General features: G+C 38.0%; 65 protein-coding genes (2 of these 65 cut by a window edge). 64 read left to right on the top strand and 1 reads right to left on the bottom strand.

Annotated features, from left to right (window positions below; genetic code table 11):
• The 27 genes from HHT355_RS06960 to HHT355_RS13805 form a co-directional block, all read left to right on the top strand.
• Positions 1 to 69, top strand: the final stretch of a protein-coding gene (locus HHT355_RS06960) for an STAS-like domain-containing protein (RefSeq protein WP_158245912.1). It extends 285 nt beyond the left edge of the window; the window shows 69 of its 354 coding nt (coding positions 286-354); its start codon lies off the left edge, out of view; its stop codon occupies positions 67 to 69.
• Complete coding sequence (locus HHT355_RS06955) at positions 50 to 616, top strand: PIN domain-containing protein (protein ID WP_103202696.1); 567 nt, start codon at positions 50 to 52, stop codon at positions 614 to 616. The genes HHT355_RS06960 and HHT355_RS06955 overlap by 20 nt, the downstream gene beginning before the upstream one ends.
• Before the next feature lie 237 nt (positions 617 to 853).
• Complete coding sequence (locus HHT355_RS06950; protein WP_103202695.1) at positions 854 to 1,201, top strand: HNH endonuclease; 348 nt, start codon at positions 854 to 856, stop codon at positions 1,199 to 1,201.
• A gap of 2 nt (positions 1,202 to 1,203) precedes the next feature.
• Positions 1,204 to 1,425, top strand: a complete 222-nt coding sequence (locus tag HHT355_RS06945) for a hypothetical protein (RefSeq protein WP_103202694.1) — start codon at positions 1,204 to 1,206, stop codon at positions 1,423 to 1,425.
• Positions 1,426 to 1,541: 116 nt separating this feature from the next.
• Complete coding sequence (locus HHT355_RS06940) at positions 1,542 to 1,865, top strand: P27 family phage terminase small subunit (protein WP_103202693.1); 324 nt, start codon at positions 1,542 to 1,544, stop codon at positions 1,863 to 1,865.
• Complete coding sequence (locus tag HHT355_RS06935) at positions 1,855 to 3,516, top strand: terminase large subunit domain-containing protein (protein ID WP_103202692.1); 1,662 nt, start codon at positions 1,855 to 1,857, stop codon at positions 3,514 to 3,516. The genes HHT355_RS06940 and HHT355_RS06935 overlap by 11 nt, the downstream gene beginning before the upstream one ends.
• A gap of 14 nt (positions 3,517 to 3,530) precedes the next feature.
• Positions 3,531 to 4,703 carry a phage portal protein gene (locus HHT355_RS06930; protein WP_103202691.1) on the top strand — a complete coding sequence of 391 codons (1,173 nt, stop codon included), beginning with the start codon at positions 3,531 to 3,533 and terminating at the stop codon, positions 4,701 to 4,703.
• Positions 4,684 to 5,490, top strand: a complete 807-nt coding sequence (locus HHT355_RS06925) for a head maturation protease, ClpP-related (protein ID WP_146039175.1) — start codon at positions 4,684 to 4,686, stop codon at positions 5,488 to 5,490. The genes HHT355_RS06930 and HHT355_RS06925 overlap by 20 nt, the downstream gene beginning before the upstream one ends.
• A gap of 15 nt (positions 5,491 to 5,505) precedes the next feature.
• Positions 5,506 to 6,702 carry a phage major capsid protein gene (locus HHT355_RS06920; protein WP_103202689.1) on the top strand — a complete coding sequence of 399 codons (1,197 nt, stop codon included), beginning with the start codon at positions 5,506 to 5,508 and terminating at the stop codon, positions 6,700 to 6,702.
• Positions 6,703 to 6,713: 11 nt separating this feature from the next.
• A complete protein-coding gene (locus tag HHT355_RS13730; protein WP_170124928.1) occupies positions 6,714 to 6,884 on the top strand; it encodes a hypothetical protein in 171 nt (56 codons plus the stop codon).
• 8 nt (positions 6,885 to 6,892) lie between these two features.
• Positions 6,893 to 7,204, top strand: coding sequence for a hypothetical protein (locus tag HHT355_RS06915; RefSeq protein WP_103202688.1), 312 nt, complete (start codon positions 6,893 to 6,895; stop codon positions 7,202 to 7,204).
• Positions 7,176 to 7,532, top strand: coding sequence for a hypothetical protein (locus tag HHT355_RS06910; RefSeq protein WP_103202687.1), 357 nt, complete (start codon positions 7,176 to 7,178; stop codon positions 7,530 to 7,532). Before HHT355_RS06915 ends, HHT355_RS06910 begins: the two co-directional genes overlap by 29 nt.
• On the top strand, positions 7,519 to 7,839 hold the full coding sequence (locus tag HHT355_RS06905) for a hypothetical protein (protein ID WP_103202686.1): 321 nt from the start codon (positions 7,519 to 7,521) through the stop codon (positions 7,837 to 7,839). Before HHT355_RS06910 ends, HHT355_RS06905 begins: the two co-directional genes overlap by 14 nt.
• Positions 7,839 to 8,324: a hypothetical protein gene (locus tag HHT355_RS06900; protein ID WP_103202685.1), complete on the top strand. Its 486-nt coding sequence runs from the start codon at positions 7,839 to 7,841 to the stop codon at positions 8,322 to 8,324. Before HHT355_RS06905 ends, HHT355_RS06900 begins: the two co-directional genes overlap by 1 nt.
• Positions 8,325 to 8,329: 5 nt before the next feature.
• Positions 8,330 to 8,545, top strand: a complete 216-nt coding sequence (locus tag HHT355_RS06895) for a hypothetical protein (protein WP_146039174.1) — start codon at positions 8,330 to 8,332, stop codon at positions 8,543 to 8,545.
• A 3-nt stretch (positions 8,546 to 8,548) separates the two neighbouring features.
• On the top strand, positions 8,549 to 9,112 hold the full coding sequence (locus HHT355_RS06890) for a major tail protein (protein ID WP_103202683.1): 564 nt from the start codon (positions 8,549 to 8,551) through the stop codon (positions 9,110 to 9,112).
• 59 nt (positions 9,113 to 9,171) lie between these two features.
• A complete protein-coding gene (locus HHT355_RS06885; RefSeq protein WP_103202682.1) occupies positions 9,172 to 9,654 on the top strand; it encodes a hypothetical protein in 483 nt (160 codons plus the stop codon).
• Between the two features lie 12 nt (positions 9,655 to 9,666).
• Complete coding sequence (locus HHT355_RS06880; protein WP_103202681.1) at positions 9,667 to 13,002, top strand: hypothetical protein; 3,336 nt, start codon at positions 9,667 to 9,669, stop codon at positions 13,000 to 13,002.
• Positions 13,003 to 13,005: 3 nt separating this feature from the next.
• Positions 13,006 to 13,677: a distal tail protein Dit gene (locus tag HHT355_RS06875; protein ID WP_103202680.1), complete on the top strand. Its 672-nt coding sequence runs from the start codon at positions 13,006 to 13,008 to the stop codon at positions 13,675 to 13,677.
• Positions 13,674 to 15,953: a phage tail protein gene (locus HHT355_RS06870; protein WP_103202679.1), complete on the top strand. Its 2,280-nt coding sequence runs from the start codon at positions 13,674 to 13,676 to the stop codon at positions 15,951 to 15,953. Before HHT355_RS06875 ends, HHT355_RS06870 begins: the two co-directional genes overlap by 4 nt.
• 10 nt (positions 15,954 to 15,963) lie before the next feature.
• Positions 15,964 to 16,173, top strand: a complete 210-nt coding sequence (locus tag HHT355_RS06865) for a hypothetical protein (RefSeq protein ID WP_103202678.1) — start codon at positions 15,964 to 15,966, stop codon at positions 16,171 to 16,173.
• Positions 16,121 to 18,364, top strand: coding sequence for a BppU family phage baseplate upper protein (locus tag HHT355_RS13725; RefSeq protein WP_199179169.1), 2,244 nt, complete (start codon positions 16,121 to 16,123; stop codon positions 18,362 to 18,364). Before HHT355_RS06865 ends, HHT355_RS13725 begins: the two co-directional genes overlap by 53 nt.
• A 198-nt stretch (positions 18,365 to 18,562) precedes the next feature.
• The gene (gene xerA, locus HHT355_RS06855; protein WP_158245911.1) at positions 18,563 to 19,555 is read left to right on the top strand and encodes a site-specific tyrosine recombinase/integron integrase; all 993 of its coding nucleotides are present in this window, start codon (positions 18,563 to 18,565) and stop codon (positions 19,553 to 19,555) included.
• A 55-nt stretch (positions 19,556 to 19,610) separates the two neighbouring features.
• Entirely contained in the window at positions 19,611 to 19,952 is a 342-nt protein-coding gene (locus tag HHT355_RS06850) for a hypothetical protein (protein ID WP_103202676.1), read from the top strand.
• A 3-nt stretch (positions 19,953 to 19,955) separates the two neighbouring features.
• Positions 19,956 to 20,216, top strand: coding sequence for a hypothetical protein (locus tag HHT355_RS06845; RefSeq protein ID WP_103202675.1), 261 nt, complete (start codon positions 19,956 to 19,958; stop codon positions 20,214 to 20,216).
• A complete protein-coding gene (locus HHT355_RS06840) occupies positions 20,213 to 20,407 on the top strand; it encodes a holin (RefSeq protein ID WP_103202674.1) in 195 nt (64 codons plus the stop codon). Before HHT355_RS06845 ends, HHT355_RS06840 begins: the two co-directional genes overlap by 4 nt.
• Positions 20,408 to 20,410: 3 nt before the next feature.
• Complete coding sequence (locus tag HHT355_RS13805) at positions 20,411 to 21,178, top strand: endolysin-like domain-containing protein (RefSeq protein ID WP_242967583.1); 768 nt, start codon at positions 20,411 to 20,413, stop codon at positions 21,176 to 21,178.
• Between the two features lie 53 nt (positions 21,179 to 21,231).
• Here the strand turns inward: HHT355_RS13805 and HHT355_RS06830 are convergent, their stop codons facing one another.
• On the bottom strand, positions 21,232 to 22,017 hold the full coding sequence (locus HHT355_RS06830; protein ID WP_103202673.1) for an Ig-like domain-containing protein: 786 nt from the start codon (positions 22,015 to 22,017) through the stop codon (positions 21,232 to 21,234).
• Between the two features lie 229 nt (positions 22,018 to 22,246).
• Here HHT355_RS06830 and HHT355_RS06825 point away from each other — a divergent pair, with 229 nt between their 5' ends.
• From HHT355_RS06825 to HHT355_RS06645, 37 genes are all read left to right on the top strand, one after another.
• A complete protein-coding gene (locus HHT355_RS06825) occupies positions 22,247 to 22,729 on the top strand; it encodes a magnesium chelatase subunit ChlI family protein (RefSeq protein WP_103202672.1) in 483 nt (160 codons plus the stop codon).
• A 186-nt stretch (positions 22,730 to 22,915) separates the two neighbouring features.
• A complete protein-coding gene (gene dprA, locus HHT355_RS06820; protein WP_158245910.1) occupies positions 22,916 to 24,037 on the top strand; it encodes a DNA-processing protein DprA in 1,122 nt (373 codons plus the stop codon).
• 222 nt (positions 24,038 to 24,259) lie between these two features.
• Positions 24,260 to 26,341: a type I DNA topoisomerase gene (gene topA / locus HHT355_RS06815; protein WP_103202670.1), complete on the top strand. Its 2,082-nt coding sequence runs from the start codon at positions 24,260 to 24,262 to the stop codon at positions 26,339 to 26,341.
• Positions 26,342 to 26,559: 218 nt separating this feature from the next.
• Positions 26,560 to 27,330, top strand: a complete 771-nt coding sequence (gene codY, locus HHT355_RS06810; protein WP_103202669.1) for a GTP-sensing pleiotropic transcriptional regulator CodY — start codon at positions 26,560 to 26,562, stop codon at positions 27,328 to 27,330.
• Positions 27,331 to 27,688: 358 nt separating this feature from the next.
• Complete coding sequence (gene flgB, locus HHT355_RS06805; RefSeq protein ID WP_103202668.1) at positions 27,689 to 28,081, top strand: flagellar basal body rod protein FlgB; 393 nt, start codon at positions 27,689 to 27,691, stop codon at positions 28,079 to 28,081.
• 21 nt (positions 28,082 to 28,102) lie between these two features.
• Positions 28,103 to 28,540, top strand: coding sequence for a flagellar basal body rod protein FlgC (flgC, locus tag HHT355_RS06800; protein WP_103202667.1), 438 nt, complete (start codon positions 28,103 to 28,105; stop codon positions 28,538 to 28,540).
• Between the two features lie 17 nt (positions 28,541 to 28,557).
• Positions 28,558 to 28,869, top strand: coding sequence for a flagellar hook-basal body complex protein FliE (gene fliE, locus HHT355_RS06795; protein WP_103202666.1), 312 nt, complete (start codon positions 28,558 to 28,560; stop codon positions 28,867 to 28,869).
• 41 nt (positions 28,870 to 28,910) lie between these two features.
• Positions 28,911 to 30,506: a flagellar M-ring protein FliF C-terminal domain-containing protein gene (locus HHT355_RS06790; RefSeq protein ID WP_103202665.1), complete on the top strand. Its 1,596-nt coding sequence runs from the start codon at positions 28,911 to 28,913 to the stop codon at positions 30,504 to 30,506.
• A 15-nt stretch (positions 30,507 to 30,521) separates the two neighbouring features.
• Positions 30,522 to 31,538, top strand: coding sequence for a flagellar motor switch protein FliG (gene fliG / locus HHT355_RS06785; RefSeq protein WP_103202664.1), 1,017 nt, complete (start codon positions 30,522 to 30,524; stop codon positions 31,536 to 31,538).
• Positions 31,531 to 32,301, top strand: a complete 771-nt coding sequence (locus HHT355_RS06780; RefSeq protein WP_103202663.1) for a FliH/SctL family protein — start codon at positions 31,531 to 31,533, stop codon at positions 32,299 to 32,301. The genes fliG and HHT355_RS06780 overlap by 8 nt, the downstream gene beginning before the upstream one ends.
• 185 nt (positions 32,302 to 32,486) lie before the next feature.
• Positions 32,487 to 33,788 (top strand): flagellar protein export ATPase FliI, encoded by a 1,302-nt coding sequence (gene fliI / locus HHT355_RS06775; RefSeq protein ID WP_103202754.1) that lies wholly within the window; start codon positions 32,487 to 32,489, stop codon positions 33,786 to 33,788.
• On the top strand, positions 33,788 to 34,249 hold the full coding sequence (fliJ, locus tag HHT355_RS06770; RefSeq protein WP_103202662.1) for a flagellar export protein FliJ: 462 nt from the start codon (positions 33,788 to 33,790) through the stop codon (positions 34,247 to 34,249). Before fliI ends, fliJ begins: the two co-directional genes overlap by 1 nt.
• On the top strand, positions 34,249 to 35,010 hold the full coding sequence (locus HHT355_RS06765; protein WP_103202661.1) for a MotE family protein: 762 nt from the start codon (positions 34,249 to 34,251) through the stop codon (positions 35,008 to 35,010). The genes fliJ and HHT355_RS06765 overlap by 1 nt, the downstream gene beginning before the upstream one ends.
• Before the next feature lie 77 nt (positions 35,011 to 35,087).
• On the top strand, positions 35,088 to 36,482 hold the full coding sequence (locus HHT355_RS06760) for a flagellar hook-length control protein FliK (protein ID WP_103202660.1): 1,395 nt from the start codon (positions 35,088 to 35,090) through the stop codon (positions 36,480 to 36,482).
• A gap of 28 nt (positions 36,483 to 36,510) precedes the next feature.
• Positions 36,511 to 37,365, top strand: a complete 855-nt coding sequence (locus HHT355_RS06755) for a flagellar hook capping FlgD N-terminal domain-containing protein (protein ID WP_103202659.1) — start codon at positions 36,511 to 36,513, stop codon at positions 37,363 to 37,365.
• Between the two features lie 17 nt (positions 37,366 to 37,382).
• Positions 37,383 to 37,802 (top strand): TIGR02530 family flagellar biosynthesis protein, encoded by a 420-nt coding sequence (locus HHT355_RS06750; protein WP_242967580.1) that lies wholly within the window; start codon positions 37,383 to 37,385, stop codon positions 37,800 to 37,802.
• 85 nt (positions 37,803 to 37,887) lie between these two features.
• Positions 37,888 to 39,366, top strand: coding sequence for a flagellar hook protein FlgE (locus HHT355_RS06745; RefSeq protein WP_103202658.1), 1,479 nt, complete (start codon positions 37,888 to 37,890; stop codon positions 39,364 to 39,366).
• Positions 39,367 to 39,447: 81 nt separating this feature from the next.
• Complete coding sequence (locus HHT355_RS06740) at positions 39,448 to 39,639, top strand: flagellar FlbD family protein (protein ID WP_103202657.1); 192 nt, start codon at positions 39,448 to 39,450, stop codon at positions 39,637 to 39,639.
• Positions 39,640 to 39,772: 133 nt separating this feature from the next.
• Positions 39,773 to 40,582: a motility protein A gene (locus HHT355_RS06735; protein ID WP_330403380.1), complete on the top strand. Its 810-nt coding sequence runs from the start codon at positions 39,773 to 39,775 to the stop codon at positions 40,580 to 40,582.
• On the top strand, positions 40,575 to 41,444 hold the full coding sequence (locus tag HHT355_RS06730) for an OmpA/MotB family protein (protein WP_146039173.1): 870 nt from the start codon (positions 40,575 to 40,577) through the stop codon (positions 41,442 to 41,444). Before HHT355_RS06735 ends, HHT355_RS06730 begins: the two co-directional genes overlap by 8 nt.
• A gap of 27 nt (positions 41,445 to 41,471) precedes the next feature.
• The gene (locus tag HHT355_RS06725) at positions 41,472 to 41,978 is read left to right on the top strand and encodes a flagellar basal body-associated FliL family protein (RefSeq protein ID WP_103202655.1); all 507 of its coding nucleotides are present in this window, start codon (positions 41,472 to 41,474) and stop codon (positions 41,976 to 41,978) included.
• Positions 41,979 to 42,084: 106 nt separating this feature from the next.
• Complete coding sequence (gene fliM, locus HHT355_RS06720; RefSeq protein ID WP_103202654.1) at positions 42,085 to 43,065, top strand: flagellar motor switch protein FliM; 981 nt, start codon at positions 42,085 to 42,087, stop codon at positions 43,063 to 43,065.
• Positions 43,066 to 43,071: 6 nt separating this feature from the next.
• Positions 43,072 to 44,211, top strand: coding sequence for a flagellar motor switch phosphatase FliY (gene fliY / locus HHT355_RS06715; RefSeq protein WP_103202653.1), 1,140 nt, complete (start codon positions 43,072 to 43,074; stop codon positions 44,209 to 44,211).
• A gap of 14 nt (positions 44,212 to 44,225) precedes the next feature.
• The gene (locus HHT355_RS06710; protein ID WP_103202652.1) at positions 44,226 to 44,588 is read left to right on the top strand and encodes a response regulator; all 363 of its coding nucleotides are present in this window, start codon (positions 44,226 to 44,228) and stop codon (positions 44,586 to 44,588) included.
• Positions 44,589 to 45,032 carry a flagellar biosynthetic protein FliO gene (locus HHT355_RS06705; RefSeq protein WP_103202651.1) on the top strand — a complete coding sequence of 148 codons (444 nt, stop codon included), beginning with the start codon at positions 44,589 to 44,591 and terminating at the stop codon, positions 45,030 to 45,032.
• A 12-nt stretch (positions 45,033 to 45,044) separates the two neighbouring features.
• Positions 45,045 to 45,899 (top strand): flagellar type III secretion system pore protein FliP, encoded by an 855-nt coding sequence (gene fliP, locus HHT355_RS06700; protein WP_103202650.1) that lies wholly within the window; start codon positions 45,045 to 45,047, stop codon positions 45,897 to 45,899.
• A 29-nt stretch (positions 45,900 to 45,928) separates the two neighbouring features.
• Positions 45,929 to 46,204, top strand: a complete 276-nt coding sequence (gene fliQ, locus HHT355_RS06695) for a flagellar biosynthesis protein FliQ (protein WP_103202649.1) — start codon at positions 45,929 to 45,931, stop codon at positions 46,202 to 46,204.
• Entirely contained in the window at positions 46,201 to 46,968 is a 768-nt protein-coding gene (fliR, locus tag HHT355_RS06690) for a flagellar biosynthetic protein FliR (protein ID WP_103202648.1), read from the top strand. The genes fliQ and fliR overlap by 4 nt, the downstream gene beginning before the upstream one ends.
• Positions 46,969 to 47,021: 53 nt before the next feature.
• Positions 47,022 to 48,152 carry a flagellar biosynthesis protein FlhB gene (flhB, locus tag HHT355_RS06685; protein ID WP_242967577.1) on the top strand — a complete coding sequence of 377 codons (1,131 nt, stop codon included), beginning with the start codon at positions 47,022 to 47,024 and terminating at the stop codon, positions 48,150 to 48,152.
• Positions 48,153 to 48,551: 399 nt separating this feature from the next.
• Positions 48,552 to 50,585 carry a flagellar biosynthesis protein FlhA gene (gene flhA, locus HHT355_RS06680; RefSeq protein ID WP_103202647.1) on the top strand — a complete coding sequence of 678 codons (2,034 nt, stop codon included), beginning with the start codon at positions 48,552 to 48,554 and terminating at the stop codon, positions 50,583 to 50,585.
• Positions 50,585 to 51,763 (top strand): flagellar biosynthesis protein FlhF, encoded by a 1,179-nt coding sequence (gene flhF, locus HHT355_RS06675; protein WP_103202646.1) that lies wholly within the window; start codon positions 50,585 to 50,587, stop codon positions 51,761 to 51,763. The genes flhA and flhF overlap by 1 nt, the downstream gene beginning before the upstream one ends.
• 1 nt (position 51,764) lies before the next feature.
• Complete coding sequence (locus HHT355_RS06670) at positions 51,765 to 52,658, top strand: MinD/ParA family protein (RefSeq protein WP_103202645.1); 894 nt, start codon at positions 51,765 to 51,767, stop codon at positions 52,656 to 52,658.
• Positions 52,659 to 52,662: 4 nt separating this feature from the next.
• Positions 52,663 to 53,424: a flagellar brake protein gene (locus HHT355_RS06665; protein WP_103202644.1), complete on the top strand. Its 762-nt coding sequence runs from the start codon at positions 52,663 to 52,665 to the stop codon at positions 53,422 to 53,424.
• A 35-nt stretch (positions 53,425 to 53,459) separates the two neighbouring features.
• A complete protein-coding gene (gene cheB, locus HHT355_RS06660) occupies positions 53,460 to 54,548 on the top strand; it encodes a chemotaxis-specific protein-glutamate methyltransferase CheB (protein WP_103202643.1) in 1,089 nt (362 codons plus the stop codon).
• Positions 54,539 to 56,614, top strand: coding sequence for a chemotaxis protein CheA (locus HHT355_RS06655; protein ID WP_103202642.1), 2,076 nt, complete (start codon positions 54,539 to 54,541; stop codon positions 56,612 to 56,614). Before cheB ends, HHT355_RS06655 begins: the two co-directional genes overlap by 10 nt.
• 32 nt (positions 56,615 to 56,646) lie before the next feature.
• Positions 56,647 to 57,075, top strand: coding sequence for a chemotaxis protein CheW (locus HHT355_RS06650; protein WP_242967571.1), 429 nt, complete (start codon positions 56,647 to 56,649; stop codon positions 57,073 to 57,075).
• Positions 57,076 to 57,107: 32 nt separating this feature from the next.
• Positions 57,108 to 57,671, top strand: the 5' portion of a protein-coding gene (locus tag HHT355_RS06645) for a chemotaxis protein CheC (RefSeq protein ID WP_242967569.1). The gene runs 66 nt beyond the window's last position; 564 of the gene's 630 nt are visible here — the first part of the coding sequence; the start codon lies at positions 57,108 to 57,110; its stop codon lies beyond the right edge, outside the window.

The following is a 57,671-nucleotide window of genomic DNA, read 5'->3' as shown; positions in this document are numbered from 1 at the left end:
TATTCACAGCAAAGCGATATGTCTGAATTTTTAAGGGAGGACGTGTTTAATGAGCAAAAGAATAATTAATGCAGCTAACTATACTCCTACAAGCAATGATAGATTATTCTTTGATTGCAATGTTATGATGTATATTTTTTATACAGCAGGTTCATATTCAAATAATGATATAAGAATATATACTAATATTTTTAATAATGCTATAAGGAACAAAGCTTCTATATTTATACCATCAATATTTATATCTGAGTTTGTTAATTCATACATACAAGCAGAATATAAAAGATATATAAGAATTAATCAGCTGGATAAGGAGACATTTAAATTTAAATATGATTATCGACAAACAGATGATTATAAAGATACAATACAAGATGTATCAAACATAATTAATAATCAACTATTAATTATTGGACATAAACTTGACGATATTTTTTCAGAAATTGATATATCTAATATTTTTAATAATGAGCAAACATTTGATTTTAATGATCGGTATTATATCGAATTAGCAAAGAAGAATAATTTAAAAATAATTACAAATGATTCAGATTTTTACATAGACGAAAATGTCGATATAATAACATATAACAGAAAGTTATTATACAAAAAGTAAAGTTAATATGCTTAAAAGAAAAGTAAAGTATCATTAGAGATGTTTTATCACAATAAAAAGGTAACCCAAGTTGTCTAATCTCTATATAATTTATCAAGTATTATACCGAAAGAACACGATTTCTTTATAAAGTGTTGAAGATTTACTTTATAAAATCATTGTATAGCAATGCGTCATATATTTAGGGATATAGGCACCCAAAAGGGTGCTTTTATTATATTTTAAAACGGTGATGCTATGACACAGGAGAAATGTGGTAAATGGATCCGGCGGCTTATAGATGAAGGCAGATTACATGAATTTTATGTATCTAAGGAATGGCGCAAACTAAGGAAAAAGATATTAAAGAAGTATAAGAAAGATGGATGTTTAGACTGTAAGATAAAAGGATATTATACCAAAGCAACTCATGTACACCATGTACAGTATGTAAAAAATCATCCGGAATTAGCATTGAGCGAGACTTACATATATCAGGGAAAGGAGTATCAAAACCTTATTCCTTTGTGTCACAATTGTCATGAGGCTAGGCATGACCACAGACAGAAAGAAAAGAAGGAGCCGTTGACACCAGAGAGGTGGTAATCATGTATGCAATTATAAATAAAAAGACAAATATGTATGTAAGCGGAACAGATTACAGTCAATGCAATCCAAAAGATAATACATATAAACAAATAACATCAACTGAAAGAGCATTAACATACTACACAAAAGCACAAGCAGAATTAGATATGCTTCGCAGGCGCATGTCTGATGAGTATGAAGTAGTAAGAGTTAAGTTGATTACTGTTGGGAAGGAAAGGTAACCTTTGGTAATACCCCCGGTCGAAAAAATTAAAGTTTTAAACCAAAGCCCGTTACTCGGCCATGGGGTAGACAAAACAGAAATTTTGAAATTCTCACATGAGGGGAGGGGTGGTAAATGGCAAAAAGAATTAAAAAATCGGAAATAAAGCAAGATTTACTTGATCAGTTGGAGCGCAACGGTACAGTTGGCCAGTATTATATTGATTTGGTTAATGACTATATGGAACTTTGGGATACCAAAAAGAAATTGATAGCCGACATTAAGGACCGGGGCGTTACCGTTAAATGGCAGAACGGCGCAAATCAATGGGGTCATAAAAAGAATGACAGCGTTGATATGCTGGTAAAAGTAAATCAGCAAATGATAAAGCTTTTGGCCGCCCTAGGTCTGAAGCCATCTCAGGATGGTGATCCGGATGACGGCGACGATGAAATGTAGACAAAAAGATTACCACCCTTATATTGACCAATATATAGATTATTGCCGGTCCGGTAAAAACATAGTCGGTAAAGATATATTGTTGGCCTGTGACTATATCGAATACAAGCTCAATAACCCGGATGTGTTTATAGATGCCGAGAAAATTGATAAAGCTGTGGAATTAATAGAGAGATACTTTGAGGTATCTCTTTTTGATTGGGAATTATTTGTTTTGGCTTTAATCCATTGTTATTACAAGTCAGATGATACAGTTGTTTTCTCTACATTCTTTATTATGATGGGCAGGGGAAACGGTAAAAATGGCTTTATTTCCCCTATAGCATGGTATTTAACAACACATTATCACGGCGTAACAGGGTATAACATAGATATAGTTGCAAATGCAGAGGATCAGGCAAAGACAAGCTTTGAAGATATATATGATGTGCTTGAAAGAACATGGGCAAAATCAAAAAAGTTTTTCTATAAAAGCAAGGAACTCATAAAAAACCTAAAAACAAAGTCCTATATCAAATTCAACACATCCAATGCAAAGACAAAGGATAGTAAGCGTACAGGTTGCCTGATATTTGATGAAGTACATCAGTATGAAAGTTATGACCAAATTAAAGTATTTACATCAAGCTTTGGAAAACGCAAACATTCCAGAGCTTTTTATATAACAACAAACGGAAATGTCCGAGAGGGCGTTTTAGATGATATGATTGCTATTGCCGAAGATATTCTAAACGGCACGATAAAAGAATTGCGATGGTTGCCTCTTTTATACCGAGTAGACGATGAAAAAGAAGTATTAAATCCAGAAATGTGGCATAAGGCAAATCCGTCTTTAAAGTATTTACCGACCCTTAAAGCAGAGATGGAGCAGGAATTTATCGAAATGAAATACAAGCCTGCAATAGAGGAAGAATTTTATACCAAACGTATGAACTGGCCTAAAGGTAATCGTGAACTGCAAGTGACAGAATGGGATAACATAGCTGCCACAAATAAACCCTTACCGGATTTAACAGGTTGGAGTTGTACAGTCGGTATTGACTATGCCTCCTTGAGAGACTGGGCTGCAGTTAACCTCCATTTTCGCAAAGGCGACCTGAGATATGATTTTGGCCGGTATTGGGTATGCACACAGAACCCTGAATTATTCCGGGTAAAAGCACCATGGCAAACATGGGAACAATGTGTACCGGTTGATGATGTAGAAATAAGTCCAGAGTTGTTGACAGAATATATCACTGAGATGGCTCAAAAATATAACATAAAGAAAATAGCTATAGATAATTACCGGTATGCACTCATGAAAGATGCACTTGAAAAGATCGGTTTTGATCCAAAAGAAAGAAAAAATCTATATTTGGTTAAACCAACTGACATAATGAGAATACAGCCGGTAATAGAGAGTTGCTTTAATAAACAGCTTTTTATATGGGGAGATAATCCCGCATTAAGATGGGCGATTAATAATACTAAAAGGGTACGTGCAGGCAAAAAAACAGGTACAGATACTGGCAATTTTTATTATGCAAAAATCGAGGCAAAGAGCCGGAAAACCGACCCTTTTATGGCACTTGTGGCAAGCATGGTTATAGAAGATGAACTCGACACCGGACAAAGTACATTCTATGATTTGCCGGTGATTTTGGCATAGAAAGAAGGTGAAGTATGAATGTTTTAGAAAGGCTTAAATGGATACTCAGCGGCAAGTCGGTACCCGCAAATATAAATATAGACAATGATGATATTGCAGCAACTGTTTTTGATATTTATATTCGCGAGCTGGCATTTTGGAGTACAGTAAACATAATTGCCAATACTGTAAGCAAATGCGAGTTTAAGACGTTTTTGAACGGCAAAGAAGTGAGGCAAAGAGAATACTACCTTTGGAATATTGAGCCCAACAAAAACCAAAACTCCAGCGCATTTTTACATAAACTGATTGCTAAGCTTTACCGTAATAACGAATGCCTTGTGATAGAACAGAACGGGCAGCTTGTGGTAGCGGACAGTTTTGACCGTAAACCATATGCTTTATATGAAGATGTTTTCACACAAGTGCAGGTCGGGGATTTTACCTTTGATAAAACTTTTACACAGTCTGACGTCCTCTATTATCAGTTGAATGATAAGAATATAAGAGAACTGATAAACGGACTATATAATCAGTATGCGAAATTAATTTCTTACACCATGACAGCATATAGAAGGAGCCGAGGAATAAAAGGAATATTCAAGTATGATACTATGCCACAACCCGAAACAAGGGAAAGGCAAGTATTTGATGATCTTATCAATAAAAAAATCAAGGCTTGGCTTGAAGGTGATAATGCAGCCTTACCTTTAGGACAGGGGCAAGATTGGAAAGAACTGCAGCAAAAGACGTACCAAAGCGAAACCACAAGAGATATCCGTGCACAGATAGATGATATATTTGATTTTACATCCCGTGTGTTTGGGGTACCACCGGCATTACTCCGTGGAGATGTGCAAGATACATCAAAGGCCGTGGACCAGCTATTAACTTTCTGCATTGATCCGTTATGTGACATGTTGCAGGAGGAAATAAACCGTAAACGCAACGGATATGAGGGATTTATAAGAGGTACTTACTTAAAGATAGACACAACTTCTATTAAGCATATTGATTTGTTTGATAATGCAACTGCCATAGATAAGCTTATAGGCAGTGGTGCTTATTGTATTAATGATATTCGCAGAGCTGCAGGCCATGAAATAATTGATGAACCATGGGCATGGCAGCACTGGATAACAAAGAACTATGAAACAATACAAAATGCATTAACAGTATTAGAAGGGGGTGAAGGATACAATGAATAAATATTATGCATTACTGACCAATGGCAATGAAGCCGATGTTTATATCTTCGGTGATATAACTTCCTGGGAATGGTATGACAACGATGTATCATCCTATACCTTGTCAAAAGAACTTCAGGAACTTAGCCCAGATATTGAAACAATCAATGTTCATATCAATTCTTATGGTGGCGAGGTTGCAGAAGGCCTTGCGATTTACAACCTGCTGAAAAACCACAAAGCCAAAGTAAGGACCATTGTAGACGGATTTGCTTGTAGTATAGCATCCGTTATTTTTATGGCCGGCGATGAACGCATCATGAATAATGCGTCTATGCTGTTCATTCATAATGCTTGGACAACGGTTTCGGGTAATGCCAATGAATTGCGGAAAGAAGCCGATGACCTTGAAAAGATTACGCAGGCAGCTGTTAACGCATATATGGCACATGTCAATATCACAGAGGATAGGCTCAAAGAACTTTTGGATAATGAGAGTTGGCTATTGCCGGATGAAGCATTAGAGATGGGTTTTGCAACGTCGATTATTAGTGAAAACATAACTAATAAAGCGGCTGCCAGCGCCAGAAAGGCGCTTTTTGATTTGTTCAAAAATAAGAACAAACCGGCAAAAATTATTTCATTTAATTCCGATCTTACAGTTACAAATTTAGAAGAAATAAAAGATATAGTTAAACAGGCTCTTGAAGAAATTAATGCAAGTGCTAAGGAGCCCGATAAAGCACCAAAGCCGGAACAAAAACCGGTAGAAAATAAAACCAAAAAATTATTTGAATCATTATTTTAGAAAGGAAGGATATTTATGATTAATCTTGATACTTTACAGGCAAAAAAGGCTGATTTAGCCAACAGGATCCAGGAAGCAATTAAGAAAGATGACAAAGAGGCCTTTGCTAAATCTTTTGAGGAATATACCGATATGCTCCAGGAAGCTGTTATGGCAGAGGCAAAAGGACTTGTCAGTGCAGTTGATAATGTTATTCTTGCCGGCCGTGGCGTAAGAGTACTGACATCCGAAGAAAAACAGTACTATGCAAAAGTTATTGATGCAATGAGGTCCAGCAATCCCAAGCAGGCATTAACTGAACTTGATGATACGTTGCCCAAGACCGTTATTAATGCTGTATTCGAGGATATTACCGAAAATCATCCTCTGCTTAATGCAATTAATTTTGAAAATGCCGAGGCTTTGACAGAGTACCTGTATTCCAGCATGGATGGCAGATTTAAGGCTGTATGGGGTAAAATAACCGGCGAAATTGTACAGCAGTTATCAGCATCATTCCATAAGGTAACCTTCGGGCAAAATAAACTTTCTGCATATATTCCGGTTGCAAAAGCTATGCTTGACTTAGGCCCTGAATGGCTTGACCGTTATGTAAGGGCGATCCTTTATGAAGCAGTTGCAAACGGCCTTGAAGATGGAATTATAAATGGTCGTGGCGTTGTTGAAGGAGCATCTATCTATGAGCCGATTGGAATGAAAAAAGACCTTACAAATTACAGCACGGAAACTGGTTATGCAGATAAAACAGCAATTGCCGTATCGGATTTCGGACCTGAAAGCTACGGTAACTTACTGGCACAGTTGGCAATTGGTCCTAATGGGCTTAATAGAGCAATTTCAAATGTGCTGTTAGTAGTTAATCCAGTTGACTATCTGAAAAAAGTAATGCCGGCGACTACATATAAGACACCGCAGGGTGGATATGTAAACGACATTTTCCCGTTCCCGACAACAGTTGCACAGTCGGCATATGTTGAACAGGGCAAGGCAATCTTGGGTATTGGTGAGAGATATTTTGCTGTACTGGGTACTGGCAGAGATGGCCGAATTGAGTACGATGACAGCTATCGTTTCCTTGAAGACGAAAGAGTATATCTGATTAAACTGTACGGCTACGGCAAGCCAAAGGACAACAACAGCTTCCTGTATCTTGACATTTCAAATCTTAAAAAATATGTCCCTACCATCAAAACTGAAGTTCCGGAAGCTTAAGGTGATGCAGCATGAAGGTTAATGTAATAAAGCCTTTCCGGGATAAACATACAAAAGTCGTATACCAGAAAGGACAGGAAATCGAAGTAACCAATGAGCGGTATGAGGAAATTAACTCTACCGCTCATGGTGTTTTGGTAAAGCCTGTTGAAGTCAAGGCAAAACCAAAGGGTAAGAAATAGGTGATATCATGACAAACCTACCAGAAGGACTGCTTAAGTCCGTTAAGAACTATTTGAATATAACATGGGATGATGAGGCCGGAGATGAAAAACTCTCCGGCATTATTGCCCGTGGAATGAAATATATTGACCGCATTGCAGGGAAAGAACTGGATTATACAGTTGAGGACAAGCCAAGGGAGTTGCTATTTGAGTACTGCAGATATGTTCGTTCAAATGCACTTGAGCAATTTCAGACAAATTTTCAGCACGAATTATTGTCACTCCAAATGAGCGAGGAGGTAAAGAGGTATGAAAAAGCCAAAAACACAGACATATAACGATGGCGTCTTAGCAGTTTATAAAGTTGGCAATATAGCCGCACCTGGAAATAGACCAAAGGATGGTTTGCTACTGAAATTTGAATCTATACCGTACGAGGAAAGAACAGTTGGAGTGACAAGGTTTGTTGCTAATATGCAAGTACAAAATACCATCGAAAAGCTGTTAAGAATCCCATATGTTAACGGTGTATCTCGTGATGATGTTGTAGTCCCAATTGATGGCGAGCAATATCGGATAAAACAGGCGCAAGTTATAAAAGACGTTGAACCTAAATGCCTGGATTTATCCTTAGAAAGGGTGGCGAGCAAATATGAGTTTGGATGAGATTAAAAACCTCTTATTAACCGTTACCATTAATGTTTACCATCAATGGGCAGAAACTGATGCAGACGAATATATCGTATGGGCCGAGGACGGCGAGAGCGGTGCGGTACATGCGGACAATCGAAAGGAGATCCAAATTCTTGATGTGACAGTTGATGTATTTACCAAACATGAGTATCCGGATATTATTACAAGACTACAGAACGCTTTTAATGAAGCAAAATTGCCTTTTGAACTCTTATCAATTCAATATGAAACGGACACCGGATATACACATTATGAATACTTAGTACAAGCGGTGGTTTAATGGCTAAATTGCAATTAAGCGGGTTCGAAGAACTGGAAATGAAGTTGTCTAAACTTGCAGATCCGGAAATTTCAAAAGAAGTAGTAATGGCTGGAGCTCAACCGGTTGCTGATGAAATAAGAAAAAGCCTTGAAAGTCTTCCTGAGGATAAGTTCCGGAGGTTAAAAAAAGGTGAAGTATTTGTCGGAGTGCCTAAACAACAAAAGCAAGATTTATTAGATAGTTTAGGCATTGCACCACCTGATATTGACTACCAGGGAAACACCAATACTAAAGTAGGATTTGATGGATATGGAAGCATACCGACAAAGAAATATCCTAAAGGAATTCCTAATCCTCTTTTGGCAAGAGCCATTGAGAGCGGTTCATCGGTTAGAAAAAAGACGCCATTTATGCGCAAGGCTGCAAACAAGGCAAGAAAAACAGCCGAAGAGGAAATGCAAAAGAAATATGATGAAAAAGTAGAGAACATAATGAAAGGATGATGAAATTGGAAGCGGTAATCTTTAAGTGCAGAAGTAAGACGGAATATGATGACGGAATGGCTGATATAAATATGGAAGTTGTTCAGGGAGAAGAAAACAGCAAAGTTTTCAAACATACCCCGAACGGCTTTTTTAATTTGTCCGGGATTAAACCCGAATGTACTTCCCAGTTTAAACCGGGGAAGAATTATAAAATCACTATTTCAGAAATGGAGGGATAAAGGATGGCATATATTGGACTGGCATACCCGACGATAGCAAAATTGGATCCGGCAACAAACACCTATTCGAATGGCTTTAGAATGGGTAAAGCTGTAAGCGTTAATATAACAACAAACTATAATGAGGCCAATTTGACAGGCGACAATGTGATTGCTGAAACAGTTAAGGAGTTCAGAAACGGTACTATTGATCTTGGAATTACAACTATTCCAATTGAAGCATACAATACGGTATTTGGCCATACAGTAACTCCCGGAGAAGATGGAACTTTGATAATTGACAAAACCGACGATGTCCCTAACTATGTAGGAGTTGGTTTATTAAAAGAGGAAATGATAGACGGTGAAAAATCTTACATAGCCATGTGGATTTATAAAGTTCTCTTTACAGAAAGCGGCGAGAGTGCCACAACAAAAGGCGAGACAGTATCTTTCCAGACACCGACCATTACAGGAACTATAATGGCCCTTGACAATAAGCAATGGAGAGAAAGAAAGATATTTAAAAAAGAAGAGGACGCAATCAAATACCTTAATGAAAAGGCTAACATTCCACCGGAAGCTTAATATATGGAGGGCATGCTGTTAAGGGCTTGCCCTCTCTTTTTTAGAAAGCAGGGTGAAGCATGAGGTACTTAAAACCAAAACCGACACCAATAACTGTAAACGGGAAAGTATATAACATTTTGTATACGTTAGATGTTATTGATAGACTACAGACAGATACTCAGATGCCTATAACAGAGATTCTCGAATGGACGCAAAATGAAAGAACGAGGGAAATATCCATCAAGTTGCTGTTGAAATACTTAATCGGCATTGATGTTGATGTTATAGATAATCCGGATTATATATCTGCAATGCTTATTATAGCTTTTGCAGAACAAGCAAAACTAAAAGAAATTAAAGGTTACAATCCGCCTCCAAGTACGAAGGCGGATTTTGTTGATATCGAGAGATTTATTTACATAGGAACGGTTGTACTGGGATACCGAGAAAGTGAAGTATGGCAAATGACAATAGGCAAAATCGGAACATTACATAGGGAACACCTGAAATATATAGGTGCCATTAAAGAGGAAGAAGAGGTATCTCTGCTCAGTATATAAAGGGGTGAGGGTATGAGTACAATAGGAACCAAAATTGTATTGGAAGGCGAAAAAGAGTATAGGCAAGCGATAAACCAAGTTAATAACAGCATAAATGTTTTAAAAAGTGAATTAAAAGCTGTTTCAGCAGAATTTGAGGGTAATGCAAATTCAATAGACGCGCTTAGGGCTAAGCACGAAATATTAGTCAAGGAGCAGGCTGAGCAAGAGAAAAAAATTAAATTAATTAAAGCAGCTTTGGAAGAAGCAGCAAAGCAATATGGCGAAAATTCCAAGCAGGTACAAGACTGGCAAATAAAATTAAATAATGCAAGTGCTTATTTAATAAAGCTTAACAGAGAAATTGAAGATAACGAAAAGTACATGAAAGAAGCCGAGGAGGCTACAGATAAAACAGCAAAATCTATAGACGAGTATGGTAGACGGATAAATGATGCAGCTCAAAAGACGAGTTTATTTGGAGATATATTAAAAGCGAATCTTTTATCTAATGCAATATCCGATGGCATTCGTAAGATGGCTAATTTATTGGGAGACTCAATCGAAAAAAGCATTGAGTTAGCCTCTGACTTGGAAGAAGTTCAAAACGTAGTAGATGTCACTTTTGGCCAAAAGGCGAGTGTTATAGATAAATGGGCAGAAAGCATGGGAGAAGCTCATGGTGTATCTGTGCTTTTAAGCAAGCAGTTTGTCGGTACTATGGGAGCCATGCTTAAGTCCATGCAGTTAACAGATAAAGAAGTTATAGAGATGTCAAAAAATCTAGTTCAATTAGCAGGAGATATGGCATCTTTTTATAATTTAGATGTAGAAGAAGCATTTGCAAAAATACGAAGTGGAATTAGTGGCGAAACAGAGCCGCTTAAGCAATTGGGAATTAATCTGAATGTTGCAAACCTCGAGGCATACGCATTGGCAAATGGCATAAAGAAAGCCTACAGTGAAATGACACAAGCCGAGCAAGCAACATTAAGATATAACTACCTAATGCAAGTTACGGCAGATGCACAGGGTGATTTTGCTAGAAATATTGGTAGTTTAGCTAATCAGCAGAGAATACAAGCTTTACAACAAGAAGAAATTCTGATGAAGTTAGGAAATGCAATTATTCCGGCAGTTACTAAAGCTACGTCAAAACTGAACGAAGCCATGGACGGAATGGGAGACCAGATGGCGGAAGTAGCGGAGGTTCTATCAGAAGGTGTTGTTGATGCGTTTGTTTGGTTGATAGATAACTCTGATAAAGTTATAGCCGGCCTCAAAGGGATAGGAGCTGCAATTCTCGTTAAAAAAGCTGCTGATGGGGTTTTATATGTAGTAGAAGCGTATAAAACTCTAAAAACAGCTACAGAAGCAGCCACAGTGGCACAGACGGCATTTAATAATGCGAGCAAAGCAAATATATATATTGCTATAGCAAGTGCAATATTAGGTGCTGCAACTGCAATAGATTCGTATATTAGAAGCATGAGAAAAGCCACTGATGAAATAACAGAAATGGACGAAGAAACACGAAGATTGATTGATAGCAGCGAGCGTTTAAAAAAAGAAATCGAAAATAGGGCAAATGCGTGGGAAGAAGAACGAAGAAGCATAGAGGCAAATTACGGCGCTGCCAAAGAACTGTCTTACAGACTGTATGAATTAGCAGATAAAGAACAAAAAACCAATGCTGAAAAACAAGAAATGGTTTCATTAGTGGAACAATTAAATAAATTAATACCCGATCTTAATATTGTAATTGATGAGCAAACATGGGTGTTATCTAAGCAAAAAAATGAGGTAGAAGCTCTTATAAGCAAGTACAAAGAATATGCATTAACAAAAACCGCTGAGGACAAATACACCGATTTATTAAGATCCAGAATTGACGCTGAAATTCAATTAAATAATTTAATTAAAGAAAGAGAGCAACTGGAGCAGGAGTTAGATTATGAGAATTTAAGAGAAAAATATAGCAGATATGTGGAATTAAGAAGTAGAGCATATATTTCTCTTAGCAAAGAAGAAAAACAATTTCTTAAGGAAAATGCAAATTTAAGAGATGAATTTGTAAAAGCAAGCGATAGATTAGCTCCATATATAAATCAAATAAAGGAGCTTGAAAAAGAACTCAGTAAACTATCTGACGCAACTAAGAGTGTTGAGGAGTTCATATCTGAGTCGTTTAAATCCAGTTCTACATATTTAGATGAATTTTCGACTAAGTACAAAAAGTACCTTGATGAGCAAACACAGGCAGAAATTGGAACGCTAGAGGACAGAAAGAAAAAATTAAACAAAATATATGAAGCCGCCTCAAATGACCTTGAAAAACAGTTAAGATCTGAAGAGAGAGCTTTTACAAAATCATGGGAAAGAAGAATTAATGATGTACAAGAAGCACAGGAAAAAGAACTTAAGGCGTTAGAAAAAGCTCATAAAGAAAAACTTAAGCTCATTGACAAAGAGTATACCGAGAGAATTAAACTAGTCGATGAAGACAGGTACAGAGAATTAAAGAGGATACAAGAGCAAATAGATGCCATAGACGCGCAACAAGAAGCAGAGGACAGGGCATTAAAGGAAAGAGAAAACGCCGAAAAAAAAGCCGAAATACAGGCCCGAATAGAAACAGCAAAAACATCGGAAGAAAGATTAGAAGCTATAAGAGAGTTACAAAGATTTGAAGAACAGCTAGCTCGTGAAAGACTCAAGGAGGAACGCAAGCTTCAAAAGTCTATCCTGGAAGAGCAAAAAGAGACTATTAACAAAAGTTACGATAAAAAAATTGAGTCTATTAAAGAAGAGCAAAGAGCCGAACAAGAAAAGCTTAATGAACAATACGAAGCAGAAAAGGAAGCAATAAGAAGGCGTTATCAGTTAAGAATAGAAGCTTTAAAAGAAGAGCAAGAACTTGAACGGGATACCTTAAGAGAGAAACAAGCTGAATATCGCACGTACTTAAAGGAGCAAAAAGATCTTGCTCTACAAAATGCAGAAGAAATATACCAAGAAGATTTGGCTAAATTTAAAATGTATCAAGCCTTGAAATATAAAGAAGCTACATCAAGTGAAGAACAGATGAAAAAAGCTATCCAGGAATATGCATATAAATATCTTCCTCCGGGACAGACACGAGATACATTATTAAGATCTAATGACTTAAGCGAGATGCTTAAATATTACAATCCCACTGCTATGCTCAAGTCATCCGTTGCACAAACGACTGTTTCGATAGACTATAACATGATAGAAATTGCTATGACCAATGCTCTTAAAAAACTTAATCTTACAGTGCAGTTGGACAAACGAGCAATTGGCCAGATTGTAGACACACGAATCTACCAAAACATAAAAGGGAGGTAGACTATGAGTTATTTTATCTTTAAAGGAATATCAAGCGAAAACTTTACGAATTTAATAGTTGAAAGTCTACCTCCCATTGTTAAACCACCTATGAGGTATGAGCTAATAGAGGTAGACGGAAGCGATAAAACAAAGGTTAATGTCTTGGGATACAAAGCTTATGAAAAATCCATATCGCTTGGATTTAGAGACGGGAATATTTATGATGTTATGGAATGGCTTAATGGAAGCGGGAAATTAATCTTAAGTAATGAACCTGATAAATATTATGAAGCGTTTGTGGTAAGTCAGATTGACTATGAATCAGCCTTGAGGTTTAGAAAAGCCAATGTAACATTTTTGGTGCAGCCATATAAATATGCCGTGGATGAGGAAGAAACAGAGGCGAGAACTTTAATTAATCAGGGTAATATCGAGAGCTTACCGCTCATGACTATATTTGGGAACGGTGCCGTGGGTGTATATATTAACGGAAATAAGCAGTGCGATATAATAATTGACGGATATGTGACGTTAGATAGTGAGGAACAAGAAGCATACAAAGATAATTTAAACAACAGGAGAAACAGGGTTATGACAGGTAATTTCCCGGTTTTACAGCCAGGCGAAAATATTTTAAGCTTTACCGGAAATGTTACAAACGTCAAAACTCTTGTAAGGAGTAGATGGCTATGATAAGAGTTTTTAAGGCTAATGACACTAATTATTTTACAAATGGCGAAATGGTATTAAAGCCTATCACAGCTATCATATACAAAAATGCTGAAGAAGAATATATCGAAATTGAGTGTCCGCTGAAATATGCGGACTTTTTAGTGCAAGACAATGTTATAGTTGCGGACACTCTGGCCGGCAAGAAGGCGTATCGAATACACAACCCGGCAAAAGGCAATCCGATTACAATAAAGGCCTGGCTTATTTGGCAAGAGAAACCGTCAACACCTGCAGATAGAGGCGTGGTTATATCGTACGGGAAAAATCTGCAAAATTGCGAAGTTGATGAAGATTGGGATGATGTTGTTACAAAATTAATCCCTGTCGGGTATAAAGACATAATGCTACCTGAAGGTTATATATCGGTTCCTAATCCTTATCCGAGACTTTACGAAAAGACTCTAGAATTTGACTTATCGGAGGAATTAGAAAATGAGGTAGAGGAACTCGAAGAGATCATTAAAGACCTTGAGGGAATGGTTGCAGGTTATGAAAGTAGTGTTATAACACTGCAAGCCAAATATAACGCTTTTGATACGGCAATTAATAGTTTGGAAACAGAAAAAGCAGAGCTTAATCGTAGACTAAATGAACTTGGCGATTCAGAGGCCGAGAAAAAAGAAAAGGCAATTATAGAAGCTCAAATTCCATTAATCGAGGATGAAATAGCCAAATTAATTGGAGATAAAGAAAATACACTGGAAACATTAAATACGACAAAAAGTAATTTAGATGCCACAAAAGCAGAATTGCAATCAAAAAAAGCCTATTATGACAATCTGATTATTACTGATTTACGAAACCAAGCGACTCAATACCTTATTGCAAATCAATATCCCAAGATTAATTATAATTTGGAAGCGCATCTTGAAGGCGTTCTGGAAATCGGCGATGTTATAAAGGTAAAACATCCGGCCATGAGAGTAGATCTCCTAACGCAAGTAACAGCATATGAACTTGATTGCTTAACAATGCGGTACAGGAGAGTAGAATTTGGAACATTAAAACCTACTCTTAAAGGAACGCTGACAGAACTTGAAGAAAAGATAGAAGACAATAAGGAAATCATAAAAAAGACCGCAAATAAAATATCAAAGTATTATTCCGAGTTCAAAAGAGATAACGAAGAACTTATAAGTAAATTTATAGAAGAAATATACGGGGCGCAAGACGGTATTTTTGGGTTGATACAAAGAAATCAATCTGTTATAAGACAAACCGCATCAGAAATAAGTGCAACCGTATCAAGAATGAATTCTGATCTAAGCGAGGATATAGCCTCGCTTGTAATTCGTGCAGATCAGATACAATCGACAGTACAACATAATTTTACGACACTTGATGGTAGAATAACTCAGAATGAGTCTAAAATAACTCAAACAGCAACAGAGATCCGGAGCGAAGTTAACGCAAGATTTACAAATTACTCAACTACTCAGCAAATGAATTCCGTTATAAGCCAGACAGCATCACAAATCCGGAGTGAAGTGTCTACGGCAATAAACGGTGTAACACAAAATATATCTGTAGTTGAGCAGACAGCAAATAAAATAAATTGGCTTGTAAAAAGCGGCACATCATCATCAAATTTTACACTGACAGATAGGACAATAAGCCTGATATCACAAAGCCTAAATATAAATGCATATGTGACGTTTACAAATCTGGCAACAGCTGGCCAAACAACTATAAACGGAGGAAACATAACTACCGGAACAATAGATGCCAGTAAAGTATCTGTTACTAATCTCAATGCAAGTAATATTAAATCAGGTATTATTAATGCCGGATTGGTCACAATAATAAACTTAAACGCAAACAACATAACATCGGGTTATTTAAGCGCCGATCGTATAAGCGGAGGTATACTTGATGCGAGCAAAATAACTGTAAAAAACCTTAGTGCTGACAGCATAACATCCGGGGGCTTAGACGTGAATTATATAAGAATGGGAGATAGGGCATGCTTTGGACAGGGAAGCTATTCAAACGCTATAAGTATCGGTGGCAAAACATATCGTTGGGTTGAAATAGTAGAGATAGGAGCATCATCTTTCTGGGTAAGTTCGAACGCTATTCGTATTGGAAATAGTGTATATAACGTTATAGGATTTTTCGGAGCATCAGGCACGTCTAAAGTATCAGTAAGTACTTTGAGCACAAGCGCTACACTAAGCAATGCGATTTCAAAGATAAATGAATTAATCAATGTTCTGAAAGGTTATGGACTTATATAGGAGGTATATTATGAAGGCAGTATATGATATGGAACAAATAAAAAAAATAACAGAACATCTTGATGGATTAGTTGTAACTGGAACATTAAATTTTAAAAGGTTAGCTATTATTACAAGCGAATTAGAAAATCCGGTTGAAATAATAGAAGATAAGGAAGGCGATGTAAATGGAAATAACCAAGAAGATAATCCTAAACACGAACAACGACAAACCAAATAATAGAATAATTATAAAACAGGGATGCATAGACACTATAAGATTGATAGTTACTATAAACGATAAAGGCGGAGTTTTAGAATTGCCGGCAGGGACGACGGCAAAAATAAGGATGTTAAAACCTGATAAAAAGCAGATTTTAAATGATTGCGAAGTTGTCGGAAATAATGTGCATGTGGTAATCACACAGCAAATGCAAGCGGCAGCAGGGGAAGGAAAATGTGAGATTATTTTATTTTACTCAGGAAAAACATTTACAACTGTAACTTTCCCAATTACAATTGAGCCGAACGTCCACGACGATAGTCAAATTGAAAGCACTTCTGAATATAACGCCCTGCTTAATGCGTTAGTCCGAATCGAAGATGCTATGCCCAAGGCAGAAGAGGCATATAGAATTGCTCAGGAGGCAGAGGAAGTATTACGGGATATAACAGAAATAGAGGAGGCTATAAGTTTATTTGAGCTATACAATCCAGACAAAGAATATGTACCAGGCAATAAAGTTGCTTATGGGGGTAGTACATATGTAAACATTTCGCCTGGACAAGGCTATCCGCCAACAGACTCAAACCATTGGCTACTTATCGCCTCAAAAGGGGACAAAGGAGATAAAGGAGACAGAGGAGAGAAAGGCGATAAGGGCGATCCATTTACATATGAGGATTTTACTCCAGAGCAATTGGAGGCTTTAAAAGGCGAAAAAGGCGATAAGGGAGATAAAGGTGATAAGGGAGACAAGGGCGACAAGGGCGATCCAGGAGAGAAAGGCGATAAGGGAGACAAAGGGGATCCGGGATTTTCGCCAACAATCACAGTCAATACACATACCGCAACAGAATATAAGCTTGATATAACAACTATTGAGGGTACATTTACGACTCCAAATCTCAAAGGCGCAGATGGCATTGGCGCAGGCGATATGCTGAAATCGGTATATGACACACAAAATAAAGGTGAAGATATTTTCAAATATGCTGATACTAAATTTGATAATTTAAAAAACAACAATGTAGACGTACAATCAGGCACTGAAATAACATCTATAAAGTCGGATGACAGTGTTGCAATCTACAAAATCGAGGGTGCTACAAAAGTAACTGTTACTGACAGCACAAAGGACATAAGCCCTGACAATCCGGCTGTGATAGAACACAGCAGAAATTTTGACTTAGTGTCCGAAAATGCTGATGGTTCAGAAAAAAGTAATATTTTTATACCAATTGAGCTTGGCAAGTTGCCTAACGGCATAGCAGATATAGCGGAACATGACGGCAATAACAAAGTTAAAGTAACTCAGAGGCTGATAACAGCTACCATCAACGGAGATGGACTTACCATTTATATAGACAATACCGGAAACGATACCATAGTGTTTAGACTTATACCACAAATAGCAGCAAAACCGGTTATGAATTATAATGACCGCGAAACAGCTATTTACTGCGACAAATTTAAACCGAGGGCAACTACATATACCGGAGACCAAGAGGGGGTTATGATTAATCAAGAAGGATATATATTTATAAGAATCAAAAGATCACGGTTAAGCGAATTAACGATAGCTGGTTTCGAAGCATGGCTTGCGGTAAATCCTGTAAAAATTATATACGAGCGATTAAATCCAGCAGAATTTACAATCGATATGCCTCCTCTTAAAACTTATGCCGGAACTACGAATATATCAACAACCGCATCAGTTAAACCAATGATAACTGCGTATTTTAAAACGCAATTGTGGTACGAAGTAAATAACAAAATCGACAAATCAAATATTGCAAATAACCTAATAACTACTGAGGCCGGTCTTGTATTGGATGCTCGACAAGGCAAGGTTTTAGACGATAAAATTAATACGATAAATAATAAGTTGGCTTGGGAAGAGTGGAAAACCGCTACTTTACAAAATGGCTGGACTGGCACTATAAAATATACTAAAAACGGTTTAAACGAAGTAAAATTAGTTTTAGCTGCACTTAATCCAGGCACCGTTACAGGTTTAACAATAATAACTACTTTGCCAGTCGGATATCGCCCCGAAAGAAATGTACTAATTCAACTAGCAGACAGTAACGGGAGAACGAACGGAGCTATAATGTACCTAAACCAAAATGGTAATTTGTATTTAGCTAATGATTCAAGTTTTACAACAGCAGTTTACTACAGCGCTCAAGTACAGTTCTATGCAAGTTAAATAACTATTTAGCCTACAAAAAATATGAGAAAATTTGACATTTCTCCTTGCAAACAGAACGTATGTTTGGTATAATATGGATACAAAAAGGATAGGCTCGTGCCAGCCAAAGCAGAGAGCCTATCCTAAAAGTATCATATATGTACGAGGATATTATACCACATCCTCGTACATGTTGCAAGGAGGATGTGTATTTTTATGGAAAAATTCAAAAGAGAAGCACTTACTATTTTATCAAACTATTTAACAGATGACGATTTGAAAAGAGTGGACGAAGTATTGACTGTATTATTGACCAGGTATGAAATAACAGAAAAGACAACAGATATAGTTGTTTATAAAAATGAGATTCCGGATGAAATTAAATCATTTTTGGTAAGCAAAAGCATTAAAGGACTTACTAAATCTAGCTTATTACACTACAAAAGAACCTTGATTAATTTTGCGAATAATATATCTAAAGATGTAAAAGAAATTACAGCAAACGATATTAGGCTTTATTTGCTCAAATATGAACATGCGCATACTATAGGGAAATCGGCACTGGATGATATAAGAAGAGTACTTAATAGTTTTTATAAGTGGATGGTTCGGGAAGATATTATATTAAAAAACCCGGTAGAAAAAGTTGACCCGATTAAATGCGATAAAAAAGTTCGTCAGCCGTTAACTATGTTGGAGTTAGAGCAAATGAGAAATGCAGCTGAAACATTAAGAGAAAAAGCCTTGTTTGAAACTCTATATAGTACAGGTTGCAGAGTATCAGAAATAATTAATCTTAATAAAACAGATATTGATTTTAATACAGGCAGAGTTAAAGTTTATGGAAAAGGTAAAAAAGAGAGGTTTTGTTTTTTAAATGCCAGGTCGCAGTTGGCATTAAGAAAATATTTGTTTTCCAGGAAGGATAATTCAGAAGCTTTATTCGTTGCTGACAAACAACCATATAATCGGCTTGGTAAAGGGTCAATTGAAAAAGATATTAAAAATATTGCAATTAGGGCTGGAATCAATAGGCCGGTATTCCCGCATTTGATAAGGCATACTACAGCTACGCATATGTTGCACAATGGGGCAAGTCTTGCGGAAGTACAAGCAATTTTAGGACACGAAAGTCCTGCAACAACACAAATATATGCAAAGTTAGACCTACAAAATTTACAAACAATTCATCAAAAATGCATCATATGAAGCTCAGGCACTCGAAAGAGTGCCTTTTATAATATCAAAAAGAAAGGATGATTATATGGAAAAAATAAAATTTAATGAACATGAATACCTAATCTCTGATATCCACGAAGCAAACAGTAACTTAAGATTTACCGTTGCCGGCATTACGGATTTTGCAGATTTTAGGAGCACTTTAACAGAAGACGGTTTAAAAACTATAGAAGTTTGCACAGAGGGCGGAGCTCTATGTACCATATTTGAAGGGTACACAATTATAACAGGCCGGTTCGAAATATTCGAAAATGAAGGGGCCATGAATGTAACCGTTTATCTTGAAAAGCCGGATCCTGTTTTAGCAGAAATAGCTGCGCTGAGAGCCGAAATTGAACAACTTAAAGCAGTAAAACAGGGGGAGTAATATATGGACAGTGCAATAATTGTTGCATTAATAACTGGAGGAATGAGCCTTGCCGGTACATTGGCAGGCTCATATTTTTCACATAAAAAGAGCACAGCATTAATTACATACAGGCTTGAGCAATTAGAAAAAAAAGTAGAAGTTCACAACAGGGTTATTGAACGCACATATGAGCTTGAGAAAAGATGCGATGTATACGACGAAAAATTTAAGGTGGCAAATAATAGGATAAAAGATTTAGAAGAAAGGATGGATGTAAAATGAGTAAAAAGTGGTTGAAGGCAGCAGGAGTAAGAGCTTTAAAAACTATGGCGCAAACAGCAGGAGCGACAATAGGAACATCAATGGTACTGAGCGAAGTTGATTGGGTGGCTGTTGCATCGGCATCAATACTTGCGGGAATTTTGTCTTTGCTCACATCCTTAGCAGGATTGCCGGAAGTTAAGGAGGTATAAGAAATGGCAATAAAAATCGGACATGCCTCTATCGACGAAAACGGCAAAATTGCAGGCGGAAAAGTCGGGGACCAGACCGGCAAAGAAATATGTATCCGGGAATGGTATAGCAAACCATGGAACGTATACTTAGAATGCACAGATAAGACTTTAGCAAACAAGGCAGCAGAATGGATGGAAAGGATTTGCCAGAACGACAATTTTGGGTATGATCAGAACGAACGATGGACCGGATATAATTCTATTAAAAAGAATGGTTTTGAAAAAGCCTGCGGAGAGTTTGATTGTTCATCATTGGTAATTACTTGTTACATACTTGCAGACCTTGATATGTCACCAGACGGCTATACAGGGAACTTAAGAAGCAAACTTCTACGAACAGGAAAATTTGTAGAGTATACTGACTCATCCCATTTGTTATCGGATAAATTAGCTAAACGGGGTGGCATTTATCTTAAAGAAGGATCCCATGTCGTTATGGCGTTGGAGGACGGGGATACCTATTATATTCCGGGAAAAGCAATCACTCCGGATTCGCCAAAACGGGATATAAAATGGGCCCAGGAAAAATTAAATACTGTTTTAATAAAGATATACGGTTCGATAAAAGATATTATCCCTTTGGCTGTAGATGGCGACTACGGTCCAAAAACCAGAATTGCAACTTTGATGTATTGGAACGCCTTGGGCTGGAATAAAGATATGGCCGATGATGGGAAAAAGATAGGAACGGCCACAAGACAGGCTCTGGCAGCTGGCCGAACTAAATAGCATCAAAGAGGCGGGTACTTGGTTTTGCCAGACCCGCCTTATTTTTTGAGTTTTTATTTTGTGAAATCATAGTCGTCAATATTTGGAATCCATTTAAAATCACTTATTTTAGATGTTTTATATGCGTACACATCACCCGAGTCGTCATAGTTACACCATGATAAAAAACGAATGCTATTATATCCTACTTTCAAAGTTGGATATTCATACCACGATTGGCAATATCCGCCCATAGCTTTTTTGCCTGGGAAAAAGGCTATAAAATCATTATATATACTCTTCTGTATATCCTTTAATTTGTTTATGGTTTTATCTTTGTCGGAAGAACTATATGACGATGAATATTCTATATCATATGGCGATAAACCTTCCCATTCTGTTGTAATGTAGAAATCGTATGCAAATACTTCAGATTTATTTTCAGATACTCGATGCTTAAATTGAATTTTACCCATAGGAGTATTAATTGAAGAGTAGGTGCTGTTTAAATAATCTTCAAAATCCGCCGATGTTGTGATAGATGATTTAGATGTATCTTTATTACTATCAACTACAGTAACCACACATGTATATTTTTTGCTATCTACAGTAGCGGTAATTGTAGCTTGTCCTTCAGATACTGCAGTTACTAAGCCGTTTTTATCAACAGTGGCAACAGATTTATTGTTTGATTTCCATGTTGCTTTGCTTTTGGTTCCTGTGATTTTAAGTTTCAATGTTGCATCAACTTCTAGGGTTGCTTTCTTTTTGCTTATTTTAACTGCAGCTTCAGCAGGACGAGGAGTTGTTATAACTAAAGCCAGTATAAACGCTATAAATAGAGATATTATCTTTTTCATAATAACCTCCTTTGTTATATTTCTGCTATTCCATTATATCCCATATCTAACATATTTGTAAATAAAAATACCCCATACGCCAATTTATTAAACGCATGGGGTTTCTGAGAGATTGTTTTTAAATTATTATAATAAGCAATATAAAATTTTACAAAATGTTTATTATATTAATAAGTATTTAAATAGGAAGAAAAACATTAATAAACATGTATGTAAATTATAAACACGGATGAATCCTTGCTCGTGCGGATATTATCCTGACCGGAACAAATGTAATTGTTCCATTCCTATGGTAAAACGCTATTTGGGCAAAATATCAAAACCTATGTTGGACAGGTTTGATATTTGCATAGAAGCAATGAATATTGATTTTAAGGAACTGCAGACAAAGAGTAAGGAAGAAAGTTCGGCAAAAATAAGGGAGCGGATTAATAAAGCTCATCAGATACAGGCAGAAAGATATAAAGACTGTAATATACGCTACAATTCCCAACTGACTCCAAAAACCATAAAGAAGTTCTGCAAACTAGAATCGAAAGAACAGACTCTGTTAGAAAAAGCTTTTATTAAGATGAATCTGTCTGCAAGAGCATACCACAGAATATTAAAGGTGGCCCGTACCATTGCCGACCTGGATAACAGCGAAAAGATTACCGTCAAACATCTTAGCGAGGCAATCTGCTACAGGAGCCTGGACGATAAATACTGGTAGGACCGGAATGAATAATATATGCGATCCTTTCGGCGGCATAAGAAGGTTTTAATAAATTATTTTTTGCATAACAAGGAATATCAAAAATCAATTCGAATATGAAAATGGATTAAAAGAAATAAAGATATTTAATAGTCAATAAGAAAGAGTACATAATAAAGTACAGACTATACGGAGGAAATGAAATTGAAGGATGAGCAGGATATTTATACATATTGGTTATGCACATATACGAATTTAAACTATAAAAAACTGTCTGCTGTTATCGAATATTTTAAGTGTCCAAAAGATTTTTTCTTCGCATCCGAAAAAGCCCTGAAGGATGTAAAAGAATATTGCCGCAGCAAAGGCATCACTATTACCGACCGGGAAACGGCTGCGATAATTACTTCCCGAAAACCGGATAATCTAAAGAAAAATCTGAGCTTTTTAAAAGAACGGAGGATAGGATATATTACTGTCTTTGATGAAGCATATCCCGACAAATTGAGGCATATTTATGATCCGCCGGTTATATTGTATTTTAAAGGCAACCCTCTGCCATTTGGCAAAAAATCATTAGCCGTTGTAGGGGCAAGAAACTGTTCTTCATACGGAAAAGAAATTGCAAGATATCTGGCAGGCTCAATAGCAAAAGAAGGTATTGTCATAATTTCCGGCCTGGCAAGGGGGATAGATTCTTATGCTCATGCGGGAGCCGTTTCGGCAGGAGGAAGTACATATGCGGTTTTAGGTTGCGGAATTGATATATGTTATCCTGCCGAGAACATTAACCTCTATATGGACATACAAAAACAAGGAGGTATCATATCGGAATACGGTCCCGGCATAAAGCCTTTGCCCTATCATTTTCCCATGCGAAACCGTATTATAAGTGCTTTAAGTGACGGAATTCTGGTTATCGAGGCCGGTGAAAAAAGCGGCTCTCTGATTACGGTTGATATGGGGCTTGACCAGGGAAAAAATATTTATGCCGTACCAGGAAGAATAACAGATAAACTGAGTTTAGGATGCAATAACTTAATTAAAATGGGAGCCAAAGTGGTTACTTCACCGTCGGATGTTTTGGAGGACTTAATAGCCTGCTATTCTGCCGACGAATCCGGGCAATTAAATATAAAAGAAGCCCTTGTTGAAGAAGAACGGATTATTTATCAACTTCTTAGCCTTACCCCCAGGCATATCGAGGAGATTTCACAAATGTCACAAATGCCGATAGATAAATTAATGGAAATTATGCTTTCTATGGAACTTAAAGATATGGTTGCCCAGCCTTTAAAAAATTATTATGTAAGAAAGCAGGTATGAAGCTTGTCTGCTTTATCTTTTGAATAGTTAGTCATTTTATGCAAAAATCTGAATAAAATATGATAAAACATAAAAAATGAATATTTTAATAAAAAATTAAAAATATTTACTTGAAACACAGGAAAAAATGGTGTATGCTTTTTAAAGCCTTGGCATAGGGCACGATTAATAATAATATTATAAGACTTAGTAAATGTCAAACATAGAAAGAGGAGTTTGATTATGCCAAGATATCTCGTGATTGTGGAATCTCCGGCAAAAGCGAAGACCATTAAAAAATTTTTGGGAAGCAATTATGAAGTTGTTGCATCCAACGGACACGTAATGGATTTGCCGAAAAGTCAGATGGGAATAGATATTGAAAATGATTTCGAGCCTAAATATATAACTATACGAGGCAAGGGAGAACTGCTTGCCAAACTTAGAAAAGAAGTAAAGAAGGCGGATAAAGTATATCTGGCCACAGACCCGGACCGGGAAGGTGAAGCCATATCGTGGCATTTGTCCAATTCGCTGAAGCTGGATAATAATATACCTAACAGGATTGTATTTAATGAAATTACAAAAAATGCGGTAAAAAACGCCATAAAAAATGCAAGAAAGATTGATATGAATCTTGTTGATGCCCAGCAGGCAAGAAGAGTCCTAGACCGTATGGTGGGTTACACCATAAGTCCCCTGCTTTGGAATAAGGTAAAACGGGGCTTAAGCGCAGGAAGAGTACAGTCGGTAGCCCTTAGAATTATTTGTGACAGGGAAGAAGAGATCAATTCCTTCATTCCGGAAGAATACTGGAATCTGGAAGCGGAATTTACCTTAAAAGGGGAGAAAAAGCCCCTTATAGCCAAATATATAGGCAAAGATAAAAATAAAACAACAGTCCGTTCCGAGGCAGAAGCACAAAATATTCTAAATGAGCTAAAAGGGGCGGAATTTGTTATCAGAGAAATAAAGAGAGGGGAAAGGGTTAGAAAAGCTCCCCTGCCTTTTACAACCAGTACTTTGCAGCAGGAAGCTGCAAAGGTGCTGAATTTTTCAACAAGCAAAACCATGCAGCTGGCACAGCAATTATACGAGGGTATTGATATAAAAGGATACGGCAGCGTAGGTCTTATTACTTATCTGCGTACGGATTCCGTAAGAATCAGTGATGAAGCCGATGCGGCAGTAAAGGAATTTATCGGAGCGACTTACGGTAAGGAGTATGTAGCATCAGCCCAATCCGGCGGCAACCGCAGCGGGAAAAAAATTCAGGATGCCCATGAAGCCATCCGTCCCACCAATGTGCAGTTTACACCTTCTGACATTAAAGATTCTCTAAGCAGGGACCAGTACAGGCTGTACCAGCTTATATGGAAAAGGTTTGTGGCTAGCAGAATGCAGTCTGCCGTTTACGAAACAACCTCAATTAAAATAGAAGGAAATAATCACTGGTTTTCCACGTCCGCATCAAAACTTGTATTTGAAGGATTCTTAAGTGTTTATCAGGATGAAGAGGACGAGGATGTAATTAAGACAACATATGAAACCTTAACCGAAGGGGACGTGCTGGAACTGAAAGAAATAAAAAAGAGCCAACATTTCACACAGCCGCCTCCGCATTATACCGAGGCTTCTCTTGTCAAAACCCTGGAGGAACTTGGAATAGGCAGACCCAGTACTTATGCACCGACGATCAGTACCATTATAGCCAGAAGATATGTTATTAAAGAAAACAAGAACTTATATGTTACGGAACTTGGTGAAGCCGTAAACAATATTATGATGAAGGCATTCCCTAGCATAGTGGATGTTAATTTTACCGCCAACATGGAAGCATTGCTTGACAGTGTGGAAGACGGAACCTTGTCCTGGAAAACCATAGTGAGGAATTTTTATCCCGATCTTATAGAGGCGGTTAATAAAGCCCAGGAAGAACTGGATAAGATAAAAATTGAAGATGAAGTAAGTGATGAGGTTTGCGAGCTTTGCGGCCGCAACATGGTAATAAAATATGGCCCGCACGGTAAATTTTTGGGATGTCCGGGATTCCCCGACTGTACAAACACAAAGCCCTATCTTGAAAAAATCGGCGTGAAATGTCCTCTGTGCGGCGGTGACATAGTAATACGAAAAACCAAAAAAGGCAGAAAATATTTCGGATGCAGCAACCATCCTGACTGCAATTTCATGACCTGGCAGAAACCTTCAAATGTTAAATGCATTAAATGTGGAGAAATTATGCTGGAAAAAGGCGGCAAACTAGTGTGCAGCAATGAAAACTGCGGCTATGTAACAGCCGATAAAAACGAAAACGTTGATTAAAAGATATACACAATACAGTAAAATTTGTCGTAAAATGAAAATTTTGTCTGAAAATGTGTGTCAAAATAAAGAATATAGTATTGTTTTTGAAAATAATTTGTGATAAAATGAAAAAGGCAATACAATTGGAAAAATTCAGTTGCTTTACTTTTTGATAACTTGACCTGCGGATTGCTTTATTATAGCAAAGATAAGAAATGTATTGGAGGAACAGTTTAATGAGCGTTCAATTGCTTGATAAAACAAGAAAAATTAACAACCTTTTGCATAACAACAATTCACACAAAGTTGTTTTTAACGACATCTGTGTTGTGCTGAGTGATATATTACGTTCCAATGTGTTGGTTATCAGTCGTAAAGGCAAAGTACTGGGTATAAAAAACAGACCGGATATTGAAGAGATTAATGAACTTATAAAGGATACTGTCGGCAAATACATTGACAGTTTGCTGAATGAAAGGCTTCTCAACATATTGTCTACAAAAGAGAATGTTAATCTTAACACATTGGGGTTTGAGTTTGACGGTGTAGAAAACTATACTGCCATAATAACCCCGATCGATATTGCGGGTGAAAGACTGGGAACTTTATTCATATACAGAATCGGTTCTCAATATAATATTGACGATATTATTCTCAGCGAATACGGTACTACAGTAGTAGGCCTTGAGATGATGCGCTCGGTAAACGAAGAAAATGCCGAGGAGAACAGAAAAATCCAGATTGTCAAATCCGCAATAAGTACTTTATCCTTTTCGGAGCTGGAAGCAATTCAGCACATTTTTAACGAGTTAAAGGGAAACGAGGGAATATTGGTAGCCAGCAAAATTGCTGACCGCGTCGGAATAACAAGGTCTGTTATTGTCAATGCTCTCAGAAAATTTGAAAGTGCCGGTGTAATCGAATCCCGTTCCTCGGGAATGAAAGGGACATATATAAAAGTACTTAATGATGTAGTTTTTGATGAATTGAAAAATCTACAACGCTAAGATTAACAGAAAGATTTATGGGGGTATTTACCCATAAATCTTTTTTTATATATTAAATTTTTAACAAACAAAAATTGACTAAAATTTTATGATTTTATTAAAAATTCTACTAAAAAGTACAATATTCCGCCAAATTTCCTATTTATCAACAAGCTTTTTACAGAGATAATAAAATCATGGTTTATTTTTTACCAGCAAACGGGGTTTTTACCAAAATTGTGTTAGTATCACCAAGAATTTTTATTAAAATGAATGGACATTTTTACACAATATGTGGTACTATTCTACTAATTTTGCAAACATATCTTGTGTTTTTTGTAATATTTATTATAATTATTCTTAACGGAGGTTGAAGATTATGATTAATTCAAATGCTTTCAATTATATAAATGTTCTTACGAAAGCTGCAGGCGCCAGCTGGAAAAGAAACGAAGTTATCGCCAACAATATAGCGAATGTAAGCACTCCCGGATATAAAAGAAAAGACATTCAGTTTGAGTCCTTACTTATGTCTGCTCTGACCGGGGACAATTCTTTGGACAAGAGGGTATCCAGAGTAAGGCTTGACAGGATCGAACCTCAGGTATATACCGATTATTCGAATCTTAGCTATCGGTTGGACGGAAATAATGTTGATATAGACACTGAAACAGCCAATTTGGCCGAAAACCAAATAAAATATTATGCGCTTATGGATTCTATTACACAGGAGTTTAACAGATTAAAAATGGTGCTGCAAAATAATAAATAACTAAAATAAGGAGGAAAACAGATGGCTGCATTTAGCGGTATGAACATAAGTGCCAGCGGGATGAGCGCCCAGAGGCTACGAATGGATGTAATCTCTCAGAATATAGCAAACGTAAGGACTACCAGAGATAAGAACGGTCAGCCATATAAACGTAAAGCTGTGGTTTTTTCGGAAAGGACCACCTCGCCGTTTCAGGAGATATTTATGAAAACTGCCGGTGTACCCGGTAACGGAGTAAAGGTCACCAGGATAGTTGAGGATAGCGAAACTCCGATGAATAAGGTATACGATCCCAACCATCCGGATGCGGATGAAGAAGGTTATGTATCTTATCCCAATGTGATCATTGTTCAGGAAATGACTGATTTGATAGATGCAACCAGATCTTACGAAGCCAATGTTACAGCTTTTAATGCTACGAAAAGCATGGCATTAAAAGGCCTGGAAGTAGGCAAATAGGAGGGTGTAGTTAAACAATGAATATAGCTAGCATAGGTACTTTGGGCGAATTCAGTAAATATCACGTTGGTTCTGCAACAACATCTAAAGAAAACAGAAATGCGGCTTTTGAGACTTTATTTAAGGCTGCTGCACAAATGATCGAGGATACCAACCGTTACACCAATGAAGCTGAAGAAGCTGAGATTGCATTTTCACTCGGCCTTTTGGATAATACCCACGATTTGCAGATAGCGCAGCAAAAGGCAAATTTAGCGCTGCAGTTTACCGTTGCAGTCCGCAATCAAGTATTAGAGGCGTATAAGGAAATAATGAATCTGCAATTTTAGAATTATAATACACGAAATTTTGAATTCTAGGAGTAGGGATAATGGCAGAAAGGCTGAAATTAATATCCGAAAAGGCAGTGGCTTTTTGGAACAAGTACACGGCAAAGCAAAAGACCATTTTAATCAGTGTGGTCAGTGCAATAATATTGGCATTTGGATTATTAATATATATAACAAACCGTATTGAATACAAGGAACTTACCGTAGCTGAAAATACAAAAGAAGCAAGTGAAGTCGTAAGTTTGCTTGAATCGGAAGGCATAAAGTATAAACTCGGTTCCGACAATCTTACAGTTTCGGTTGATATAAAAAAATATTCTGATGCTGTTTTGCTGCTCGCCAGCAATGATATGCCTTCAACAGGTCTTTCGTTGGACGAGCTTCTCAATAACAGTCTGAGTACAACAAACAGTGACCGAAATCTTAAATTAAATCTGTATCTGCAGAATCAGCTTAAGAGATTCATTAAAAGTATGGACGGAGTCCTGGATGCAGAGGTATTCTATATTCCGGTAGATGATACCAATTCTATTTTGTCAAGTCAAAGAGATACCAGTGCCAGTGTTCTTCTTACCGTCGATAAGAATTTCAAACCGGAGTCTGCGGAAACTATTGCGGAAGTGGTGGCTGCCGTTATCGGAAATAAAACAACCGATAATATAAAAGTGGCAGACCAGAACGGTAATTTGCTTTACGGAGGGGCCCAGGATTTATATTCCGGAAGCGCAAAAACCAAGGAAGAATACCGTGAGATGCTTCGCAATACCATTATAAACAATTTGTATATGGGCCTTATAAAAAGCGGCTACGATGACGTTGTTATAATGCCGAATTTAGTATTGGATTTTAAGAAAGTATCGGAATTATACACGGAATATATTCCCGCAGAAGGGCAGGACCAGGGTTTATACAGCCACAGCTATACATATAATTCTGAGAATGTCGGAGTACAGGGAGGAGGTATTCCCGGTACTTCATCAAACGACGAAACGGATTATATGATTGAAGACGGATCAAGTACCAGTGGAAGTGTAAAGATAGAAGAATTTGATTACCTGCCCAATGAAAGGGTTACCAATACAGAGTATGAAGTAGGTGCTATAAAATCGGAGGAATCTTCCGTAAGCATTCTCCTTCGCAAGATTATAACAATTACAGAAGAAGAATTGGAGCAAAACGGTTCTTTGGAAAATATGACATTTGAGGAATATGTAAGGGCTAACAGTGACGGAACCAAGCTTGAAGTCGATCCCGATATTGTTGCAATGGTGTCCATGGCAACGGGAATACCGGAAAACAATATTCAAATAACCGCAATAGAGCAACCGGTATTTCTTCCAAAGGAAATCAAAGTCAGGGATTGGACAGATTACCTGCAGATTATACTTCTGGTTATGATTGTGGCCATGGTATTCTTCGTAGTATTTAAAGCTATGAAGCCTGTGGAGGTTACAGAATTGGAACCCGAATTATCCGTAGAAGAGCTTTTGGCTACAACTAAAGAGCAAAAATCTCTTGAAGATATTGAGTTCTCAGATGCATCGGAAGTACGCAGGATGATAGAGAAATTTGTTGATGAAAAACCTGATGCGGTTGCACAGCTTCTTCGCAACTGGTTAAGCGAAGATTGGGAATAGGGAGGAGTATGTAAAGTGGCAAAGGCAAGCGCACAAGAAATTACGGGAATACAAAAAGCTGCAATATTGCTGATAACTCTCGGACCGGAGCGTTCAGCTAATATCTTTAAGCATCTGAGAGAAGATGAAATAGAAGCACTGACCCTGGAGATTGCCAATACCCGCAGTGTCTCTGCTGCTACAAAGGATATGGTATTGGATGAATTCTACGAGATATGCCTTGCACAGCAGTATATTGCAGAGGGCGGTATCTCTTATGCTAAAGAACTTCTTGAGAAAGCCCTGGGACCAGAAAAAGCCAGGGAAGTAATAGGAAAGCTGACAGCATCTTTACAGGTACGGCCTTTCGAATTTGTCCGCAAGGCAGATGCAACACAACTTTTGAACTTTATACAGGACGAACATCCTCAGACCATTGCTTTGATTTTGTCATACCTTCCTTCTTCTCAGGCTTCCGCTATTATATCGGGACTTTCCCCGGATAAACAGGCGGATGTGGCTAAGCGTATTGCAACTATGGACAGGACATCGCCGGATGTCATCAAAGAAGTGGAAAAGATACTGGAGCGAAAACTGGCATCCTTGGTAAATCAGGATTACACAATCGTCGGTGGCGTGGATGCTATCGTAGAGATCTTAAATACCGTAGATCGCGGTACAGAGAAACATATTATGGAAACCTTAGAGATAGAAGATCCCGAGCTTGCTGACGAAATCCGCAAGAAGATGTTCGTATTCGAAGACATACTTAGCCTGGATGACAGATCGATTCAGAGAGTTCTCAGAGAAGTTGATAACAATGAACTGGCTGTTGCGCTTAAAGGTGCTACGGAAGAAGTACAGAATGTTATCTTTAACAATATGTCTAAGAGACTTGCTGCTATGATAAAAGAGGATATGGAATATATGGGACCTGTCCGCATGAAGGATGTTGAAGAGGCTCAGCAGAGAATTGTCAACATTATCAGAAAGCTGGAGGATTCCTCTGAGATTATCATATCCAGAGGCGGAGGTGATGAGATAATTGTCTAATATTATTAAGGCTTACTCGGTCCAGTACAAGACAGGCAGCAAGATTCTTATCGATTATAAGGATAAGGTATCGGAAATAGAAGAAAAAAGATTAAATAAGATAAGCCAAGTCCAGAATGAAGGAGAATTTGAAGAAGGCCTTCAGGCTGTTGTTGTTGATCAGATAAAGACCGAAGAAGAGATAAAAAAAGAAACAGAACAAATATTGGAAGATGCCCGGATAAAAGCGGCCGAAATACTTGAAGAGGCAAAACAGGAAGCTGTAAGGATAAAGGAAGAAGCTTTCAAACAAGCATCAAAACAAGGTTATGACGAAGGAATAAAAAAAGCCGGCAAAGAAGCGGAAAAATTAAGACAGGAGCTTAATGAGCAAAAGTTAAGACAAGAAAAGGAATATCAGATGCTGCTTAGTCAAATAGAAGGAAATGTAGCAGAGCTTGTCGCTTCTCTTGTAACAAAAATAACCGGTATTTTAACAGAGGACAAGACCGATATCATTCTTTATCTGGTTGAGAAAGGACTTAGGGCTTACGACAACTTAGATTCTTATAATATACGGGTAAGCAGCGAAGATTATGATTTATTGCTATCGAAAAAAGATTATCTGGAAGAAATAACAGGCTGCCAGATACAGATATCAAAGGATTTACATCTTATGAAAAATCAATGTGTGATTGAAAGTGAAAATAAAGTTATAGATTGCAGCCTGGATGTTCAATTAAATAATTTGGTAAATGATTTAAAACTACTTTCATGTATTTAGAAAACAATATAATATGCCGATATATTCGATAACCATGGATATTTCGGTTTATCTTAAGTTAAACTGCAAAGGTTATCGTTTAAATCTAAGATTATCATTAAAATACCGATATAAAAAACTATATATACATCATAAGTCGCATAAGCTATCCGAAGTTAACGCTTAGAAGGTAGGAACAGATGGATATTATCAATTTTGAAAAATACAGGCAGCTACTTGATAAAAACTACTTTAAAGAATACGGCAAAATAGTTAAAATGGTCGGACTTACCATGGAAGCCTCGGGACCTGCTTCCAATTTAAACGACGTCTGCTGCATAACCTGTGGCGAAAGCAATAAAAAGCTGGCGGAAGTGGTAGGTTTTCAAGGAAGCAGAATTCTGCTTATGCCCTATGATGATATGACCGGAGTAGGCATAGGAAACCTGGTCGAAAACACCGGAACATCTTTTAAAGTTCCGGTCGGTGAAGAACTTTTGGGGAAAGTTCTTGACGGACTTGGAAATCCTATGGACGGTTCGCAGTTAAAATGCAATAAATTCTATGAAGCCGAAGCGTCGCCTCCGGACCCGCTAAAACGTAAGTTAATTGATGAAGTATTGCCGCTCGGAGTAAAGGCTGTAGACGGTCTTATAACGGTGGGTAAAGGGCAAAGAATAGGCATATTTGCCGGCAGCGGTGTCGGTAAAAGTACACTGATGGGAATGTTTGCAAGGAATACCAAAGCGGACATAAATGTTATAGCCCTGATAGGAGAGCGAGGCAGGGAAGTCAGGGAATTTATCGAAAGAGACTTAGGCGAAGAAGGCTTAAGACGTTCGGTAGTGGTTGTAGCAACTTCGGATAAACCTGCTTTAATCCGTAAAAAAGCAGCCAAGACTGCCGTCGCAATAGCAGAATATTTCAGGGATCAGGGTAAAGACGTCCTTCTTATGATGGATTCGCTTACAAGATTCTGTATGGCTCAAAGAGAAATCGGCTTAGCTTCGGGAGAACCGCCGGTTTCCAGAGGATATCCGCCCAGTGTATATGCCGAAATGCCGAAACTATTGGAGAGAGCCGGCAATTCGGAAAAGGGATCGATAACAGGGCTATATACCGTATTGGTGGACGGTGACGATTTCAACGAGCCTATAACCGATACAGCAAGAAGCATCTTGGACGGCCATATAATGTTGTCAAGAAAACTAGCCCATAAAAACCATTATCCGCCTATTGACGTTTTGCAAAGCATCTCCCGTGTTATGAACCAGATTGTTACAAAAGAACATAAAGAAGCGGCAAACAAATTAAAAAATGTTCTGGCTACATATATGGATGCAGAAGATTTGATAAATATAGGAGCCTACAGAAACGGTTCCAATCCCGATATAGACTATGCAATCTCAAAGATTAAGCAGGTTAATGAATTTCTTATGCAGGAAACAAGTGAAAAATTTGATTTTGAACAAGAGATTGCTATGCTAAAGGAGATTTTTGAAAAATAATGAAAAAGTTCCGGTACAGGATGGAAAGCATACTGAAAATTAAAATAAAATTGGAAGATCAGGCAAAGCTTGTTTATGCCAATGCCCTCGCAAATTTGAAAAAGGAAGAGGAAAAGCTTGAAATTTTAAAGCAAAAAAAGACGTTTTATGAAGACGAACAGCGAAAGCTTTGCACAAGCAGGCTTAATATTATAAAAATGAAACAGCTTTCGGAAGCTATTAATATAATGAATGAAAGAATAGAAAATCAAATCGCTGTAGTAAAGGCGGCAAAAAAGCGGCTGGAAACAGCAAGGGCGCGTCTTAATGAAGCCATGGTTGAAAGAAAGACCCAGGAGAAACTTAAAGAAAAGGCATGGCAGGAATATATGATGGAATATGAAGCCGAAGAGCAAAAAGAAATAGACGAGCACAACAGTTTTATATATGGCAGCGTTTTGTTGCATGAGGAGGATAGATAATGGCAAAAACCAAAAACAATGAAGGGATAGAAAAAGAAAGCAGCAAGATATTGACCGTTTTGATTGCCATTGCGATTGCCATTTTATGGTTTATAATATTCGGACTTCTAATAAAGTTTGACGTAGGAGGATTTGGCTCAGGTGTTTTAAGACCCATAATAAAAGATGTCCCTCTTATCAATAAAATTCTTCCAAAAGTATCGGATGAACAGCTGGCAAAAGAAAATAACTATGAATATAAAACTTTGGCTGAGGCGGTAGCAAGAATAAAAGAATTGGAAGAAATAATCAAAGGATTGGAAGACGACAAAAGTGAAATTAAAGGCGAGAAGGACGAGCTTTTGGCGGAAGTAGCAAGACTCAGGAAGTTTGAAGACAGCCAGAAGGAGTTTGAGGAAAGGCAACTGGAATTTGACAAAAAAGTTGTATTTGCAGATCAGGCTCCGGATTTGGAAGAATATAAGAAATTTTATGAAGATATAAATCCGGCCAATGCCGAGATAATATACAGACAAGTAGTGGAACAGCTTGAGTATTCGCAAGCCATAAAGGAAAAAGCCGATATTTACAGAAAGATGGAGCCTAAGGCGGCTGCTCAGATTTTAGAAACAATGACGGCAGATATAGAATCCGTGGCAAAGATTCTTCTTGCCATGAGGCCCAGTGAAAGTTCTAAAATTTTAGCCGAGATGGATTATGTAATGGCTGCAAAGATTACAAAGAAAATGCTTGATATGGATGAAGAAAGGCTTGCAAAGTAAATTATAAGTCGGAATACATCAGGGATTTTTATCCCTGTTGTAGATAAATTTATCTTACTAAGAAAGGAGGGAAAAGAATGGTGATGCAAAACGTTACAATGAATGCTTCGGCATTGACAGTAAGTACTGCCGATAGAAGCACTTTTACAAAGAAAAGCAGCCAAAGCAATTTTGACCTGTTGCTTGGTAACTGTGCAGGTTCCGGAAAATCGGCTGAAGTAAAAAGTGATACAAAAACAACAGCTAAAACCGGACAGGAAAAGGCAGATAATACTGCGGCAGTAAGTACTGATTACAAAGCGGTACCTAAAAAGACCGGTGACATTCTTAAAGGTCAGTTGCCCGAGGAGCAGGCTGATGACCAAAACAATGCCGTATATATTTCCGCAGTAGCCGAGCAAATTATGGCTATGTTTAATCAGATCCGGAATGCTATAACCGAAGCTCTGAATATTACAGATGAAGAGCTTAGCAAGATGATGGAAGAGCTTGGCCTTGACAATATCGATCTGTTGGATATGCAGGCAATTAAAAGTCTGGTGCTTTATAACAGCGGTAATGTTGATGCCACAGTATTGCTTCTTGATGAGCAGGTCGGTGAAACATTCAAAAATCTTACCGAAACTTTGGACAAGATCATCAAAGAAGCTAACATAGGGCTTACCCGGGATGAGATTGAACAGATTACAAAAGAATACGGCATTCAATTAATCGATCAAAATGACGCAAATGAAGAGATTTTGGCTCAGTTTAGGCAGGATGACCCAACCGAAAATAATAAGGTACAAACCGAAAAGGAAACTGTAACCGATACGGCTAAGGTCGGTACTGTTGCCGAAAACTCAGACAATGCTGACATAATTGTAAACAAAGCTAAAGACAGCAATGCTAATCAGGCAGAAGAAAACAATAAGGATGAAAATCTTGATTTAACTGACGGATTTGAGGCTTTCCTTAACAGGTTAGAGGCCGGTTATGAAAATAGCATAGGCGAATTTTCCGAAGACACCGTTAGACTTACCAACATTAAAGAAATTGCCCGCGAGATTATAGAGCAGGTTCGCATTATGGCAAAACCCGGACAGACTACCATGGAACTTCAGTTATATCCGGAACACCTCGGTAAAGTAAACCTTACCATAAGTTCCAATGCGGAAGGTGTTCTGTCTGCCCGCTTCATTGTTCAAAACGAATCGGCTAAAGCGGCTTTGGAAGGACAGATGGTGGCCTTTAAAGAAAACCTTGCACAGCAAGGAATAAAGGTTGAAAGCATAGAAGTTACCATAGCCGGTTACTCATTTGAGCAAAACGGCAATTTGGGTGACCAGGGCAGTACGCAAAAGAAAGAAAGCGGAAGCGGACGAAAGATTACTTTCGAAGAAGCCGTAGCCATGAGCGAAGAACCGGCAGAAGAAAGTACACCTGTCAGGATTACCGGTGTCAGCGGTCACAATATCGATTATACGGCTTAGCCGGTAAGCGCAAAAAAGGAGGAAAGTCATGAGTGAATTAATTCAGCCGGTCAAAAATGGGGTTATTGACCAGACAAGCAGTACAAAGGAAACTACGGCAAAAAATACCCTGGGGAAGGATGCTTTCCTGCAGTTATTGGTAGCGCAGATGAAATATCAGGACCCTCTTAATCCGGCCACTAATACCGAATACATTGCCCAGTTGGCTACATTTTCCCAATTGGAACAGATGCAAAATTTAAATGCAATGGCATCTAATTCACAAGCTTTAAGTCTGGTAGGCAAATATGTCATAGTAAAGACTAAAAGCGATCTGGGAAATATCAACTATATTAGCGGCAGAGTGGATTATGTAAATATGTCTAACAATAAAGCCCGCATATCTGTAAACGGAAAGCTTTATTCCATCGAGGATATCGACAGTGTCATTGATGATACTTATATCCTTGAACAGGGAAGGCCCCGTATAGACAAGAAGGCAGAACTGGAATACGATGCTAAGAATCCTTCGGATATAGTTTTTGAGGTATATCAGGGCGAGGGAGAAGCAAAGGCGGATGAGGTCGCCGTAATTGTAGAAAATACATTGTTGGATTCATCTGTCGTTACCCTTAAGGACAACAAGGTTATTATTGATAAATCTGTATTCCAAAAAGCACCTAACGGTGTTTACAAGGTAACAGTGATATTTAATGATCCTCTGACCACGGTAGTTAAAGACATGGTTACAATAACTGTCAAGAACTCCGATGTTGTTCCCGGAGATGATGATGTGGATGATGAGGACCAGACCGGTGATGAAAATACTGTTACAGACGAAGTAGTCCCAGGGGATGTTACAGAAGAAAAGCCTGCTGAGCCTGAAAATGAAAGTCAGCTTTAAAAGGCGGAGTGATATTTATGAATAACATACCTATTAATAATATTCCCATAGGCAAAATTCCTTCCGTAATGCCTGTAGGCCCGTTAAACGGTAGCGACAGAGCAAAAAAGGGTAATTTACATACACCGGGAAAACCCTTTGATGAGATATTAAAAGAAAAACAGGCAAGCTTAAATCAGACACAGATTACAGAGCTAAAGTTTTCAAAACATGCCAATGAACGACTTGCCAGCAGAAATATCGATCTTACGGATGAACAGTATGAAAGGCTGCTAAACGGTGCCAGGAAGGCGTCTGAGAAGGGAATAAGAGAGTCACTGGTACTTATCGACGACCTTGCATTTATCGTAAATATAAAAAACAGTACGGTAATTACGGCGGTAAATGAAGGCGAAGAAAAAATATTTACTAATATTGACGGTGCTGTAATAATGTAAAGCCGGACCTTACGGAGGCTTTAGTATCCATGACTGACAGATTGGATACAACTGTTTGCAAAGCACATGAAGGAGGTCATTAATTATGATGAGATCATTATTTTCTGGTGTATCCGGACTTAAGGTTCATCAGACAAAAATGGATGTTATAGGTAATAATATTTCAAACGTAAATACAGTCGGTTTTAAAGCAAGTTCCGTAACTTTTTCGGATGTATTTTATCAGACCACACAAAGCGCAACAGGACCGAACGCTTCAACAGGCACCGCAGGCCGTAATGCCATGCAGATAGGTTTAGGTTCGAATGTGGCATCCATAACTACATCCGTAAATGTGACCGGGGCATCCCAAAGAACCGATAATCCTTTTGATGTTATGATTGACGGAGACGGTTTCTTTATAGTCAATTACGGTGGAACGAATTATTTCACCAAAGCAGGTTCATTTAATATAGATGCTCAAGGAAACTTGTGTACACCTTCCGGAGCATTTGTTATGGGATGGCAGGTCGATCCCGGTGATCCGACAAAGACCGTAGCCAGCGAAGTTTCACCTTTAAGAATTATGTCTCCGGAAAATATGTATACGACTCCTGAAGCTACAACAAAAGCATATGTATCCGGAAATATAGACAGCAAAGATTCACAGGTAGCTTATAACGGAACCGGTATTATGGTAACTTTGAATTTTTACGACAGCAGAGGACATGCTTATAAGGCAGAATTAAGGGTAAGACAGGCAGACGATGAAGCTACCAATGTTTATGCTGTAGATGTTGTGGACATCAAGGATGAAACCGGAAAATCCATCTTTGTTGTGGAAGAAGAAGATACAGACGGTTCAAAAAGATATACCCGATCGGGTATCAGCCAGATATCATTCGGAGACGTTACATACGATGTTGAAGTTGACGAAGAAACCGGTGAGGTAACTTTAGAAGCCGGAGACAGCGTACTTCTGACATTTAACGGTGCAACAGGTGCTTTTGTAAGTATAGGAGACGGCAGCACGACAGGCGACACGAACGATGATGAGCTGAAATACGTTACACTGACCATAGGAGCAACCGCTTCAACAGGCGGAAATCCTTTTAGACCTATTGATATAGATTTTTCCAAGACTACCATGTATTCAACCAGCGGCAAGTCATCTCTGGAAGCTACCAGAGGAGGCCTAGACGGCTTAGGGGCAGGTAAAAAAGTCGGTTATATGACAGGAGTAAGCATTGATGCTGCCGGTAAAATATACGGAAGATACGACAACGGAGACAGCAAGCTGCTTGGCCAGATTGTGGTTGCAACCTTTGCCAATCCTGCCGGACTTGAGGCTGTGGGAAATAATATGTTCAGAGCAACCCAAAACTCCGGTGACTTTGACGGTAAAGGAAAAGACCCTACCCAGGTAGGCGGAGGCCTTTCTACCGGCGTTTTGGAAATGTCAAACGTAGATTTGGCACAGCAATTTACCGAGATGATTACTACTCAGAGAGGTTTCCAAGCTAACTCCAGAATTATTACAACATCGGATTCCCTCTTGGAAGAACTTATTAATCTTAAGAGATAATTGATTTAATATGAAAAAGTAAACGGGTGGCAGTACTCCTGCTGCCACCCTAACCTATAAAGCAGGTCGGGAGGGAATTATATGATTGAAGTAACAAGATTAAACGGTAACAAGATGACAGTAAATGCGGAACTGATTGAACGGGTTGAAGAATTGCCCGATACGGTAATAACATTGACTACAGGCAATAAAATTATCGTAAAAGAAAGTAGACAAGAAGTAAAAAATTTAGTAATATTATACAAAAAAGAGATATTTTGTAGAGATTTGTAGAAAGAATTTAATAATAGAAAAGCAATTGTTAAAAATTACTCGTGTATTTCCCATTAAGAATCATTATGAAGAATATAAAAAATGTTCAAATAGATAGATAACGGATGATTTTATAAATTTACAAGGATGGAAGGTGGCAGTTTTGGATTTAGCATCCATTTTAGGATTGATACTGTGTGCAGTTCTTGTTGTATATGGTATTGTATTTGGTAATCCTATTGATTATTTAGGAAACTTTTATGATTTTGCCTCGATATTGATTACTTTCGGAGGAGCTTTATGTTGTGTACTTATTATGGCTCCGGATTTAAAAACATTTTTTAAATACCTGAAGAGTTTTACATTGATTTTAAAAGTTCAGAAAATCAATGAAGAGGAAACTATTAGGCAGATAATTGCATTGTCAAATATAGCCAGAAAAGAAGGACTTTTGGCGTTGGAAGAAGCGGCCAATAGTATAGACGATGATTTTTTGAAAAAGGGTGTATTGTTAATTGTAGACGGTACTGATCCGGAACTGGTAAGAAGCATACTGGAAACGGAGTTAAATTGTATAGAAGACAGACATGCCGAAATAACCGGATTTTGGGATTCCCTGGCGGCAATGGGACCTGCCTGGGGTATGATCGGAACCTTAATCGGTCTAATAAATATGTTAAGGCAGATGCAAAACCCTGAAACAATAGGACCTCAGATGTCGGTTGCGCTGGTTACTACCTTTTACGGGTCCATGTTGGCAAACTGGATATGTATTCCCATATCAACAAAACTTAAATCAAAAAATGCAAGTGAAATTATGGTAAAGGAATTAATGGTGGAAGGACTCTTGTCAATTCAGGCAGGAGAAAACCCAAGAGTAATAGAAGAAAAATTAAAGTCATTCCTTTCCCCGGCACGTAAGGCTGCATTTAGTCAGGAAGAAGGCGGTGAAAATATTGGCTAGAAAAAAAAGGGGATCGGATTCCGGTGGCGGTAGTGCACCATGGCTGAACACGTTTGCGGATTTGATGAATCTCTTGCTTTGCTTTTTTGTTATGCTTTTTGCCATGTCGGATATGGATGAAATGAAATTTCAGAATATAGCCATATCGATGTCCAATACCTTCGGTATATTTGACGGTACCAGAGAATTAGGTGAAGGCCCGCTGATTACATCCGGAATGACGCAGCTAAATTATTTGGATGATTATCTTTCGGGGTCCGGTTCCAGTGAAGGCGATGTAACCGATCACGAAGGAGACAATACTTCCAAGCCCGATGACAATATTAAAAATCCCCAAACTGAAAATAATTTAGACGAAGCTTATGAGATTATAAAGGAAAAAATGCAGGAAGTTTCCGGAAAGATGTATGAAACCATCGAAGAACTTACGCAGGAACTGGATTTGGGTAACTATGTGGAACTTAGTATAGATCCTGAATACAGATACGTCCAGCTTTCAATGAGAGGCTCGGTTCTTTACGATTCAGGCAAAGCTGATATCAGGCCTGATGCAGAACCAATTCTTTCAAAGATAGGTGAAGTTTTAAAGAATTTTGATGGGTATATTATAGAGATTATCGGCCATACAGACAATGTCCCGGTAAGCAGAAATAATGTGTTTAAGGACAATAATTGGCTTTCATCAGCAAGAGCCTTAAATGCGGCTGAGTTTCTGATAAAAAACAATAAGCTTGACCCGAAGATGCTGAAATATTCGGGCAGGGGTGAATACGAACCGATTGCCGACAACAGTACTCCGGAGGGAAGAGCTAAAAACAGAAGAATAGAGATAAGAATTTATAACGAATATTCTGGAAAATAAATACCCAGAGAAAAGGGGAGACGTAATATGAGAAAGAACATACTGACGGTTATTATAATGGCAATGTGCTTGGTAAATATTATACTTTCGACGGTGCTGATATTTGTAATGGTACCAGCTTCAAACAAAACGGCAAAGTTGGTTAATAAGGTAGCACAGTTAATAGATTTGGAGCTTGAATCTCCGGAGAATAGCATAGAGAATTTAAGTGTTTCGGATATTGAAACATATCTTATTGATGAAAGACTTGCCTGCAGGCTAAAAGACAGTGACGGTAAAGAACATTATGCGGTTTTATATCTGTCATTGTCTTTGAATAAGACCCATAATGATTATGAAGAATTGAAACCATATTTAGAGCAATATGAGAACAACATAAAAGAAATTGTTACCGATGAATTTGCCAAATTTACAATAGATGAGGCTATGGAGATGAAAGATAAATTAAAAGATCAGGTACTGGTTAGAATTCAGGAGCTCTTTAAATCTGACTTTATAATTAATATTTCTTTCGGTAACATTATGTACCAATAGAAAATTGATGCAATATTAGTAAGATACTGTTTATTTAAAGAAAAATGATGATAATCTGGTTATTTTGTGGTATTATGGGTGGTGTATAATACTAGGAGGTAGATATATGGGCGACGTCTTATCCCAACACGAAATAGACAATTTGCTGGCGGCTTTAAGCAGCGGGGAACTTGATGCGGAAGATTTTAAGCAGACCAGCGAGAAAAACATTAAAAACTATGATTTTAAAAGACCGTCCAAGTTTTCGAAAGAACACCTGCGGACTTTGAATATAATATTTGAACATTACGGAAGACTTTTATCGACAAATCTTCCTGCTTATCTGAGAAAGAACGTGCAGGTGGAGGTTATTAACTCGGAAGCAGTTACATTTTCGGAGTTTACTAACGCCCTATCAAATCCGGTATTATTGGGAATAATTGATTTTTCTCCTCTGGAGGGAAATATAATTATAGAAATGTCGAATAATCTTGGATATGCTATTGTAGATAGGATGCTTGGAGGCGGAGGATATCCGTTAGATAAACCCAGAGAGTTTTCGGAAATTGAGCTGGTAATTATTGAACGGATATTTAATATATGTACAAATTTGTTGAGAGACCCGTGGGCAAATGTAATTACTTTGGAACCTAGGCTTATAAGGATAGAGACCAATTCACAGTTTGCCCAGATCATTTCACCCAGCGAGATGATTTCAATAGTTACATTAAACATAAAAATCGGTAATATTGACGGTATGATGAATTTGTGTCTTCCTTATGTTTGCCTGGAGAAGGTTATAGATAAGCTGAATACCAAATATTGGTATTCAACCATGAAGACAAGCGACAATAAATCCTATAAGGATCTTATTGAAATAGCAATTTCTAAAGCCAGAATTCCCATAAGAGCAGTATTGGGAAAAAGCACAATATCTGTAAACGATTTTATGAATATGCAGCGGGGTGATATCATTAAACTTGATACAAAAGTTACTGATGAATTAAATGTATATGTCGGAAATTTGCATAAATTCACCGCCCTTCCGGGTTCTTATTCGGGTTCATATGCGGTTAAAATTTCGTCAATTATACGAGGAGAGGAGTAAGAGGCTATGGATGGAATGTTGTCTCAAGAAGAGATAAACGCTCTGCTTAACGGTTTGGGCGATGACTTTCAGGAAACAAAGGAAACTGAGCAGTTAACGGATGCTGAAAAAGACGCTATAGGTGAAATATCCAATATCAGCATGGGAACTGCTGCAACAACCCTTTTTACTTTAGTAAATCAAAAAGTTACCATAACAACGCCTGTAGTTGAATATGCCACTTGGCAGGATATAGTCAACAGCTATGACAGACCATGTGTTTTTATACAGATATATTATGATGACGGGTTAGACGGCAATAATATCTTGATATTAAAAGAAAAAGACGTTAAAATCATTACCGACCTGATGATGGGTGGTGACGGTACAAATATTGACGGAGAGATATCGGAGCTACACTTAAGTGCCATATCTGAGGCCATGAATCAGATGATGGGCTCGGCAGCCACCTCTATCTCCTCTATGCTGGAAAAGAGAGTATCAATTTCACCACCTTCGGCGGCAATAGTCGACATGGGTGAAGCGGTAAGCGGTGAAAATATAGCAGATTTCTTAAAAGGCTCTTTCGTCAAAGTATCATTCCACATGGTAATCGGCGATTTGGTAGACAGTATTTTAATGCAGCTCTATCCTTTTGATTTCGCAAGAAACCTTTATCAAGAATTTATAAATGCACATTCAATGCAACCGGATAAATCGGTCGAAACCAGGGAGAAAAAATCCGAATCTACTCCCAAAGACGATGAAAGGGGGCTGAAAATGCAGCAAGCAAGTATCTCGACGGGATTTATGCCTAATCAAATGCCGTACATGCAGCAACCTGTTCAAGATATAAATGTTCAACCGGCACAGTTTGCTCCGTTTTCACCTACGGCACCTCAGACTGTTCCTCCTGAAAACATAGATCTTCTTATGGACGTGCCTTTGGAAGTTACTGTGGAACTGGGCCGGACAAGCAAATCCATAAGAGAAATTCTTGATTTTGCACCCGGTACCATTATAGAGCTTAACAGGCTTGCCGGAGAACCGATAGATGTTCTCGTAAACGGCAAATTTGTAGCCAAAGGTGAAGTTGTGGTTATGGAAGAAGCTTTCGGTATCAGAGTTACTGAAATAATTAAGCAAGGACAGAAAATATTACAGTAGATAGGAGAGTTGATATGGCTAAGAGTATTTTAATCTGTGATGATGCAGCATTTATGAGAATGATGATTAAGGATATTTTGATTAAGAACGGTTACACTATCGCAGGAGAAGCAGAAAACGGCCTTAAGGCAGTTGAGAAGTATGCTGAAACAAGGCCTGATCTGGTTATGATGGATATTACGATGCCGGAGATGGACGGCATAAAAGCATTAAAGAAGATAAAAGAAATAGATCCTTCTGCCAATGTAATAATGTGTTCAGCCATGGGACAGCAGGCTATGGTAATAGAGTCCATACAATCCGGAGCCAAGGACTTTATAGTAAAACCGTTCCAGGCTGACAGAGTGCTGGAGGCAGTTAAGAAAGCTGTGGGTTAAATGATTTTACTTAATAATACGGTTATATTTCTGCAAAGCAGTCAAAGTGATGACTTGCTTAATAAGCTTAACCAAACAGCAGAAAAAGCCACTCCCGGGAATTTTTCTGCCTGGGATAACATATTTCAACTTTTAGGCTTATGTATATTACTGGTTGTTATTTTGATAGCCGCTTATTATACATCCAGATTTGTCGGAAAATATAAGCTGGGACAATTAAGAAGCAGCAATTTTGAAGTTATAGAATCATATAAAATTAATTTTAACCATTTGCTGCTTTTGGTAAGAATAGCTGATAAATATATGGTTTTGGGAGTATCAAAAGACCATATTACATTTATTACTGAGCTTGATAAAGACAAAATCTTAACCCGTGAGGTTAAGGAGGTTGAAAAACTATCTTTTAATCAGATACTTGAAAGGTTTAAAAGCAAGAAAGAGTAAAGGTTGGTATCCATGATTGCATCGGAATTTAAAAAGTTTGGGATAAGAATGACCATTGCTGCACTTCTTATGATATTTGGGTTATTGTTCTTATCCGGTTATAAAAAGGTATCAGCTGCAAATATAGAGGATACCATAACAACGAATGATACGGTTAATGATGTTCCCGGCACAGATAATGGCATAAGCGGTGTTTTGGGACCACTTCAATTTAAATTGACTACGGATGAGGATGAGAAAAGCCTGCCTGCCACCTTAAGAATACTGTTAATTTTGACGGTTATTTCTTTGGCACCGTCAATTCTGATTATGGTAACATCCTTTACTAGGATTATCATAGTCCTGCATTTTGTAAGGTCGGCTCTGGGCACACAAACAACCCCGCCAAACCAGGTACTTATCGGTTTGGCATTGTTCTTAACATTTTTTATAATGTCACCGGTATTTACCCAGGTTAACGAAAATGCCATTCAGCCTTTATCCAGGGAAGAAATATCCCAGGAAGAAGCCTTTAAAGCAGGGGTTGCCCCCTTAAGGACATTTATGCTGGAACAAACAAACGTTAAGGACTTAAGGCTGTTTATGGATATCGTAAAAATCGATACCGTAGAAACTGTGGATGACATACCGCTTACGGTTATCATTCCGTCCTTTATTATAAGTGAACTTCGGAAGGCCTTTATTATAGGATTTTTAATATACATACCATTTATTATTATAGATATGGTAGTTGCATCTACTTTAATGTCTATGGGTATGATGATGCTTCCGCCTACAATGATATCCATGCCGTTTAAAATTTTGCTGTTTATAATAGCTGACGGATGGAACCTAATTGTAGGAGAATTGGTTAAGACCTTCTATTAACATGGCTTTTTATGAAAAGGAGTTAAGCTATGAATGAAAATATGGTTATAGATATAGCCAGGGAAGCTATATTTACTATTTTTAAAGTTGCAGCTCCCATATTGCTGGTATCATTGATTGTAGGTTTAATCGTAAGCATATTGCAAACGGTGACATCTATTCAGGAGCAAACCCTGACATTCGTACCTAAACTTATTGCAATTTTACTGGTCATGATAATATTTGGCAATTGGATGTTGACAACAATAAAAGATTTTATGCTGGAACTGTATTCAAATTTCAGTTTATATATTAATGCGCTATGACATTCACAATTGATAATTTTGAAATATTTTTTTTAATACTTGTTAGAATGAGCGGATTTGTATATACCGCCCCGATACTTTCATTAAAGAATATTCCCGTCAGGGTTAAAGCGGGATTGTCAATATTCTTGGCAGTAATCCTTTTTTATACGGCACCTGCGTCAAATCTCGATTACAGCGGAGTTATCGGTTATTCGATTTTAGTTGTCAAAGAGGCAATCGCAGGTACTCTGATGGGATTGTTTTCAAATATAGCCTACCACATTCTGTCATTTGCCGGGCAAATGATAGATATGGAAATCGGGTTTTCTATGATAAATCAGTTAAATCCGATTTTAGGCGGCGGCTCGTCCATAACAGCCAATCTTTACGGTTATTCAATTTTGCTTATCATGCTTATTACAAACCTGCATCATTATTTTATCAGGGCTGTGGCGGACTCGTTTCAGGTAATCGGTCTCGGTCAGGCGGTATTTCCGCCCAATATGTACCGTCTGATGCTGCAATTTCTTGTTGATTATTTTGTTATTGCTATGCGAATAGTTCTTCCTATGTTTGCAGCCATACTTATTGTAAATACGGTTTTGGGTATTCTAACGAAAGCCGCACCTCAGATGAATATGTTTGTGGTAGGTATACAGCTTAAGGCTTTAGTCGGCCTTTTGGTTCTTTATCTGATAGTCGGGCTTATACCCTCGGTTGCAGACTTTATATACAACAAGATGATTGAAATGCTTAAGGCTGTAATTGAAATGATGAAATAAAGACACGTTTATCGGATTGGTTAAATATATAATCAAAGGATAAGGTGGAGTATTTGGAACAGTATAATAAAGATTTAACTAACATTAAAAGATTATTGCCTTATCGTCTGCAATTCTTTGCCGAAGGGGCAGAAAAGACAGAGGAACCGACAGCAAAGAAACTTTCCGATGCCAGAAAAGAAGGACAGGTAGCCAGAAGTAAAGAGCTTACTGTTTCGGCGGAATTGGTGACTTTATTTCTGGCTCTGAAAATATTTATAGGTTATATGGGAAAAAATTTTATAGAACTGTTCAGAGGATTCTTTCAGGATTTCGGAAAGGCCCTGGATGGAGAATTTACCGTAGTGATGGCTGAAGGGCTTTTAAGAACTTCAATAACAAAGGTTATACTTATAAGTCTTCCCATGTTGGCCATAGCCGTTGCAGCTTCATTTGTAATCGTGCTTTATCAGGTAAAATGGAAGCTGTCGGGCAAACCGCTTAAACCTAAATTCAGCAAAATAAATCCGGTAAATGGATTTAAAAAGATATTTTCTTTGGAAAAAGTAGTTACTCTGGCAGTTGAAGTAGTAAAAATTATTATAATCGGTTACGTTGCCTACAGTACTTTAAAAAAAGAGTGGAACACCCTGCTTATTCTATATGATATGGATTTGTATCAGGGTATAGCCCTTATCGGAAAACTTGTACTGGATCTTGGCCTTAAAATCAGTATGGTATTTTTGGCTGTCGGTATTGCGGATTATATTTATCAGAAGTTCAAATTCAAAAAAGATATGAGGATGACCAAGCAAGAGGTTAAGGATGAGTTTAAACAGGCGGAAGGAGATCCTCAGGTTAAGCGCAGAATCCGAAGCAAGATGATGGAAGTTTCTCAAAGAAGGATGATGCAGCAGGTTCCCCAAGCCGATGTGGTTATTACTAACCCTACTCATTTGGCAGCTGCTATCAAGTATGACAAAGAAAAGGCTGAGGCACCTATACTTCTTGCAAAAGGTGCAGACTATCTGGCACAAAAGATAAAAGAGATTGCCAGGGAGAATAATGTTGAAATAGTTGAAAATAAACCCCTTGCGAGGATGCTTTATTACAATGTAGAAGTCGGAGCGGAAATTCCTCCGGAACTTTATCAGATGACAGCGGAAGTTCTTGCCTATGTCTATAAATTGAAAGGCAAGATATAAACTTCGGTATAAGATAAATAAGGATTATAGAGTAAATTATAAATATTTCAAAATATACTGTTAAAAATGAATTTATACAAATAATATGCTTAAGTAATAATGAGATTATTATAATAGGCAAAAATATAAAATTAATTCAAAGAATTAAATAATAAAAGAATTAAATAATAAAAGAATTAAATTATTAAAAAAGTACATTGTAAAATTAAGTACAAGACATAAAAAGTACATAAAATACAATGTTAAACAGGTAAAAAGAACAATCAGGATTATTAAAATTAAAGTAAAAAGCCCAATAAGGTAAAAATTCAGTTAATAAATTAAAACAAAGAAAACTATTCTAGGTTTCTAGATTCTTTATAGAAACTATAATTTGCGGAAAGGCATGGGAGACTTGGCATGAAGAAAAATGATATTTTTGTTGGACTATATATATTAGCAGCCATCATATTTTTGATCATACCTATGAGTCCTTCTCTGTTGGACTTTTTCCTTGCCTTGAATATCGCATTGTCACTAGTAATTTTGTTCAATGTTATATTTACCAAGGAAGTTCTTTATATGTCAACTTTCCCGACGATTTTGCTCTTTAGTACCATTTTCAGGATTGCCCTTAACGTATCCAGTACCAGACTGATTTTGTCAACCGGCAATCCGGGCAGTGTTGTCCGCGTTTTTGGTGAATTCGTCGGTGGCGGTGACATGGTTATCGGTATAATCATATTCATAGTTTTAATATTGGTGCAGTTTATTGTTATAAACAAAGGCTCCGAACGCGTGGCGGAAGTAACGGCAAGATTCACATTGGATGCCATGCCGGGCAAACAGATGGCTATTGACGCTGACTTAAATACCGGTGCCATTAACGATGCAGAGGCTAAGGAACGCAGGCAAAGAATCCAGGATGAAGCCGCATTTTTCGGCTCTATGGACGGTGCTACCAAATACGTTAAAGGAGATGCGGTAGCGGGACTTATCATCACGATTATTAATATAGCGGGCGGTACAGTTACCGGTATGCTTAACAGAGGAATGGACGCCACACAAGCTTTTCAGGAATACGCTATACTTACTATCGGTGACGGTCTTGTATCTCAGATCCCTTCTTTAATGATATCTCTTGCAACCGGTGTCCTGGTTACAAAGGTTTCGAAAGAGGCGGATTTCGGCGATTTACTTGTCAGCCAGCTATTTTCAGTACCTAAAGTTCTTTATATTGTAGGAGCCAGTATGATAGGGCTCGGCATTATTACTCCGCTTAATACGTTTTTATTTGTAGGATATGGTTTGGCCTTTATTCTGGCCGGAAGAACCATAGCAGAAAAAATCGAGATATCTTCCATCGAAAGGGAAGTATCTACGGAAGAAACGGAAGCCGAAGAGATACGAAAACCAGAAAATGTTGCTGCGCTTTTGCAGGTTGACCCTATTGAACTGGAATTCGGTTACGGCTTAATACCGCTGGCGGATGTTAATCAGGGCGGTGATCTGCTTGACCGTGTTGTTCTTATAAGAAGGCAGATTGCTCTGGAACTGGGAACAATAGTTCCTATGATTCGCCTGCGTGACAATATACAGCTTAATCCTAACCAGTACATAATAAAAATCAAAGGTGTACAAGTTAGTGAAGGAGAAATTTTATTTGACCATTATCTGGCTATGAACCCAGGTTATGTTGAGGAAGAAATAACGGGTATCCCTACCCTGGAACCTTCATTTAAGCTGCCGGCTATTTGGATTACCGAAAGTCAGAGAGAACGGGCCGAATCATTAGGTTATACGGTAGTTGATCCTCCGTCAATTATTGCAACCCATCTGACCGAGGTTATAAAACGGCATCTCCATGAACTTCTTACCAGACAGGATGTACAGAGGTTAATTGATAATATTAAGGAAAGCAACGAAACACTTATATCAGAACTTGTTCCCAAACTTCTTAGTGTAGGTGAGATTCAAAAAGTTCTTCAGAATCTGCTTCGGGAGCAAATTTCAATCAGAGATCTGGTTACCATCCTGGAAACTTTGGCAGATTATGCACCTTCCACCAGGGATATTGATGTCCTTACCGAATATGTAAGGCAGAGCTTAAAGCGGGCTATATCCAAAAAATTCTTCCCTGAAGGGGAGATGACAAGCGTTATAACCCTGGATCCCAAGGTAGAGCAGGAGATTATGGATTCTGTCAAACAGACGGAGCATGGTGCTTATCTTGCCCTGGATCCCGAAATAACCAGAGAAATTATCAATTCGGTTCAAAACGAGCTTCAAAAATTGGAGGAGCTTGGAAAAAATCCTATAATAATTACTTCGCCTATTGTCCGTATGTATTTCAAACGGCTTATCCAGGATTATTTTAAGGACTTAACTGTGATATCATATAATGAAATAGATTCGGATGTCGAATTACAGTCAGTAGGGATGGTGACAGTTTAGTGATAATCAAAAAATTTCAGGCAAATACCGAAAAAGAAGCAATTATGCTTGCCAAAGAAGAACTTGGCAAGGATGCGGTTGTCATGAACATAAAAACTATATCTCCAAAGGGTATATACAGATTATTTAAAAAGCCGCTTGTGGAAATTACGGCTGCCGTAGATGAAAATTTAATATATAAGAATGACAGGCATCCGGCTAAAAAAAGAAATTTTCCAGATATTATATATGATGATGAGCAGGACAAATCCGAGCCGGAAAACGAGGCAGTGCTAAAAACATCCGCGATTGAAGAAAAGCTTAATAATCTGCAAAGCCTTCTGGAAAAGCAAATAGTTGCAAAAGAAGAATTGGAAAAGGAAAACGGCAAGAGCAAACCTTTCAATAAAAATTTTGCCTGCATACAACTTATATATAACCAGCTTGTTATTAATGAAGTGGACGAAAAGTATGCCAATCAGATTATTAATGAAATAGAAGGCATTTTTAAGAAGGATGCTTCAATGGATAATATCTTGTCCGGCGTATATCAGAAGATTGTCCTTAAACTAGGACAGCCCAAAGTGATTACGCCTACACAGAATACACCGAAGTATGTATTTTTCATTGGCCCTACAGGTGTAGGTAAAACCACCACCATAGCAAAAATAGCATCCAGGTTTAAACTGGATGAAAAAGCAAAGATTGCATTTATAACTGCAGATACCTATCGTATAGCGGCGGTGGAGCAGCTTAGGACCTATGCCAATATTCTTGGGGTACCCCTTAAAGTCGTATATAATGAGGAAGATATAAAAGAATCCAGAAAAGAATTTTCGGATTATGATCTTATTTTTGTAGATACCGCAGGCCGTTCCCACAGAAACAAGGAGCACAGGGATGACTTGGTAAAATTAATTGAAGCAGTACCCAAGGAAGAAAGAGAAATATATCTGGTTTTAAGTGCTACCACCAAATATAAGGATTTAAAAGCGATAACGGAAGTCTACTCTGAAATAACCGACTATAGTTTAATTTTCACTAAGCTGGATGAAACCAATTATGTAGGCAATATATTAAATATAAGAATGCTGACGAATATGCCCTTATCTTACGCCACATTCGGACAGGATGTGCCGGATGATATCGAACGGATAGATCCGCAGGACATTGCAAAGAGGCTGCTAAGGGGGCAATAAGATGGATCAGGCAGAAAAATTAAGAAGCTTAATTAAACAACAGAATGCTCCCAATCAGTCAGCCAGAATTATAACGGTAACAAGCGGAAAAGGCGGTGTGGGCAAGTCAAGCGTTACTGTTAATTTATCCATAGCCTTAAGCCGTCTCGGGAAAAGGGTTATTATATTGGATGCCGATTTCGGTCTGGCCAACGTGGAAGTTATGTTGGGAATAAGACCTGTATATAACCTGGCGGATTTGATGTTTAAAGGAAAAAATCTGTCTGATATCATAACCAGGGGACCGGAGAATATCGGTTTCATTTCCGGCGGGTCGGGAATTCAGGAGCTAACCAATTTAACCAAGGATCAGATTATTTACCTAATATATAAATTAGCAGAATTGGACAAAATAGCAGATATTATAGTTATTGACACCGGAGCCGGAATTACCGATACGGTATTGGAATTTGCGTCGGCCAGCTCTGAAATACTTTTGGTAACAACACCGGAACCGACATCTATAACCGATGCCTATGCTCTGTTAAAAACATTGAACAGAAAATCTAATTTTTCTGCCGACAATACAATGATCAGAGTTATAGCAAACCGGATTACAAAGGATGACAACGGTGAGGAGATATACAAAAAATTAAGTGTTGTAAGTTCCAAATTTCTAAAGCTAAATTTAGATTATCTCGGATACATTCCCATGGATTATTCGGTGTCAAAAGCGGTTATGAGGCAACTGCCGGTTATATGTGTATTTCCGGATTCCGATTTTTCCAGACACATAAGCGGGATTGCAAGTAAATTATGCAATACCGCACCGATTATAAACAGCAGTGAAAAGAAGGGGATTGCCCAATTGTTTTATCATTTGCTTAAGTCCAGGACCAGGAAGGGATTGGAGTGAATTTATGCTGCGGGATTTAGTAAAAATCGGCGATAAAGTGGAACTAAAGCAACTGGACCAAAAAGGGAACCTGATTAAATCTGCCAATACATATGTCAGTCAGGTTGTTGATTTTGGTGAAGAAGGAACTATATGCTTAGCTTCGCCCATAAAGAACGGTCTGCTAGTTATACTTAATAAATGGGTTAGCTACAGACTATATTTTTATACCGAAAAGGGCTTGTATCAATGCAACGGACACATGCTCAATATATACAGGGAAAAAAATATGCCTATGGTGATAATGAAACTTACTTCGGACCTGGAAAAGGTTCAAAGAAGAAAGTATTTTCGTCTCGAATGTGTCCATGACATTTTATACAGGCGTATTACGGAAGAGGAATTAACCCTTGAGCAGAAACTTATATATGACAATTCAGTAACCCCGCAGGAACAGGCTGAAATAAGAAAAAAACTGGCTGAAATAACCGGTAAGTGGACTAACGGTTGTATAACGGATTTAAGCGGAGGCGGATGCCGGTTTAACTCTAAGGAGGAGCTAAAACCCGGAGACAAAATTCTGCTAAAATTAAGTTTTACAGTAAAAAATCAATTAAAAAAATTGGAAATAACATCGGTTATAATTGCATCTGAAAAAATGTACAGAAGAACAGGATTTTATGAACATAGGGTTGAATTTGAGGGTATAAGCCCGAAAGACAGGGAAGACCTGATAAAATATATTTTTGAACAGGAAAGAAAACGCAGAAGCAATGAGAAAAAGTAACTTTTCAGGGGATAATTAGAAAGGCTAATGGCAGTATGAAGAAAAATATTTTAATAATAGATGACTCTGCACTCATGAGAAGGGTGTTATCTGATATAATAGAGACAGATGACAGGTTTCATGTAATCGGAGTTGCCACTGACGGACTTAACGGGTTAAGTATGCTGAAAGAAAATGTCGGTGCCGTTGATGCTGTGCTTCTGGATATTAATATGCCAAGAATGAACGGCATAGAGCTGCTTGAAGAACTCAAAAAGCAGAATATTAAGACAAATGTGATTGTTGTCAGTGCCGTTACTACAAAGGAAGCTAAGGAAACTATATATGCCCTGGAATTGGGGGCATTCGATTTTATTACAAAACCTGAAAGACTTGACGAGCTGAAAAACGATGTATTTTCAGGCAAGCTTCTTGAGTGCCTGGCAATGGCAACAGATAGTCAATTATCTGACGGACAGAATAGTAAAAAGGAAAGGAAGAAAAAATCCGATCCTAATGCCAAAAAGGATAAGCCGGCAATTATCCCGGAGAAATCAAATAAACTGGTGGCAATTGCCTGTTCGACAGGAGGCCCAAAGGCCCTTCATCTAATTATTCCAAGTTTGCCGAAAAATCTTGATGCCGGAGTGGTCATAGTGCAGCATATGCCGGAAGGTTTTACAAAATCTTTGGCTGAAAGGCTAAACGGTATAAGCCAGATTCCGGTAAAAGAGGCAGAGGACGGAGAGATCATTAAAAAGGGTTGGGCTTATATTGCAAAAGGCGGCAGGCAGCTTAGGATTGTAAAAGGCGGCCAGGGAAATCATATAATAAAACTGACCGAAGAGCCGGCAAGACGGGGCCTTAATCCATGCGCAGATATAATGTATGAATCCCTTGTCGATTCCGATTATGATGAAATAGTCTGTGTTGTGCTTACCGGTATGGGAAGTGACGGTACTGCCGGTATTACAGAACTAAGTAAAAAAAAGAATATACATGTAATAGCTCAGGACAGTGAAACAAGCGTGGTATACGGAATGCCCAGAATGATTAAGCAAACAGGACTGGCGGATGAAGTGCTTCCGTTATATAACATTGCCGATGCTATCATTAAGAATGTGGGGGTATTAACATGGACGTAAGCCAATATTTAGAAATTTTTATTGAAGAAACAAAAGAACACTTACAGTCACTTAATGAACATATTCTGGTTTTGGAAAAAGAACCGGAAAATGAAGCTACAATCAACGAGATATTCCGTGCAGCCCATTCCCTGAAAGGAATGGCAGGAACCATGGGATTTCAGAAAATGCAGCGTCTTACCCATGATATGGAAAATGTTTTTTCGGAAATCAGAAACGGTAAGATGAAGGCTACTTCTGACTTGATTGATGTATTGTTCAAGGGTCTTGATGTTTTGGAAACCTACCTGGTTAACATCCAATCGGAAGGTACTGAAGGAGATTATGACAGCCAGGATATAATCGACGCCTTAAATCAAATTTTGGATAAAGGCTCCGGCAAGGCTGCAACTTCGCAAGCAGTACAAAAACCTAATGATACCAAAAAAGCGGTAGCGGATACAGGAAAGTATAAATTCCTGTCAATCAGTCTTGAAGAACACGAAAAAATGGCCGTTGCAAAGGCTGCTTCTTTGAATTTGAATGTTATAGGCCTTACCGTATATATACAGGAAGACTGTATGCTAAAAGGTGCCAGAGCCTTCATGATAAACAGGGTATTGGAGGAGCATGGAGAAATAATCAAGCTTCATCCCAGTGCCCAGGACCTGGAAGATGAAAAGTTCGACTTTGATTTTTCTGCCTTTATAATTACCAACGAAACACCGGACAAGATTATCGAATACGTTATGTCCGTTTCCGAGATAAAAGAAGTTGTTGCAGACTACATAAGGCTGGATGAAAACGAGTTTAATACATACATGACTGCCATCAAACAGGACGAGGAAGGCACTTCGGCTCCTAAAGCCCCGAAGGAATTGGATTCCTTAAAGGAAGGCGGACCAAAACAGCCAAAGCAGACAGGAAAACCGGTAGCCAACCGTTCGGTCCGTGTAGATATAGAAAAACTGGATGTTCTTATGAATTTGGTAAGTGAGCTTATTATTGCCAAAAACAGTATTGTATCATCCAGCAGCGCATTCGATCAGCAGGCCAATCCGGAATTTTTTGACCAGATTGAGTATTTGGAAAGGATTACATCCAATTTGCATGAATCTGTCATGAAGGTAAGAATGGTTCCGATAGAAAGCGTCGTAAACCGATTCCCCAGAATGATCCGTGATTTGTCAAAGACTCTTGACAAAGAGATGGAACTTTTCATGACCGGTGAAGATACGGAACTGGACCGTACAGTAATAGACGAAATAGGAGATCCTTTAATGCATCTGCTTCGAAATGCTGCAGACCATGGGCTTGAAAGCAGGGAAGAAAGGATTAAGGCTGGCAAAAATCCCGTCGGTTCTATTTTCCTTGACGCATATCAGGACGGAAACAATGTCGTTATTGAAGTCAGGGACGACGGTAAAGGTATAGATGTAGAGAAGGTTAAGAAGGTAGCCATCGAGAGAGGTGTTATTACACCAGAACAGGCTGAAAGAATGAGCGATAAGGAGATTATCGACATACTGTTTGTACCAAGCTTTTCGACTGCAAGCAAGGTTACCGATGTTTCGGGAAGAGGAGTAGGCCTGGACGTTGTTAAATCCAAGATAGAAGCCTTAGGCGGAGAAATTGAAGCAAGAACCAAGAAAAATGTCGGGTCTAATTTCATAATAAGGCTGCCGCTTACTTTGGCTATTATGCAGGCTTTAATGGTAAAAATTTCATCCGAAAAATACGCCTTGCCTTTAGGAAATATCCAGACCGTAGAGAATGTTGCAAGCAAGGATATTAAGATAGTTAACAATACGGAAGTATTAGACTTAAGAGGCAAGCTTATACCGATTATACGTCTCGGTGATATTTTGGACTGCAATAAGGGAGAAGACAAGGATGAACTTTTTGTGGTTGTAGTCAAGAAGGGTGAAAGAATGGCCGGTATGGTAGTGGACGAGCTGTTAGGCCAGCAGGAAATTGTCATTAAATCTATCGGCAAATTTATTAAAGCTCATAAAATTATCAGCGGAGCAACGATACTTGGAAACGGTGAAGTGGCACTAATTCTCGATGTGAATTCCCTGATATAAATATGCCGGCATAAAAAACGGAGGGTATGATTATGCAAATTATAGATTTAAAATTAGGTCAGGAATTGTATGGCATAGATATAAGATATGTAAACAGTATTATTGTCATGCAAAACATAACCAGGGTACCGAAAGCCCAACCGTATTATCTGGGGGTCATCAATTTAAGGGGAGAAGTTATTCCGGTGATGAGCCTAAGAAGAAGGTTGGGTCTGGAAGATGACGTGTTTACCCCAAGCACAAGGATATTAATTTTAAAACCGGACGATTCATCCGAATCTGTCGGATTGATTGTGGATGAAGTAAACGAGGTTGTTACTCTGGAAGATGATAGTATAAAAAAAGTAAATTATGACGAAAAAGATGAAAAAGCTGTTTTTAGTGCAGGTATAGGGAAAAACGGAGATGAACTTATTAATATCTTAAATGTTCCGGCAATAGTCAGTGAGAAAAATGTCTAAATATAAATTTATAATTTATGGGGGTGTCCGTAGTGTCAGATATAGATTTTAATAAAATAAACAGTATGGAGTTTGATGTGCTTCGTGAAATCGGTAATATCGGTGCCGGTAATGCCACTACTGCACTCTCTCAGATGATTAACAGTAAAATAGACATGAAGGTACCCAATGTAGAATTGCTGGAATTTAAAAATCTTGCCGATATTGTCGGCGGAGCGGACAGAATAGTGGTTGGTATTTTGTTTACTCTTGAGAATGACATAGACGGCATGATGATGTTTATGATGGATATGCCTGCTTCGAGGTATCTTGTCAATATACTTCTCGGTAATCCTCAACCGGACGATTTGTCAGGCGATTATGAATTTAGCGAGATGGAATTATCTGCATTAAGTGAAATAGGTAATATAATAGCCGGCGCATATCTTTCGTCTCTATCCACTTTGACGAATTTGACCATAACTTCCAGTATACCTTATATGGCCATAGACATGGCCGGAGCAATTTTAAGTGTTCCGGCTATCGAATTCGGAAAAATAGGTGACAAGGCTCTGCTTATTGAAACCGAATTTGGTGATAAAGAAAAATCTGTCAAC

The sequence above is a fragment of the Herbinix hemicellulosilytica genome, from assembly GCF_002904165.1.
Lineage (GTDB): Bacteria > Bacillota > Clostridia > Lachnospirales > Lachnospiraceae > Mobilitalea > Mobilitalea hemicellulosilytica.
The sequence above is the reverse complement of the archived record's forward strand: the minus strand, read 5'-3'. Positions and strand labels throughout refer to the sequence as shown.

Excerpts from the sequence above, each read along its gene's own strand:
- fliJ (WP_103202662.1), top strand. The coding sequence starts at position 33,788 with ATGAAAAAGTTCCGGTACAGGATGGAAAGCATACTGAAAATTAAAATA.
- HHT355_RS06825 (WP_103202672.1), top strand. The coding sequence starts at position 22,247 with ATGAATCCTTGCTCGTGCGGATATTATCCTGACCGGAACAAATGTAAT.
- HHT355_RS06910 (WP_103202687.1), top strand. The coding sequence starts at position 7,176 with ATGAAAAAGCCAAAAACACAGACATATAACGATGGCGTCTTAGCAGTT.
- HHT355_RS06665 (WP_103202644.1), top strand. The coding sequence starts at position 52,663 with ATGCTGCGGGATTTAGTAAAAATCGGCGATAAAGTGGAACTAAAGCAA.
- HHT355_RS06745 (WP_103202658.1), top strand. The coding sequence starts at position 37,888 with ATGATGAGATCATTATTTTCTGGTGTATCCGGACTTAAGGTTCATCAG.
- fliY (WP_103202653.1), top strand. The coding sequence starts at position 43,072 with ATGGATGGAATGTTGTCTCAAGAAGAGATAAACGCTCTGCTTAACGGT.
- flgB (WP_103202668.1), top strand. The coding sequence starts at position 27,689 with ATGATTAATTCAAATGCTTTCAATTATATAAATGTTCTTACGAAAGCT.
- topA (WP_103202670.1), top strand. The coding sequence starts at position 24,260 with ATGCCAAGATATCTCGTGATTGTGGAATCTCCGGCAAAAGCGAAGACC.
- HHT355_RS06845 (WP_103202675.1), top strand. The coding sequence starts at position 19,956 with ATGGACAGTGCAATAATTGTTGCATTAATAACTGGAGGAATGAGCCTT.
- xerA (WP_158245911.1), top strand. The coding sequence starts at position 18,563 with ATGGAAAAATTCAAAAGAGAAGCACTTACTATTTTATCAAACTATTTA.
- HHT355_RS06710 (WP_103202652.1), top strand. The coding sequence starts at position 44,226 with ATGGCTAAGAGTATTTTAATCTGTGATGATGCAGCATTTATGAGAATG.
- fliQ (WP_103202649.1), top strand. The coding sequence starts at position 45,929 with ATGAATGAAAATATGGTTATAGATATAGCCAGGGAAGCTATATTTACT.
- HHT355_RS06765 (WP_103202661.1), top strand. The coding sequence starts at position 34,249 with ATGGCAAAAACCAAAAACAATGAAGGGATAGAAAAAGAAAGCAGCAAG.
- HHT355_RS06950 (WP_103202695.1), top strand. The coding sequence starts at position 854 with ATGACACAGGAGAAATGTGGTAAATGGATCCGGCGGCTTATAGATGAA.
- flhA (WP_103202647.1), top strand. The coding sequence starts at position 48,552 with ATGAAGAAAAATGATATTTTTGTTGGACTATATATATTAGCAGCCATC.
- HHT355_RS13805 (WP_242967583.1), top strand. The coding sequence starts at position 20,411 with ATGGCAATAAAAATCGGACATGCCTCTATCGACGAAAACGGCAAAATT.
- HHT355_RS06880 (WP_103202681.1), top strand. The coding sequence starts at position 9,667 with ATGAGTACAATAGGAACCAAAATTGTATTGGAAGGCGAAAAAGAGTAT.
- HHT355_RS06865 (WP_103202678.1), top strand. The coding sequence starts at position 15,964 with ATGAAGGCAGTATATGATATGGAACAAATAAAAAAAATAACAGAACAT.
- HHT355_RS06900 (WP_103202685.1), top strand. The coding sequence starts at position 7,839 with ATGGCTAAATTGCAATTAAGCGGGTTCGAAGAACTGGAAATGAAGTTG.
- HHT355_RS06870 (WP_103202679.1), top strand. The coding sequence starts at position 13,674 with ATGATAAGAGTTTTTAAGGCTAATGACACTAATTATTTTACAAATGGC.
- HHT355_RS06750 (WP_242967580.1), top strand. The coding sequence starts at position 37,383 with ATGAATAACATACCTATTAATAATATTCCCATAGGCAAAATTCCTTCC.
- flgC (WP_103202667.1), top strand. The coding sequence starts at position 28,103 with ATGGCTGCATTTAGCGGTATGAACATAAGTGCCAGCGGGATGAGCGCC.
- fliE (WP_103202666.1), top strand. The coding sequence starts at position 28,558 with ATGAATATAGCTAGCATAGGTACTTTGGGCGAATTCAGTAAATATCAC.
- HHT355_RS06875 (WP_103202680.1), top strand. The coding sequence starts at position 13,006 with ATGAGTTATTTTATCTTTAAAGGAATATCAAGCGAAAACTTTACGAAT.
- HHT355_RS06920 (WP_103202689.1), top strand. The coding sequence starts at position 5,506 with ATGATTAATCTTGATACTTTACAGGCAAAAAAGGCTGATTTAGCCAAC.
- HHT355_RS06930 (WP_103202691.1), top strand. The coding sequence starts at position 3,531 with ATGAATGTTTTAGAAAGGCTTAAATGGATACTCAGCGGCAAGTCGGTA.
- HHT355_RS06935 (WP_103202692.1), top strand. The coding sequence starts at position 1,855 with ATGAAATGTAGACAAAAAGATTACCACCCTTATATTGACCAATATATA.
- HHT355_RS06655 (WP_103202642.1), top strand. The coding sequence starts at position 54,539 with ATGGACGTAAGCCAATATTTAGAAATTTTTATTGAAGAAACAAAAGAA.
- HHT355_RS06840 (WP_103202674.1), top strand. The coding sequence starts at position 20,213 with ATGAGTAAAAAGTGGTTGAAGGCAGCAGGAGTAAGAGCTTTAAAAACT.
- HHT355_RS06850 (WP_103202676.1), top strand. The coding sequence starts at position 19,611 with ATGGAAAAAATAAAATTTAATGAACATGAATACCTAATCTCTGATATC.
- fliR (WP_103202648.1), top strand. The coding sequence starts at position 46,201 with ATGACATTCACAATTGATAATTTTGAAATATTTTTTTTAATACTTGTT.
- HHT355_RS06915 (WP_103202688.1), top strand. The coding sequence starts at position 6,893 with ATGACAAACCTACCAGAAGGACTGCTTAAGTCCGTTAAGAACTATTTG.
- HHT355_RS06755 (WP_103202659.1), top strand. The coding sequence starts at position 36,511 with ATGAGTGAATTAATTCAGCCGGTCAAAAATGGGGTTATTGACCAGACA.
- HHT355_RS06905 (WP_103202686.1), top strand. The coding sequence starts at position 7,519 with ATGAGTTTGGATGAGATTAAAAACCTCTTATTAACCGTTACCATTAAT.
- HHT355_RS13725 (WP_199179169.1), top strand. The coding sequence starts at position 16,121 with ATGGAAATAACCAAGAAGATAATCCTAAACACGAACAACGACAAACCA.
- HHT355_RS13730 (WP_170124928.1), top strand. The coding sequence starts at position 6,714 with ATGAAGGTTAATGTAATAAAGCCTTTCCGGGATAAACATACAAAAGTC.
- HHT355_RS06955 (WP_103202696.1), top strand. The coding sequence starts at position 50 with ATGAGCAAAAGAATAATTAATGCAGCTAACTATACTCCTACAAGCAAT.
- HHT355_RS06650 (WP_242967571.1), top strand. The coding sequence starts at position 56,647 with ATGCAAATTATAGATTTAAAATTAGGTCAGGAATTGTATGGCATAGAT.
- HHT355_RS06705 (WP_103202651.1), top strand. The coding sequence starts at position 44,589 with ATGATTTTACTTAATAATACGGTTATATTTCTGCAAAGCAGTCAAAGT.
- cheB (WP_103202643.1), top strand. The coding sequence starts at position 53,460 with ATGAAGAAAAATATTTTAATAATAGATGACTCTGCACTCATGAGAAGG.
- fliP (WP_103202650.1), top strand. The coding sequence starts at position 45,045 with ATGATTGCATCGGAATTTAAAAAGTTTGGGATAAGAATGACCATTGCT.
- HHT355_RS06885 (WP_103202682.1), top strand. The coding sequence starts at position 9,172 with ATGAGGTACTTAAAACCAAAACCGACACCAATAACTGTAAACGGGAAA.
- HHT355_RS06940 (WP_103202693.1), top strand. The coding sequence starts at position 1,542 with ATGGCAAAAAGAATTAAAAAATCGGAAATAAAGCAAGATTTACTTGAT.
- HHT355_RS06790 (WP_103202665.1), top strand. The coding sequence starts at position 28,911 with ATGGCAGAAAGGCTGAAATTAATATCCGAAAAGGCAGTGGCTTTTTGG.
- HHT355_RS06670 (WP_103202645.1), top strand. The coding sequence starts at position 51,765 with ATGGATCAGGCAGAAAAATTAAGAAGCTTAATTAAACAACAGAATGCT.
- HHT355_RS06760 (WP_103202660.1), top strand. The coding sequence starts at position 35,088 with ATGGTGATGCAAAACGTTACAATGAATGCTTCGGCATTGACAGTAAGT.
- fliM (WP_103202654.1), top strand. The coding sequence starts at position 42,085 with ATGGGCGACGTCTTATCCCAACACGAAATAGACAATTTGCTGGCGGCT.
- HHT355_RS06740 (WP_103202657.1), top strand. The coding sequence starts at position 39,448 with ATGATTGAAGTAACAAGATTAAACGGTAACAAGATGACAGTAAATGCG.
- HHT355_RS06830 (WP_103202673.1), bottom strand. The coding sequence starts at position 22,017 with ATGAAAAAGATAATATCTCTATTTATAGCGTTTATACTGGCTTTAGTT.
- codY (WP_103202669.1), top strand. The coding sequence starts at position 26,560 with ATGAGCGTTCAATTGCTTGATAAAACAAGAAAAATTAACAACCTTTTG.
- HHT355_RS06945 (WP_103202694.1), top strand. The coding sequence starts at position 1,204 with ATGTATGCAATTATAAATAAAAAGACAAATATGTATGTAAGCGGAACA.
- HHT355_RS06890 (WP_103202683.1), top strand. The coding sequence starts at position 8,549 with ATGGCATATATTGGACTGGCATACCCGACGATAGCAAAATTGGATCCG.
- HHT355_RS06725 (WP_103202655.1), top strand. The coding sequence starts at position 41,472 with ATGAGAAAGAACATACTGACGGTTATTATAATGGCAATGTGCTTGGTA.